General features: G+C 63.1%; 38 protein-coding genes and 5 pseudogenes. 25 read left to right on the top strand and 18 right to left on the bottom strand.

Annotated features, from left to right (window positions below; all coding sequences use genetic code 11):
- Positions 1–601 precede the first annotated feature (601 nt).
- The 5 genes from D2T30_RS19885 to D2T30_RS19865 form a co-directional block, all read right to left on the bottom strand.
- Positions 602–1,474 carry an SDR family oxidoreductase gene (locus tag D2T30_RS19885; protein ID WP_241649168.1) on the bottom strand — a complete coding sequence of 291 codons (873 nt, stop codon included), beginning with the start codon at positions 1,472–1,474 and terminating at the stop codon, positions 602–604.
- A 64-nt stretch (positions 1,475–1,538) separates the two neighbouring features.
- Positions 1,539–2,324 carry an SDR family oxidoreductase gene (locus D2T30_RS19880; RefSeq protein WP_128210257.1) on the bottom strand — a complete coding sequence of 262 codons (786 nt, stop codon included), beginning with the start codon at positions 2,322–2,324 and terminating at the stop codon, positions 1,539–1,541.
- An 87-nt stretch (positions 2,325–2,411) separates the two neighbouring features.
- Positions 2,412–3,425 carry an SDR family NAD(P)-dependent oxidoreductase gene (locus tag D2T30_RS19875; protein ID WP_128210256.1) on the bottom strand — a complete coding sequence of 338 codons (1,014 nt, stop codon included), beginning with the start codon at positions 3,423–3,425 and terminating at the stop codon, positions 2,412–2,414.
- Positions 3,426–3,486: 61 nt separating this feature from the next.
- Positions 3,487–4,500: an oxidoreductase gene (locus D2T30_RS19870; protein WP_128210255.1), complete on the bottom strand. Its 1,014-nt coding sequence runs from the start codon at positions 4,498–4,500 to the stop codon at positions 3,487–3,489.
- Positions 4,501–4,528: 28 nt separating this feature from the next.
- Positions 4,529–5,557: an SDR family NAD(P)-dependent oxidoreductase gene (locus D2T30_RS19865; RefSeq protein ID WP_128210254.1), complete on the bottom strand. Its 1,029-nt coding sequence runs from the start codon at positions 5,555–5,557 to the stop codon at positions 4,529–4,531.
- Between the two features lie 99 nt (positions 5,558–5,656).
- Here D2T30_RS19865 and D2T30_RS19860 point away from each other — a divergent pair, with 99 nt between their 5' ends.
- Positions 5,657–6,610: an AraC family transcriptional regulator gene (locus D2T30_RS19860; protein WP_128210253.1), complete on the top strand. Its 954-nt coding sequence runs from the start codon at positions 5,657–5,659 to the stop codon at positions 6,608–6,610.
- 212 nt (positions 6,611–6,822) lie between these two features.
- Positions 6,823–6,984, top strand: a pseudogene (locus D2T30_RS24205) (transposase); the annotation flags it as partial.
- Here D2T30_RS24205 and D2T30_RS23760 read toward each other — a convergent pair.
- From D2T30_RS23760 to D2T30_RS19845, 3 genes and pseudogenes are all read right to left on the bottom strand, one after another.
- Positions 6,982–7,281, bottom strand: coding sequence for a hypothetical protein (locus tag D2T30_RS23760; RefSeq protein WP_241649179.1), 300 nt, complete (start codon positions 7,279–7,281; stop codon positions 6,982–6,984). The pseudogene D2T30_RS24205 and the gene D2T30_RS23760 overlap by 3 nt on opposite strands.
- Before the next feature lie 17 nt (positions 7,282–7,298).
- A pseudogene (locus tag D2T30_RS19850) lies at positions 7,299–7,634 on the bottom strand (transposase); the annotation flags it as partial.
- A gap of 27 nt (positions 7,635–7,661) precedes the next feature.
- Positions 7,662–8,822, bottom strand: a complete 1,161-nt coding sequence (locus tag D2T30_RS19845) for an RNA polymerase factor sigma-54 (protein ID WP_241649169.1) — start codon at positions 8,820–8,822, stop codon at positions 7,662–7,664.
- Positions 8,823–8,949: 127 nt separating this feature from the next.
- On the opposite strand from D2T30_RS19845, the gene D2T30_RS19840 reads away from it, so the two are divergent.
- From D2T30_RS19840 to D2T30_RS19800, 9 genes are all read left to right on the top strand, one after another.
- Complete coding sequence (locus D2T30_RS19840; RefSeq protein WP_128186056.1) at positions 8,950–9,963, top strand: ATP-NAD kinase family protein; 1,014 nt, start codon at positions 8,950–8,952, stop codon at positions 9,961–9,963.
- A 20-nt stretch (positions 9,964–9,983) separates the two neighbouring features.
- Positions 9,984–10,964, top strand: a complete 981-nt coding sequence (locus D2T30_RS19835; RefSeq protein ID WP_128186058.1) for a thiamine pyrophosphate-dependent dehydrogenase E1 component subunit alpha — start codon at positions 9,984–9,986, stop codon at positions 10,962–10,964.
- A gap of 13 nt (positions 10,965–10,977) precedes the next feature.
- Positions 10,978–11,985, top strand: coding sequence for an alpha-ketoacid dehydrogenase subunit beta (locus tag D2T30_RS19830; RefSeq protein WP_128186060.1), 1,008 nt, complete (start codon positions 10,978–10,980; stop codon positions 11,983–11,985).
- A gap of 1 nt (position 11,986) precedes the next feature.
- A complete protein-coding gene (locus D2T30_RS19825) occupies positions 11,987–13,090 on the top strand; it encodes an acetoin dehydrogenase dihydrolipoyllysine-residue acetyltransferase subunit (protein WP_128186062.1) in 1,104 nt (367 codons plus the stop codon).
- Positions 13,091–13,143: 53 nt separating this feature from the next.
- On the top strand, positions 13,144–13,932 hold the full coding sequence (locus D2T30_RS19820) for an SDR family NAD(P)-dependent oxidoreductase (protein WP_128186064.1): 789 nt from the start codon (positions 13,144–13,146) through the stop codon (positions 13,930–13,932).
- Entirely contained in the window at positions 13,929–14,273 is a 345-nt protein-coding gene (locus D2T30_RS19815) for a carboxymuconolactone decarboxylase family protein (RefSeq protein ID WP_128186066.1), read from the top strand. The genes D2T30_RS19820 and D2T30_RS19815 overlap by 4 nt, the downstream gene beginning before the upstream one ends.
- A 223-nt stretch (positions 14,274–14,496) precedes the next feature.
- Complete coding sequence (locus D2T30_RS19810; protein WP_128210252.1) at positions 14,497–15,558, top strand: hypothetical protein; 1,062 nt, start codon at positions 14,497–14,499, stop codon at positions 15,556–15,558.
- Positions 15,559–15,568: 10 nt separating this feature from the next.
- A complete protein-coding gene (locus D2T30_RS19805; RefSeq protein WP_241651350.1) occupies positions 15,569–16,672 on the top strand; it encodes a 2,3-butanediol dehydrogenase in 1,104 nt (367 codons plus the stop codon).
- An 81-nt stretch (positions 16,673–16,753) separates the two neighbouring features.
- Positions 16,754–18,610: a sigma-54-dependent Fis family transcriptional regulator gene (locus D2T30_RS19800; RefSeq protein ID WP_128186070.1), complete on the top strand. Its 1,857-nt coding sequence runs from the start codon at positions 16,754–16,756 to the stop codon at positions 18,608–18,610.
- 460 nt (positions 18,611–19,070) lie between these two features.
- Here D2T30_RS19800 and D2T30_RS19795 read toward each other — a convergent pair whose 3' ends face one another.
- Entirely contained in the window at positions 19,071–20,147 is a 1,077-nt protein-coding gene (locus D2T30_RS19795; RefSeq protein ID WP_128210251.1) for an IS110 family RNA-guided transposase, read from the bottom strand.
- A gap of 112 nt (positions 20,148–20,259) precedes the next feature.
- A pseudogene (locus D2T30_RS19790) lies at positions 20,260–20,846 on the bottom strand (IS5 family transposase); the annotation flags it as partial.
- 23 nt (positions 20,847–20,869) lie between these two features.
- On the opposite strand from D2T30_RS19790, the gene D2T30_RS23205 reads away from it, so the two are divergent.
- Both D2T30_RS23205 and D2T30_RS19780 read left to right on the top strand, forming a co-directional pair.
- On the top strand, positions 20,870–21,262 hold the full coding sequence (locus D2T30_RS23205; protein ID WP_164884373.1) for an iron chelate uptake ABC transporter family permease subunit: 393 nt from the start codon (positions 20,870–20,872) through the stop codon (positions 21,260–21,262).
- Positions 21,259–22,029 carry an ABC transporter ATP-binding protein gene (locus D2T30_RS19780; RefSeq protein ID WP_128186075.1) on the top strand — a complete coding sequence of 257 codons (771 nt, stop codon included), beginning with the start codon at positions 21,259–21,261 and terminating at the stop codon, positions 22,027–22,029. Before D2T30_RS23205 ends, D2T30_RS19780 begins: the two co-directional genes overlap by 4 nt.
- Here the strand turns inward: D2T30_RS19780 and D2T30_RS23750 are convergent.
- Positions 22,026–22,295: a hypothetical protein gene (locus D2T30_RS23750; protein WP_241651349.1), complete on the bottom strand. Its 270-nt coding sequence runs from the start codon at positions 22,293–22,295 to the stop codon at positions 22,026–22,028. The genes D2T30_RS19780 and D2T30_RS23750 overlap by 4 nt on opposite strands.
- Between D2T30_RS23750 and D2T30_RS19775 the strand changes: the two genes are divergently transcribed.
- Positions 22,278–23,087: a siderophore-interacting protein gene (locus D2T30_RS19775; RefSeq protein WP_241651348.1), complete on the top strand. Its 810-nt coding sequence runs from the start codon at positions 22,278–22,280 to the stop codon at positions 23,085–23,087. The two genes, D2T30_RS23750 and D2T30_RS19775, sit on opposite strands and share 18 nt — an antisense overlap.
- A gap of 1,262 nt (positions 23,088–24,349) precedes the next feature.
- Here D2T30_RS19775 and D2T30_RS23745 read toward each other — a convergent pair.
- Positions 24,350–24,618 (bottom strand): annotated as a pseudogene (locus D2T30_RS23745) (transposase); the annotation flags it as partial.
- Between the two features lie 52 nt (positions 24,619–24,670).
- Here D2T30_RS23745 and D2T30_RS23740 point away from each other — a divergent pair.
- The 4 genes from D2T30_RS23740 (at position 24,671) to D2T30_RS19750 (ending at position 27,493) form a co-directional block, all read left to right on the top strand.
- Positions 24,671–24,856 (top strand): hypothetical protein, encoded by a 186-nt coding sequence (locus tag D2T30_RS23740; RefSeq protein WP_128186079.1) that lies wholly within the window; start codon positions 24,671–24,673, stop codon positions 24,854–24,856.
- 172 nt (positions 24,857–25,028) lie between these two features.
- A protein-coding gene (locus D2T30_RS19760) for an IS5 family transposase (protein WP_380727241.1) occupies positions 25,029–25,798 on the top strand; the annotation gives its coding sequence in 2 pieces (ribosomal slippage) (positions 25,029–25,361 and positions 25,364–25,798; 768 coding nt in all).
- A gap of 70 nt (positions 25,799–25,868) precedes the next feature.
- On the top strand, positions 25,869–26,162 hold the full coding sequence (locus D2T30_RS19755) for an MBL fold metallo-hydrolase (protein ID WP_206613019.1): 294 nt from the start codon (positions 25,869–25,871) through the stop codon (positions 26,160–26,162).
- A gap of 458 nt (positions 26,163–26,620) precedes the next feature.
- Positions 26,621–27,493 (top strand): dioxygenase family protein, encoded by an 873-nt coding sequence (locus tag D2T30_RS19750; RefSeq protein ID WP_128186081.1) that lies wholly within the window; start codon positions 26,621–26,623, stop codon positions 27,491–27,493.
- Positions 27,494–28,306: 813 nt separating this feature from the next.
- Here the strand turns inward: D2T30_RS19750 and D2T30_RS19740 are convergent.
- From D2T30_RS19740 to D2T30_RS19725, 4 genes are all read right to left on the bottom strand, one after another.
- A complete protein-coding gene (locus tag D2T30_RS19740) occupies positions 28,307–29,473 on the bottom strand; it encodes an MFS transporter (RefSeq protein ID WP_128210250.1) in 1,167 nt (388 codons plus the stop codon).
- Between the two features lie 10 nt (positions 29,474–29,483).
- Positions 29,484–29,879, bottom strand: coding sequence for a GlcG/HbpS family heme-binding protein (locus D2T30_RS19735; RefSeq protein WP_128210249.1), 396 nt, complete (start codon positions 29,877–29,879; stop codon positions 29,484–29,486).
- A 154-nt stretch (positions 29,880–30,033) separates the two neighbouring features.
- Positions 30,034–31,203, bottom strand: coding sequence for an MFS transporter (locus tag D2T30_RS19730; protein WP_128210248.1), 1,170 nt, complete (start codon positions 31,201–31,203; stop codon positions 30,034–30,036).
- A gap of 267 nt (positions 31,204–31,470) precedes the next feature.
- Positions 31,471–32,193 carry an IclR family transcriptional regulator gene (locus D2T30_RS19725; RefSeq protein WP_128186089.1) on the bottom strand — a complete coding sequence of 241 codons (723 nt, stop codon included), beginning with the start codon at positions 32,191–32,193 and terminating at the stop codon, positions 31,471–31,473.
- Between the two features lie 429 nt (positions 32,194–32,622).
- Between D2T30_RS19725 and D2T30_RS19720 the strand changes: the two genes are divergently transcribed.
- The 6 genes from D2T30_RS19720 to D2T30_RS19695 all read left to right on the top strand — a co-directional run bounded on the left by D2T30_RS19720 (position 32,623) and on the right by D2T30_RS19695 (position 41,457).
- The gene (locus D2T30_RS19720) at positions 32,623–35,061 is read left to right on the top strand and encodes a membrane-bound PQQ-dependent dehydrogenase, glucose/quinate/shikimate family (RefSeq protein ID WP_128210247.1); all 2,439 of its coding nucleotides are present in this window, start codon (positions 32,623–32,625) and stop codon (positions 35,059–35,061) included.
- Between the two features lie 52 nt (positions 35,062–35,113).
- Positions 35,114–36,022 carry an ABC transporter permease gene (locus D2T30_RS19715; protein WP_206613018.1) on the top strand — a complete coding sequence of 303 codons (909 nt, stop codon included), beginning with the start codon at positions 35,114–35,116 and terminating at the stop codon, positions 36,020–36,022.
- Entirely contained in the window at positions 36,019–37,029 is a 1,011-nt protein-coding gene (locus D2T30_RS19710) for an ABC transporter substrate-binding protein (RefSeq protein WP_128186093.1), read from the top strand. The genes D2T30_RS19715 and D2T30_RS19710 overlap by 4 nt, the downstream gene beginning before the upstream one ends.
- A 392-nt stretch (positions 37,030–37,421) precedes the next feature.
- Positions 37,422–38,534, top strand: coding sequence for a sugar ABC transporter substrate-binding protein (locus D2T30_RS19705; RefSeq protein ID WP_128186095.1), 1,113 nt, complete (start codon positions 37,422–37,424; stop codon positions 38,532–38,534).
- 177 nt (positions 38,535–38,711) lie between these two features.
- Positions 38,712–40,514: an NAD(P)/FAD-dependent oxidoreductase gene (locus D2T30_RS19700; RefSeq protein ID WP_128186097.1), complete on the top strand. Its 1,803-nt coding sequence runs from the start codon at positions 38,712–38,714 to the stop codon at positions 40,512–40,514.
- A 187-nt stretch (positions 40,515–40,701) separates the two neighbouring features.
- The gene (locus tag D2T30_RS19695) at positions 40,702–41,457 is read left to right on the top strand and encodes an SDR family oxidoreductase (RefSeq protein ID WP_277749204.1); all 756 of its coding nucleotides are present in this window, start codon (positions 40,702–40,704) and stop codon (positions 41,455–41,457) included.
- Between the two features lie 89 nt (positions 41,458–41,546).
- Here the strand turns inward: D2T30_RS19695 and D2T30_RS19690 are convergent.
- Positions 41,547–41,754 (bottom strand): annotated as a pseudogene (locus D2T30_RS19690) (transposase); the annotation flags it as partial.
- 134 nt (positions 41,755–41,888) lie between these two features.
- A complete protein-coding gene (locus D2T30_RS19685) occupies positions 41,889–42,293 on the bottom strand; it encodes a winged helix-turn-helix transcriptional regulator (RefSeq protein ID WP_206613017.1) in 405 nt (134 codons plus the stop codon).
- 98 nt (positions 42,294–42,391) lie between these two features.
- Here D2T30_RS19685 and D2T30_RS19680 point away from each other — a divergent pair.
- Positions 42,392–42,673: NmrA family NAD(P)-binding protein (locus D2T30_RS19680; protein ID WP_164884371.1), on the top strand; the 282-nt coding region annotated here is incomplete at its 3' end.

The raw sequence follows: 42,673 nt of genomic DNA, 5'->3' as shown, positions 1-42,673 counted from the left end.
TCTTCGCCAGATCGAGCCCGACAGTGGTAATCTCCGACATGACCGCTCTCCTATGTGGATCCTTGCAGGCCCACCTTGGCACACAGATGCCGTCGGAGGGCGGTCACATCATCAAAGCCCTGCACACATGAAAAGACGCCCCGCTATGCCATGCTTGAACGGCCGCTTTGCCAAGGTCGTCGCCACCGCTATGCCGTACTGCCGTTAGACCACTTCCCGCCCTTGCGGGTGGCAGGGCTGGGTGATTGCTGCGCCATGAACGAACGACCGCTTTCCCAGTCTCGCTGCGGCTGCCGTGCCGCAGTGCCTCACAGTAGGCTTTCCGCCCTGTTGGTCTGTTAGGCTGTAAAGCAGTTGGTCCCGATGCCGCGACAGCGACCGGCGGCTTTGTCCGCATAGCTTCGGCCGCTGGGATGGTCCAACGCGTGAGCCACAGGCAGAGCGGTCAGATCGACGTGAAGAGCCCTGAGCGGACGGCCTCTAATAGCTTTGAAAGCCTTCGACGTTGAACTGACCGCACCACCAGCGTAAACGCCATGGCATGAAAGTGACCTTAGCGCGGATGCCAGCCAGCGCATAAGGGTCTTCTCGCTCGAACCGTCTACGCGATGCCGCCATTCGTATGAATGACCTGGCCGTGGACCCACCGATTGGGTCCGATGAGCGCCAGGACGATAGAGGCGATGTCGTCTGTCCGCCCGATCCGCCCAAGCGGAATCGCACTGATGAGCGCCTGACGCATTTGTTCGGCGTTTCCGCTGCTTTCAAGCGTCTGGTTCAGCATCTGCGTGTCGGTTGGGCCGGGGGCCACGGCATTGACGGTGATGTCTTGGCCGCCAAGTTCGCGAGCGAGCACCACGGTAAGCGCTTCAACACCGGCCTTTGAAGCGGCATAGGCGCCATATCCGGGAACCAACTGGCGCGTGATTGCGCTGGAGATGTTGATGATCGACCCGCCGGCCCTGACAGTTCGGGCCGCTTGCTGGTCAACGACAAGCGTTCCCCACAGGTTGGTCTGAAAGACCCGATCCGCCTCTGCCAAGCTTACCTCGCTGATCGAACTCACTGGCAGGATGCCGGCGGCGTTGACGACGAAATCGATTCCACCGAAATCTTGTTGCGTGCGTTGGAATACCGCCGCGATGGCCTTTTCATCCGCAACGTCAGCTTTCTCCGCTCGGGCAACACCACCCTGCTGCGAGATGGCCGCTACAGCCTCATTCGCAGCCGCCGTGTTGCTTAGGTAGACAAGCACCACTCGGCATCCTTCCTGGGCCAGCCGTTCGGCGATGCGTCTGCCGATACCTCTCGAACCGCCTGTGACGATCGCGATCTTGCCAGTCAAAGGTTTCTGCTGCTCGGCATCGCTCTCTCTGGCCCCTTGGGCCGCCACAGGCAGAGTCATCATTCCCGCCGCGCCGGCCGCAACGCCAATCATCGCGTTGCGTCGATGCGTGTCGATTTTGTCTGTCATGTCCATAATCCTTAGCTGCTCGATTTGAGAAGTGCGGCAAAGTCGCGGCAAGCGTTTGCTGCGGTCAGACCATTCCGCCACTGGCATGGACTACCTGCCCATGGACCCACCGCACGGTTCCTGTGAGCGCGAGTACGACGTCAGCAATGTCATCGGTCGTTCCGATGCGCTCCAGGGGGATGGCGCTGACAAGGGCTTCGCGCATCGCCACGCCGTCGCTGCTGCTTTCAAGCGTCTGCGTAAGCATCTCTGTGTCGGTCGGCCCCGGAGCCACCGCGTTCACAGTGATCCCACGGCCTCGGAGTTCTCTCGCCAGTACGACCGTGAGCGCTTCCATGCCGGCTTTCGATGCGGCGTAGGCCCCGTATCCGGGCACGAGTTGGCGCGTGATCGCGCTGGAGATGTTGATGATTGACCCTCCGGAGCGCACTCTGCGCGCAGCCTGCTGGTTCACGACGAAGGTGCCGCGAAGGTTGGTTTGCAGTACCCGGTCGACCTCGGCCAGGTCGACCTCGGCCAGCGTGCTTACAGGCAGGATGGCAGCTGCATGGACGACAATATCAATGCCGCCAAACTCTTGTTCGGCGTTCTCGAAAATCGCGGCGATAGCCGCTTCATCAGACACATTTGCCTTCTCAGCGCGCGCGATACCGCCACTTTCGGAAATAGCGGCCACGACTTCGTTCGCCTTGGTCGCGTCGCTTTGATAGACAATCACGACCCGGCACCGCTCTTGAGCGAGACGCTCGGCGATACGCCGGCCAATGCCTCTTGAGCCTCCGGTAACGATTGCAACCTTGTCCTTCCAAGGACTGGGTGCGCCGGCAGGATTGATCTGTTCAACAGTCATTTTATGATCCTTCTTCGGTTTACATGGATCGAACCGCATGGATGCAATGTGGGCCGTTCATCGCAGAGTGCGTGATCCCGCTTCGTTCTATTCGGACTGCGACAGCCGAGTGTCCGTCAGTTCCTCGCTGAGGGTCCACAGGCGCTCAGCCGCCACTGGGTCGATGGCGTGGGGCATGACACCCGCGGGATGTGAGGGATCGGCGGCAATCCCGCCCCAACTCGCAACCAACTCCGGCGAGACAACCGGAGCGATGTCGCTGCTTTCGCAGTAGACGCCCCCCAGACCTTCCAACAGTGGGCTGGTCGCACACCAGACGGCTGTTGCCGCGCCTTGCGGGATAGACTTGTAGCCGCTCGCCGGATCGATCACGGGCCGGCCGTCAGGCGTCCATTCGCCGATCGCATGCTTCTCGTCGTCGCTCAGGTGATCGATGATGTCGGTCTCGACGATCACGCCGGGATGAACGGCGAAGGCGCGTACGCCCTGATCACGTCCACGGTGGTCCAGCTCGACGGCAAACAGGGCATTCGCCGTCTTGGACTGCGCGTATCCCAGGATTGGCTGATACTCGCGTCGTTCGAAGTTGATGTCCTCGAAGCTCACTGGCGCAATCCGGTGGGCCAGCGAGCTGACCGTGACGACCCGCGCGTCATTGGCCTTGACCAGCGCCGGCCAAAGCCGCGTCGTCAGTTCGAAATGGCCTAGGTGATTGACCGCGAAATGTGACTCGATTCCGCGAGAATCGAGAGCGAACGGTCGGCAGAATATCCCGGCGTTGTTAACCAGGATATCCAGCGCACGCCCGGAGGCCAGGAACCGCTCGGCGAACGCTGCAATCGACTTGGAGTCGATCAAGTCGAGCGTGTCGAACTCCAGGCCGTCCACGCCAGCCAGGGCGCGCTGTGCGTTCTTGACATCGCGCACCGCCGCGATGACATGTGCTCCGGCGCCCGCCAGAGTGCGAGCTGTCTCTTGACCGAGGCCGGCATTCGCTCCGGTGACGATGGCGATCTTGCCGCGAAGATCGATGCCCTTGATGACATCGGACGTAGTCGAGGCGCGACCGAAGCCTGTGCCGAGGGGAGACTGGTTACTCATGATGGTTCATTCCCAATAGTTGTGATGAAACGGCCAGGCCGGTGAGACCGGAGGCTGAGCATCAGTCGAGGAAGCGCACGCCGGTCAGTTGCTCACTGAGATCCCACAGCCGCTTGGCCGCTTCTCGATCGACGGCGTAAGGCGCGACGCCATTGGTGCGGTGTCCTGACTGACTTTCAGCGATCGAGAAATTCTTCGGGGCGGCGTCCATCAGGGGCGCTATGTCGGAATCGACGCAGAAAACCCCACCCAAGCCGGCCAATTGCGGGCTGGTTGCGCACCATACGTGGGTGGCAGCGCCCATCGGGATGGACTTGATGTCCTTGGCGGGATTGATCTGCGGAACCCCCTGTTCATCGATCACGCCAGCGGCGATCAGATCCGCAACCGGGACATGCCGTTCCAGGCCAGTGCCGGGAATGCCGCCCGGATGCAGAGAGAAGGCGCGCACGCCGTCCTTCTGGCCGCGGGCGTCGAGTTCGACCGCGAACAAGATGTTGGCGGTCTTGGACTGGCCGTAGCCTGCCCACGGGTCGTATGGGCGGCTTTCGAAGTTGATGTCATCGAAGACGACCGGTGAGAAGCGATGGCCCATGGACGATACCGAGACCACCCGAGCACCTTCCGCTCGCTGAAGCGCGGGCCACAAGCGTGCGGTCAGCTGGAAATGGCCCAAGTGATTGGTGGCGAATTGCAGTTCGTAGCCACGCGCGTCCAGGGTCCGCTCGGGAAGAGCCATGATGCCGGCGCTGTTGACCAGGATGTCGAGCGGGAGCCCTGACGCCAAGAAGCGCTTGGCGAAGACATCGATCGACGCTGGATCGAGCAGGTCCATGTCCTCGACTTCGGCTGCCGACAAGCCTTCGAGCGCCTTCTGCGCTCGCTCCACATCGCGCGCCGGGACGATGACGCGAGCGCCCGCGGACAAGAAGGTGCGCACGGTCTCGCGGCCGAGCCCGGAGTAGCCGCCAGTGACGATCGCCACTTTGCCAACCAGGTCGATGCCCTTGATGACATGGGAAGTCGTGGATGCGGCGGTGAAACCTGAATTGATTGGGGTTTGGGGAGTAGTCATTGTGGTTCTCCAAATATCCTGGTGACGTTCAGGCGGATTGCCGCGGCGTCGCATCGAGCAGTGCTTCGCTGAGCGCCCACAGGCGTTCCGCACCATCGGGATCGACCGCATACGGCATGACGCCCAGCTTCTTCGTGGAATCGGCCGGCCCCCAGTTCGTACTTTCTTCGGGGGGCACCAGCCGCGCGACCTCGACGTTCTCGCAGTAGACACCACCGATGCCATCGAGCTGCGGGCTGGTCGCGCACCAGACTTGGGTGGCGGCGCCTTGTTCGACCGTCTTGAGCTGCTTTTGAGGATCGAGAATCGGCCGGCCTTCCGAGTCTATGACACCGAATGCCCTCAACTGGTCCTGATCGAAGTTGCGGCCAAGATCGGTCGTCACGATGCTTCCCGGATGCAATGAAAAGGCGCGCACGCCATGCCGCTGCTCGCGCATGTCGAGGCCGGCCGCAAACAGGATGTTGGCCGTTTTCGATTGGGCGTATCCCAGCATCGGCTGGTACTCACGACCCTGGAAGAACGGGTCGTGGAACACCACGTTCGAGAGTCTATGTGCCCACGCCGACACGGAGACGACACGCGCACCGTTAGCTCTGCGCAGCGCCGGCAGGAGCTTCCGGGTCAGTTGGAAGTGGCCGAGATGGTTGACCGCGAAGTGATGCTCGTAGCCCCTCGCATCCAACGTCAGGGTCGGCAGCGCCATGATGCCCGCGCTGTTGACCAGGATGTGCAGTGGCCGCTCTGAAGCCAAGAACCTGTCGGCGAAGGTGTCTATGGAATGGCGATCGAGCAGGTCCATGGACTCGATATCGACGCGCTCGATACCGTTGAGCACCGCGCGCGCCTTGGCAAGATCACGTGCGGGGACGATGACCGATGCCCCGGCCGCGGCTAGCGTTCGCGCGGTTTCGAGGCCGAGGCCAGCATAGCCGCCGGTGACGATCGCCACTTTCCCGGCCAGATCGATGCCGGCGATGACGTCGGAGGTCGTCGAGGCCGCGGTGAACCCGGACTGGATCGGACACTGCGGAGATGGTGATACGGTTGTCGGCATGGAGCGAACCTGGTTCTTGCTGGTATGCTCCGAACTTATTCGCCCTGAGTAGAACTCGGAATAGTTGTCAGTCTCGATTTTCTTTGCGATAGTCCGGACATGAATCCAGATCCCTTCTCAGGCATGCTCTCCTTGGTCAATGCGCGCTCGGTCATCTCGGGCGGTTTTCTGGCGGGCGGCGATTGGGCGGTGCAGTTTCCGCCGCCTGAGCGCGTGAAGTTCCTGATCGCTGCGCGCGGCGGATGTTGGCTGACCATTGACGGCGAAGAGCCCATTCGCTTCAGCGAGGGGGACGCCTTCCTGCTGACCGCCACACGCGGCTTTTCGCTCGCCAGCGATCCGGCCTTGCCCCGCCTCGAGGCCGTGGCCCTGTACGCCGGCGAGGCGCATCAAATCCTGAACATAGGCACGGAGGAGGCGGACTTCTTCTTCCTCGGCGGACACGTGCAACTGGACTCGGCCAGCGGGCAATTGCTGATCGACAATCTTCCGCCCGTGATCCATTTGCGCGCGGGCACCGCCGAAGCCGATGCAATCGGCTGGCTGATCGAACAACTGGTGCGAGAGCACCGGAAAGATCGGCCAGGCGCCGACTTCGCTGCGGCGCAATTGGCGCAACTCATGTTCCTGCACATCCTGCGTGGCTATCTCGAAAGCTCCGATGCGATCATGGCTGGGCGGCTGAGGGCGATCAGCGACCCGCGTATCGAGCCGGCTGTTCGTCTCATGCATACCGATCCAGCACGGGCATGGCATCTCGCCGAGTTGGCCAAGGCATGTGCAATGTCACGGACGGTCTTCGCCAGCTACTTTAAGTCCGTCGCTGGCATAGCGCCACTGACCTACTTGACGCAATGGCGCATGCATTTGGCCGAGCGTGCACTGCGTGAAAGCAATGTATCGCTCGCACAGCTTTCGGAGGCATTCGGCTATTCGTCCGAAAGCGCGTTCAGTGTTGCCTTCAAGCGTGTCACGGGCAAGGCTCCCAAGCGCTACAGATCGGCTGCGCGTCGGGACCTGACGCAAGAGTCCGTGTTGCCCGCCACGCATTGATTTGTGCGATTTGTGCTTGCGGCACTGGCTGAGCATTGTTGTAGAAGTCCCCGGAAAGCGGGATTTCCACAGTAAATCTATTGGGATTAATGGCCTGTAATTAATAGCACCACTATAGCAGAAGTTTGGTAAGCGGCGGCTGGACCTCACCTTCCAGCCTGCGGCCTGATTGTCGCATTGGATATTCGTGATGATCAGGACGGAGTTTCTCCATGGAGACTGCATTGGAGGTTCTCCCGGCTGGCGGCCGCGGCCGTCGGAACCGGAAGTGGCCAGATGAGGTGAAGGCGCGGATCGTGGCGGAAACGCTGGAGCCTGGCGCAACGGTGAATGAGGTGGCGCGACGGCACGGCTTGCCTGCAAACCATGTATCATCGTGGCGAACGCTGGCGCGGAAAGGGCGGCTGGTTCTGCCCGCGCCGGAAGATCCCGTAGAGTTTGCGACGTTGATGCTGGGCCCAGGCGAGGAGCCGCGCCCTGTCGTCGTGCGGCCTGTGGCGGAGAGGGCCGAGCTCGTCGTCGGTGCCGTGACCATCCGCCTGGAAGCCGGGGCCTCGGCAGATCGGATAAGCATCGGTGGCCCGCGCGCTGACGGCTGGCACATGATCTTCCCGTCGAACCGGGTTCGGATCATGGTCGCGACGAAAGCGATCGACTTCCGGAAAGGTCATGACGGGCTGACGTTCGAGCCCCCCTTTTTCACGCACGGGCTCGACGCCGTGCGGTGCGCCTTGAGGTGGGTCGCATCGATCATGATGGTCTTGTGCGCGGCGTGCTCGGCGGCCAGGCCGACCATGATCCGGGCGAAGACACCGTAGTCGCTCCAGCGCTTCCAACGGTTGTAGAAGGTCTTGGCGGGTCCGTATTCCTTCGGCGCATCACGCCACCTCAAGCCATTACGATTGATGAAGATTATGCCGCTGAGAACACGGCGATCATCGACGCGGGGCTTGCCATGGCTTTGGGGGAAGAACGGCTTCAGCCGCTCCATCTGGGCGTCGGTCAGCCAGTAAAGATTGCTCATCAATCAGGTCTCGTTGCGGAGCCTGAATCACGCAAGAAGCCTGAAATCAATGGGTCTGGAGCCTAGCTCAAGACGATATTTTGCGACTGTACGGCGTGAAAGGCGGATACCTCTCGCCGCAAGCTCCTTGACAAGAAGCGCATCCGTCATTCTGGGTGCCGCAGGCCAGTTGTCCATGATATTGCGAAGCGTCTTTGCCACAGCTTCACGATCGAGGTCAGGATTTTGAGGACTGACGGGGGTTTTCAGAAGATCTCTCAAATGCACGATCCCGTTGGGCGTCCGCATTGCAACGCCGGCGACAGCGCGGCTGATGGTGCTTTTACTCATTCCAAGTTGCGCGCCGAGCGCGGTCATCGTCAAAGGACGGCATGCGCCGCCACCGAGCAGCCAGGGCAACTGGAGCTCAACCATCGCTGTGCCGATCCGCAACAGGCTTGCCGCCCGGCCCTCCACCGCCGCGGCCAGATTTTGCGCCGAGATCCGGGCTTCGGCATTCTCTCCTCCGTCGTGCTGCACAAGTTTCAGCGTCGTTCCGAGGCGCAGCACACCCTCGGCCGTCAGTTCCAGTTCGGGCGGAGGCCCTTCAGGTTCGGCGCTGCCCAAGAAGGGTGCCAGAGAAAGGTTGCGGATATCCGCGACCATCTCCCGCGAGTCTTCGTGATCCGTTCCCAAAAATGCGGCGATGGCCGAAAGATCATTTGCCGCGACCAGATCCAGTCGGTCCAGCAGCCGGTCCATCCACGGGTCCAGACGGTTCTTCGCCCGCAGTTGCAGGCGGAAGCACTCGGCGATATCGCGGGCGAACACCCCCGGCGGCTCCAGTTGGTGCAGATGCGGCAGCAGATCGTTCAGCATGTCATGGGTCGTGCCCAGCCATGCGGCGATCTCGGCCAGCGGATCGACCAGCAGCCCGCGGTCGTCGAGGCAATGCACCAACTCCCGCGCGAACCGTCTTTGCTCGACCGTCAGGCGCAGCAGCCCGATCTGGGCAATCAGAGCGGCGCGCGCATCCTCCGCCTGCGGCAAGAGCTCGGGGTCCGAGCAGGTCAGCGCCGGGTTTCTTGCCAGTTCCAGCCTGATCCGGCGCCTGAGCCGCCCCGTATCCATATGCAGCACATCCAGCGCTAGCCGCATTTGCAGACTGAGGGATAAACTCCTGATCTGGCGCTGTTCCTGCCTTTGCATCGGCTGCCCTCTGTCCGCTGCGCAACAGTGTTGCATCGAATGCTACACCTGCCTTCAAAAACCCTGAAAAAACTATCCGTTTAGTTTGGCATCCCTGTTGCTTGTTAGATTTGCAGGGAGGAACAGAATGGTCAAGGTCGGTATTATCGCCAATCCGATTTCTGCCCGCGATATTCGCCGGGTGATCTCGCATGCGGGCAATCTGCCCATCAACGACCGTGCCAACATCGTTCTGCGCATGATGGCCGGACTGGCCGCTACCGGCGTGGACGAGGTCGTGGTCATGCCCGAGAATGGTGGTATCCGCTTTCATCTGGAGCGCATCATCCAGCGCGAGCTGCGGCTGGGGCACATGAGCTTTCCGCAACTTCGCTATCTGGACATGCCGGTGACGGCGACAGCCGGGGACAGCGCCCGCGCCGCGCGGATGATGGCCGAAGGGGGGGTCGCGGCCATCGTGGTTCTGGGCGGTGACGGAACCAATCGTGTCGTCGTCGGTGCCTGTGGCGGGGTCCCTGTGGCCGGTGTGTCGACGGGAACCAACAACGCCTTTCCCGAATTGCGGGAACCGACGATCACCGGGCTGGCCGTCGGGCTGGCGGCGACCGGACAGGTGCCGCCCACCACCGCTTTTCGCCCGAACAAATGGCTGGAGGTCGCGCTGAACGACCGGCGCGAAATTGCGCTGGTCGACGTCGCAGTGGTCGAAGACCGTTTCGTCGGCACCCGCGCCATCTGGAAAACCAACGGATTTCGTGACCTGTTCGTGACCTTCGGCCTGCCGCAGGCCATCGGCATGTCCGCGATTGCCGGCTTGCTGGACCCGGTGGACCGCGCCGCCCCCGAGGGGCGGCATATCCGCCTGTCCCCCGACGCGCCGCGCCGATTGCTGGCCCCGATCGCGCCGGGCCTGATCGACCGGGTCGGAATCGCGGGCATCGAGACGATGCGGCCCGGCGCGGCGCACCGCCCCTCGATCCCGGCCGGCGCGCTGGCCTTTGATGGCGAGCGCGAGCTGATCTTCACCGAAAGCGACGAGGTTTCCGTGCGTCTGGTGCCCGACGCCTTTCGCACCATCGACGTGCCGGCCTGCATGGCCCATGCGGCCTTGGCCGGGCTGTTCATCCGCAACCCAGACTGACGAACACCAGGGAGGAGTTCATGTCCAATCCGTTTCCGCTGCCGAAAGAGCAGCTTCTGGACGCCTATCGAAAGATGCGCACCATCCGCGATTTCGAAGAGCGGCTGCATGTCGATTTCTCGCGCGGCGAGATTCCGGGATTTGTCCACCTCTACGCCGGAGAAGAGGCGACGGCGGTGGGCATCATGGCGCATCTGCACGACCGCGACCGCATCGCCTCGACCCATCGCGGACACGGGCATTGCATCGCCAAGGGCGTCGACGTCAAGGCGATGATGGCCGAGATCTATGGCAAGGCCACCGGCTGCTGCGCCGGCAAGGGCGGCTCGATGCATATCGCCGACCTGTCGCTTGGCATGATGGGGGCGAACGGCATTCTGGGCGCTGGTGCGCCGCTGGTCTGCGGCGCGGCGCTGGCGGCGCAGAAGCTGAAGCATGACGGCGTGGGCATCACCTTTTTCGGCGATGGCGCCTCGAACCAGGGCACCGTGCTGGAAAGCATGAACCTGGCGGCGATCTGGAACCTGCCGGTGATCTTTGTCGTGGAAAACAACGGTTACGCGGAATCGACCTCGGTGGATTATGCCACCGCCTCGGACAGCTATGTGGACCGGGCGACCGGCTTCGGCATGCCGGGGATCACCGTCGATGGCCTTGATTTCTTCGCAGTCTACGAGGCCGCGGGCGAGGTGATCAAGCGCGCCCGCGAAGGCGCGGGACCGACGCTTCTGGAATGCAAGAACGTCCGTTTCTTCGGTCATTTCGAGGGCGATGCCCAGACCTACAAGGCGCCGGGTGAGAACGAATACAACCGCGCGCACAATGATTGCCTGACGCTTTTCCGCCAGAAAGTGACCGAGGTCGGGGTGATCGACGCGGCCGAGCTTGACGCCATCGATGCCGAGGTCGCCGCGCTGATCAACGCGGCCGTGGACGAGGCCATCGCCGCGCCGCACCCCCGACCCGAGCAACTGACCACCGACGTTTACGTGTCCTATTGAGGGAGGAGAGACCATGGCACGCATCATCAGCATGAAGGACGCGGTGAACGAGGCGCTGGATCAGGAAATGACCCGCGACCCCACCGTGATCATGATGGGCGAGGATATCGTCGGCGGCGCCGGCGCGAAGGGCGAGGATGACGCATGGGGCGGCGTCCTTGGCGTCAGCAAGGGGCTTTACGCCAAGCACCCCGGACAGATGATCGACACTCCACTGTCGGAAAGCGCCTATGTCGGCGCGGCAGTGGGGGCGGCGACGGCGGGCTTGCGGCCGGTGGCCGAGCTGATGTTCGTTGATTTCATCGGCGTCTGTCTGGACCAGGTATTCAACCAGGCGGCCAAGTTCCGCTACATGTTCGGCGGAAAGGCGGAAACCCCGGTGGTGATCCGGGCGATGTGCGGCGCGGGCTTTCGCGCGGCGGGCCAGCACAGCCAGATGCTCACGCCGCTGTTCACGCATCTGCCGGGGCTCAAGGTCGTTTGCCCCTCGAACGCCTATGACTGCAAGGGCCTGCTGATCCAGTCGATCCGCGACAACGATCCGGTGATCTTTCTTGAGCACAAGAATCTGTATGCCAGCACCTGCGACGTGCCCGAGGAACCCTATACCATTCCCTTTGGCGAGGCGAATATCGTGCGCGAGGGCCGCGACGCCACCATCGTCACCTATGGCCAGATGGTCGGGCGTTCGCTGGAAGCGGCCGGGATGCTGAAAAAGGACGGCATTGAGGTGGAGGTGATCGACCTGCGCACGCTGTCGCCCATCGACATGGATACGGTCCTTGAAAGCGTCGAGACGACCGGCCGGCTGATCTGCGTCGACGAGGCGAACCCGCGCTGTTCCATCGCCGCCGATATCTCGGCCAACGTGGCGCAGGACGCCTTTGAATCGCTGAAGGCGCCCATCCAGATGGTGACGCCGCCGCATGCGCCTGTGCCCTTCTCGCCCGCGCTCGAAGATATCTATGTGCCCTCTGCCGAACGCATCGCCGCGGCGGTTCGCAAGACGCTGGAGAACTGACATGGAGAAAATCACCCCCATCCTGATGCCGAAATGGGGTCTGTCGATGCGAGAGGGCAAACTTGCCGCATGGCATGTGGCCGAAGGCGCGGTCATCGCGCCGGGTGACGAGATCATGGATGTCGAGACCGACAAGATCGCCAATGTCGTCGAGGCGGCGGATGGCGGGTTGCTGCGCCGTCGCGTCGGCGTCGAGGGCGAGACCTATCCCGTCCGCGCCCTCTTGGGAGTGATGGCGCCGGCGAGCGTGCCGGACGCGGAAATCGACGCCTATGTCGCCGCCTATGAGACACCTTCTGCCGGAGGCGAGGAAGACGATGAAGGCCCCGCCTATCAATTCGTCGAGCTGCCTGCCGGCCGCATCCGCTATGCGGAACGCCCGGGCGAAGGGGTGCCGCTGGTGCTGATCCACGGCTTTGGCGGCGATCTGGACAACTGGCTGTTCAACATTGATGTCCTGGCCGAAAGCGCGCCGGTCTATGCGCTGGACCTGCCTGGCCATGGCCAGTCGGTCAAGTCGGCGCGGCCGGCCGGGCTGGGGCTGATGGTGGATACGGTTCTGGCCTTTCTTGACCATATCGGTGCCGGCAGGGTGCATCTGGCGGGCCACTCGATGGGCGGGCTGATCGCGGGTTCGGTGGCGATCAGCGCGTCCGAGCGTGTGGCCTCGGTCACGCTGATCTGCCCGGCCGGACTGGGGGATGAAATCAACGCCGGCTATATCGACGGCTTCGTCGCCGCGACCGGGCGCAGGGATCTGAAACCCGTGCTGGCGCATCTGTTCAAGGATCAGGGGCTGGTCAGCCGCGCGATGGTAGAGGATCTGTTGAAGTTCAAGCGGTTGGACGGGGTGCAGGATTTCCTGTCCGACCTGTCGGCGGCCCTCTTCAAGGGCGGTCGGCAGGCGCAGCAGATCGGCGCGGGGCTGGCCGCCGGCGGGGTGCCGGCGCAGGTGATCTGGGGCGAGGCGGATGCCATCATCCCCGCCGCCCATGCCGGTGCCCTGCCGGGAGCCCGGACCAGCATCATCCCCAACGCCGGCCACATGGTCCAGATGGAGCAATCCGCCGAGGTGAACCGGCTGATCCGCGATTTCATCGCCTGAAACAGCAGGCCGCCCCGAGGCGCGGGGCGGCCTTTTCCAGAGGGAGGAAAGACATGAGCAATTCCATTGAAGACCGGTCGATCATCGTCACCGGCTCGGGCCGCGGCATCGGCCGTTCGATCGCCGAGGGGCTGGCGCAGGCTGGCGCCCGCGTGGTCATCGCCGACATCAACGCCGAAACCGCAGAGGCCACCGCCGCCGAGATCCGCGAAGCCGGAGGGCAGGCCATCGGCCTCGCGGTCGATGTCACCGACCGCGCCAGCACCCGGGCGCTGATCGCCCGGACCGTCAGCAGCTACGGACGGCTGGATGCGATGTTCAACAATGCCGGCATCGCACAGGTCAAGCAGTTCAACGACATCACCGAGGACGACTGGCACCGTGTCATGGACGTGAACGCCATGGGCGTGCTGATCGGCATTCAGGAGGCCTCGAAACAGTTCATCGCGCAGGGCGGTGGCGGCAAGATCATCAACACCGCCAGCATCGCCGGCAAGCAGGGCTACGAGCCGCTGGCGCATTACTCGGCCAGCAAATTCGCCGTGGTGGCGCTGACCCAGGCCGCCGCCCGCGCCTTTGGCAAGCACCGCATCAATGTCAATGCCATCTGCCCCGGCGTGGTTGCCACCGACATGTGGAAGCTGATCGACAAGGGTTTCAAGGACGAAGGCCTGACCAGCCGCGACAACGAGGCATTCGAGGGGTTTTCCGCCGGCATCCTGCTGGGCCGCCCCTCGCACCCCGAGGATCTGGCCGGGGTCTCGATCTTCCTCGCCTCGGCCGGGTCGGACTACATGACCGGGCAAAGTCTGGTCGTGGACGGCGGCATGGTGCTGGTATGAGCGCGAAACAGAAACTGGCCGAGGCGAACGCCCGCGCGGCCGTGCTCTACAAAGCCGACGGCAAAACCATGTCCGCATTCCGCGGGCTGATGGCCGCCGCGAGCCGCGAGGGCAGGCTCGGTCCGGCGATCAAGGAGATGATCGCCCTTGCCGTCGCCATCGGGCGTGGCTGCGAGGATTGCATCATCTTCCACACCGCCGAGGCCAAGACCCATGGCGCCAGCCGCGACGAATTCATCGAGGTTCTTGCCATCGCCATCGAGATGTCCGGCGGGCCGGGCACGGTCTATGCCGCCAAGGCGCTGGCGGCCTTTGACGAACTGGATGGAGGCCCCTCATGAAAGCGCAGCACCTCCATCCCGCGAAGGGACCCGCGGGCCAGGGGCATCCCCCGCCGCTGGCGGGCGATCCCGGCCGGGCGCCCCGATATCGCTTTTCCGAAGTGATTTTTCTTCAGGTGCCGAATCATGAATCCGGCAGCGAGCCGGCAGAGGAGGGAGACATCTGCGTTCCGGCCCACCCCTCGGGGGGCAGAGACCAAACCGAACAAGAACAGGTGAGGACATGCAAACAACAGCTATAGAGGTGGCGCCTGCGCGGTTGCCAAACGCGCTCGGAGGGCTCGGCCTGATCTTCGGACTGGGCATCGTCTCATGCTTCGTCGTGAACCTGATCGTCAAGGCCGCACCGATCGGCCCTTGGGCTGGCGATCAGATTGCGGAGATGTACTGGCTCGACAACGTCACTTGGCAGCTCATGGCGCTCTGGTGGGTGCTCCTCAGCGTGGTGAGCGGCGGCTTTCCCTTCCATCGGATAGAAGACCCGGTGACGCGCGGGTTCGTCACGCTGGCGGTGGCGTGGTTGGTCGGATGGCTGTCGGCCAAGGGCATTTACTGGGCGGGTCTTGATGCGGACTGGGTGTTTCCAATCATCGGATGCATCTTTTTCTTCATCGCCTTTTTTTCGTTCGCGGGCGAGAACTGGATCGTGGCGGGAATGCCGCCGCATCGGCAGTTCTTCATCCTGCTGGTGATGATCGCATTCCTGACCTATGTGGTCACGAATTCCAGCATCCGCTGGATCCCGGCCTGGTGGTTTCCCTTCATCGAGATGGGCTCGGCTTCGGGAGTGCTCGCCTATCTGACCCGGCGCATGACCCAGCCGGGCAAGGCGCTGGCGCAAATCGGGATCCTGTTCCTCGTCGTCATCTGCTTCCTTGCGATCAGTTCGGGCATCGGGGTCTGGGACACGGAAGCGCCCGGGGTGGGGACGTTCTGGACGATCGGCTACTTTTCCGACCCGCGTTGGCTTCTGTGGTTCATGGTGGCCTGCTCGGTCTCTTACGCGCTGTTGATCCAGCTCAGGAACTGGCCCTTCACGCTCATCCCGATGCCCTGGGGCGGCATTCTCGCCTGTCTGTTCTGCGTGATAGTGACAACCATTGTCACCCTCTTTCTCGCCAGCCTGGTCGGGTCAGTCTTCACCGACATGAACGAGGCGCTGACATACGCATACATGGGCACGCACTGGTCCTTTGTGATCGCGCTGCTTTTCGGATTCGGAAACGACCGGCCCTACCTCTGGGCAGGTCAGAAAACTTCAGGGAGTTGGGAAGATGTCGATTGAGAACGCAACCATGACGCGCGCCTCAGCGGAGACCAGAACCATGCGGGCGCTGCGCTTCCACGCCGCGAAGGATCTGAGGATCGAGAACATCGCCAGGCCCGGGCAGCCCGGACCGGGGCAGGTCTTGATCCGCAATCGTTTCGTCGGCATCTGTGGCACCGACCTGCACGAATATGCCAGCGGCCCGATCTTTGTCCCGACCGAGCCGCATCCCTATTCCGGCGCGGTTTATCCGCAGGTGCTGGGCCACGAGTTCGGGGGCGAGGTCGTGGCCGTGGGCGAAGGCGTCACCAAAGTCGTGGTGGGAGACCGCGTCGCTGTCCAGCCGCTGATCATGCCGCGCGGCGGCGAGTATTTCGCCGATCGCGGTTGGCATAACCTGTCGGGCAGTCTCGCGCTGGTCGGGCTTAGCTGGCATTCGGGCGGCATGTCGGAAATGGCGCTGCTGAACGATTACAATGTCGAAAAGATCCCGGCCGAGATGTCGGATGAAGAAGCCGCGCTGGTCGAGCCGACCGCCGTGGTGGTCTATGCCTGCGACAGGGGTCGGGTGACAGCGGGCGATTCGGTGCTGGTTACCGGCGCCGGTCCCATCGGCATCCTTGCATTGCTCACGGCACGGGCCTTCGGCGCGACACGGCTTTTCGCCTCTGACGTGAACGAGACGCGGCTGGCCCTGGCGCGCGAGGTGGTGCCCGGCGTCATCACCATCAACCCCGCCAGGGAAAACGTGGGCGACGTGGTGGGCGCGGCCACACTGGACGGCATCGGCTGCGATGTGGCGCTGGAATGCGTGGGCAACGAGCGCGCGCTGCAATCCTGTCTCGACGCCGTCAGAAAGCAGGGCGTGATCGTGCAGACCGGCTTGATGGCGGGTAAGGGCAGTGTGGATTTCTTCCAGTTGACCTTCAAGAATGTCGAGATCCGGGGTTCGTGGTGCTATCCGACGCATAGCTGGCCCCGCACCATCGAGCTGATCGCCTCGGGGGCGATCCCTGCCAGCCGGGTGGTGACGAAGCGGATCGCCCTGGATCAGGCCGTGGCCGAGGGGTTCGAGGCGTTGCTGGACCCGGCCGGAACGCAGCTCAAGATCCTAATCGATCTTTCACGCTGAAAGAGGGCTGATCATGTAATACAGTTCCACACCGGGGCGAAGAACGTGCTATTTTCGCCCCGGAGGCTTTGGGAGGAGCCAATGGGAGGAAGGTCGAACGCCGGGGCGCATGTCCTGGAAGTCATCGGCGTGGCCGAAGGGCAGAATTCGCGTCGGGATGCGGATGTGCTGGCCTCTTGGCGACGCTGCGTCATTGAACATCAGTTGGATCCGGGCAGACATACGGGACCACGAATCGTCACCGCACAGGAGTTGAACAACCACCGGCAGGATTCAGAGGAATTGCTGGGCATGGCTCGGCACGGTATGGAGGATCTCTATCGCCGGGTAAACGCGATGGGCTATGTGCTGATGCTCGCGAATGCACACGGCGTCACCGTCGATACCATCGGCGATACCGAATTGGACCGGGAGGTGCGCCATGCAGGGCTGATTTCGGGCTCGGAATGGCACGAGAGCAATGTCGGCACGAATGGAGTGGGTGCCTGCCTCGCCACCGGGCGGCCCATTACCGTGCATCGCGGCGACCATTTCGACATGGCACTGACGTCCCTTTCCTGCACCGCGGTACCGATCCACTCCGCGCAGGGAAAGCTGGTGGGGGCGCTGGATCTGTCGCATCTGGAGCCGCCTCAGGACAAGATGAGCCAGGCCCTGACGCTGGAGGTGATGAAATCCTGCGCCCGGCGGATAGAGATGGCGAACCTCGTCCGATGTCATCGCGCGGACTGGATCCTGCGGCTGAACCTGTCGTCTGAATTTCTTGATGTGGATCCGATGGCGGCGCTGGCCATCGGCGCGGATGGATGCATCGCGGGTATGACCAACAATGCGCTTGCACTTCTTGGTCAAAAATCAAGCAAGGCATTGATCGGTCAGCGGTTCGACGAGATTTTTTCTTATGATCTGGACGATCTGCCCAAGCTCTCGCGCGCGATGGCTCCGGTAGATGGCGCATTGGAGATGCAGTCCGGCGGCTTCATCTTCGCACGCTCGGTCCCGCCGACCGCGCCGCCTCGCCGGGCCGTCGAGCACGCAGTGCCAAAGCCGTTGCGGGCTATACATGACGGGGATCCCGCCATGCGTCATCTGGCGGAACGTGCCGCCAGGGTCGTGGACCGGCAGATCAGTGTCATCCTGCGGGGCGAGACCGGCACCGGGAAGGAATTCATTGCGCGGGCCATGCATGACTCCTCTCGCCGACGCGGGCCTTTCGTCGCAATCAACTGCGCGGCCCTGCCCGAGGCGCTGATCGAAAGCGAGCTTTTCGGCTACGCCCCCAACGCCTTTACCGGCGCGCATGCCCGCGGCAAGAAAGGTCTCATCCGCGAGGCGAATGGTGGCACGCTGTTTCTGGACGAGATCGGCGACATGCCGATGGGCTTGCAGGCACGGCTGCTGCGCGTGCTGTCCGAACGAGAAGTGCTGCCTGTCGGTGCCACGAAGGCCGAACCGGTGAACGTCCGCGTGATCTCTGCGTCGCATCGCGACTTGGCTGAACTGGTGGCGCAGGGACAGTTCCGGCAGGATCTGTATTACCGGCTGAACGGGCTGGTGCTTGACATTCCACCGGTCCGCGCGCGTACTGACTTGGAGTGGCTGATCCAGAATATCTCCGCCGCCACTGAAGGCAAACCATGCTTCTCGCCTCAGGCGATGGACCTGCTGCTGTCCTACGCCTGGCCCGGAAATGTGCGGGAGATCATCAATCTTTGCGAACTCGCCGCGGCAATGTGCGATGGTGCTTCTGTCTTGCCCATCCACCTTCCGGCAGTGATAACGGATCGTGCCTCCTCCGCCAGTTTACCGACAAATGGCACGTCGGAGGATGCATTGCTGCAATTTCTGAATGAGTATGGTGGGAATGTTACCGCTGCGGCCCGGGCGGCGAAAATCGACAGATCGACATTCTACAGGCGCCTGCGCAAGTCGAAATAGAATGTATCGGGGTTGCGCCGCAGTATGCCTCATTGCTTGGAATGACCGCGAATTGCCAGTCGCTGGTCTCGGTGAGGCTAATCTCAGGGGAAGATGGTGGGGCTGCGGCTGCTTCTGCCCGAAGCTTAGGGTCAGGACTTCGGTAACGGGGTCGTCCCAGTCAAGCGGTTTTGCGTATACGGGATGTGCCGCCGGAGCGGGCGGCCTTGTTCTTTGAGAAAGTGATCTGCTTCCCTGTTCGGCAGCCTTCGCCGGAGATCGACCCGGGTGCATGCTTCGGTCCGTGGTCAGCGCTGTGGCTGCCAACATGATGCTGGTTCAATGCAATTCCGATGTGCCCATCTCATTGGCTTGCTCGATACGATCGGCATCAGTCCTGAGCACGGCATCACCGGAACCGCGTCCCGTGGGGACCTCGAAGGCCCGCGATCAGGCAGGCAGCAGTCTGGAAACTGTGTCTTCAGCCGGCATGAAGCACGGGAATGTCAAAACGGAAGTCGCTGTCATCCTTCCACATCCGGTGCAGGATCACGGCGATGCGGCGGGCCAGCCCAACCATCGCGCGCTTGGCACCACGACGGCGCGCAAGTTTTGCCGCCCAGGTTCGCAGCCAGCTCGCCCGTCCACCAATCGTCGGGAAAACAGTCCCCCGGACTGTTTTCTGACCCTCCTCATACATCATGACGGTTGCCGCCTGGCACAGCGCGCGTCGAAGGTTGACGTCGCCTGCCTTGGTGATCCCTCCCAAGACGTCGCGCTCGCCCGACTGGTTGCGAGACGGCATCAGGCCGACCCACGGTCCGACCTTCTTCGAGGATGTGAAGCGGGCGGGATCATCGACAGCAGATCGATAGGTCAACGCCACGACGGCGCCGATCCCGGGCATCGACATCAGCCGACGACAGACCGGATCCTCCTGGGAGAGTTGACGGACATTGCGTTCAAGACCTGCCAACTCTCGCCGCAGCGCCGAGCGCGCGCGAAGCATGGGTTCGGTTGCCGCTTCCAGCATCGGGTTGCCCGCCGCCAGTTCGCGGATACGCTGTTCGAACCTGCCACGGGATATGGTGCCAACCTTGAGCCCGAAGTTCCGCAGCAGCCCGCGCAGTGACATTTCCAGCGTGATAAACCCTTGTTGCACAGCCTTACGAGCGCTGAGCACCGCTCTAACCTCCTGTGCAGACACCGATTTGCAATGAACGGGTCGGAACCAACCAAGATGAAGCAGACGTGCAATACCCTCTGCATCCCGCCGGTCCGTCTTGATCGGCATGGCCTTCAGGGCGCCTTTTACCTGTCTGGTTTTCATCAGAACGACAGGTAGTCCCGCATCTGACAACCCGCGATGCAGCCACTGCGACAAGGGGCCGGCCTCAAGCCCGACGGCGGCAATTGCGCCGTCCTGGTCGCAGATCCAGCACGACAGCGCTTCGGGCTCGCTGGCCACCTGCGCCTCCTTCACGATCTTCCCATGCTCGCTGATCACGCAGATCGCGGTCTTCTCCAGCGACACATCCAGCCCGACAAACAGCTTCATCCCGCAGTCCTCTATGTGGATCCGATACGGGAATGGCGCCAGCTTGCCCTCAATCTTGCAACGGTAACGGGCGGGTCGCGACGCAGGCCCCGTTACGGCATCTCATTGAATTTCACAGCCAGAACAAGATGGTTGCGGCGAGGATGATCGCGGAGAGGAAGACGACGGGTGATCTGTCGTAACGGGTTGCAACGCGTCGCCAGTCCTTGAGCCTGCCGAACATGATCTCGATGCGGTTGCGGCGCTTGTATCGACGCTTGTCGTATTTGAGGGGTTTGCCGCGCGACTTTCGGCCCGGGATGCAGGGTTTTATCCCCTTGTCCTTCAAGGCATCCCTGAGCCAGTCGGCATCATAGCCGCGATCTGCGAGCAGCCATTCGGCCGAAGGCAGGCTGCCAAGCAGCGCTGCTGCGCCGGTGTCGTCGCTGACCTGACCGGCGGTCATGAAGAACCGGATCGGACGGCCCTCGGTATCGGTGACCGCATGCAGTTTGGTGTTCATGCCGCCCTTGGTTCGGCCGATCAAACGGCCCCTTTGGTCGCCGGAGCCCCCTTTTTCGACCGCAGGCTGGTCGCCGTGCGGTGCGCCTTCAGGTAGGTCGCGTCGATCATCACCGTCTTCGGAGCGGTGGCCTCGGAGGCCAGTCCGTCCATCATCCGCGCAAAGATGCCCTTGTCGCTCCACCGTTTCCAACGGTTGGGGGATCGGCGCGGTTCTGACGGTGCTGGCGCTGGTGCAGCTGCGCAGGCTCGGCGCGATCGAACTGGGCGCGGATATGGCGGCGGGGCTTGGGCTGCACGTGGGCGCGGCGCGGCGGTGGATCGCGGCGACGGCGGTGTTGCTGGCTGCAACCGGCGTAGCCGTGGCTGGGCCGGTGCCATTCGTCGCGTTGATGGCGTTGCCGGTCGCGGTTTCACTGACGCAGGCGCGCGGCCTGCCCGGACGGCTGATCGCCGCCGGGGCGGCGGGCGCAGCGATCCTGACATTTGCCGATGTCGCGGCGCGGTCGGCCGTGCCGGGAATACAGCTGCCGGCCGGGGTGATGACCGGCTTGTTGGGTGCGCCCTACCTGCTGGCCCGCCTGTCGCGCGAGATGAAGAAAGGCACGCTATGACGTTACGCGCAGAGGGGCTGACGCTTGGATATGACGGGCGGCGGGTGATCGAGGGGCTGGACCTGTCCTTTCCCGGCGGAGAGATGGTGACGATCCTCGGCCCGAATGGCTGCGGCAAGTCCACGCTGCTGCGTGCGCTCGGCCGTCTTTTGCGACCCGAGGCGGGTCGCGTGACGCTGGATGGCGACGATCTTTTCGCGCTGAACAGTCGGGCGGTGGCGCGGCGGATGGCCATCCTGCCGCAATCGCCTCTTGCGCCTGAGGGCATCACGGTTGCCGATCTGGTCCGGCGCGGGCGGCTGCCGTGGCGCGGCCTGCTCAGTCCTTGGAGCGCCGCCGACCGCATCGCCTGCGCCGAGGCGATCGAGGTGGTGAGGCTGAGCACCGAAGCCACGCGCCCGATCGAGGAACTTTCGGGCGGTCAGCGGCAGCGCGCCTGGATCGCGCTGGTGCTGGCGCAGGACACCTCCCTGCTGCTGCTGGACGAGCCGACCACCTTCCTTGATCTGACGCATCAAATCGAGGTGCTGCGGCTCCTGCGTGAACGCAACAGGCAAACTGGGTTGAGCGTCATCAGCGTGTTGCACGACCTGAACCTTGCCGCGCGATTTTCGGACCGGCTGGTGTTGCTCGGCTCCGGCGGTCTGGTGGCCGAAGGGTCGCCCGATACGGTGCTGACCGCGCCCAATCTCGGTCGCGCCTTTGGGTTGAAGGCCGAAATTCACCCCGATCCGGTGTCCGGTGCACCAATGGTTTTCCCCCTTTAACTGCCGAGGTCGCCATGCTCTATCCTGAACGATCTTCTGGTCGCTATACCGGTTCCCCGCCAGCCGATCTTCTTGTGCATCTGGAACGGCATCTGCTGGAATACGGCACGCAGATGTCCCGCACGGAAGAGCGGCTTGAGCTGACCTGGCCCGGTGCCGAGCTGACGCTGACCACCTGCCCCGAGGGCTTCACGCTTGAGATCACGGCGGCCAACGCGGCGCATCTGCATCAGGCGCGCGAGGGAGCGATGTTCCTGCTCGACCATGTCCTGCCTGACTGCACAGCGACAATGATCTGGTCCGGTTCCACTCCCGCTCCGGGCGCGCCGCCGAATTTCCATCTTGCGCATGTCGTGTCGGTGGTGCCTTTCGCGGCAAGTTTCCTGCGCGTCGAGCTCGACGTCGAGGGGATCGGGGCACTGTCGACAGGTGGTATGCACTTTTCGCTTCTTCTGCCACCTGAAGGCGAGGTGCCGCTTTGGCCTGTGCTCGATGAACGAGGCCGGACACGTTGGCCCGAAGGGCCGGGCACGCCGCACCGGGCCGGTTATACCTTCGTCAGTCTCGATCTCGATAGGCAGAGGATCGTCTTTGATGTCTATATGCACGAGGACGGCCCGACACCGGAATGGGCCAGACACGCCCGTCCCGGCGACATCGTGGCCGTCATGGGGCCGGGCGGCGGCGACTTCCCGCCCGGAGATTTTATTCTGCTCGGGGGGGATGAGACGGCCCTGCCCGCGATCCGCCGCATTCTGGAAACATCTGCGCCCGGACGCCGCGGTGTGGCCATGATCGAAGTCGGCGATCCGGCGGATACTGTCGCGATCAACCCCGCCACCATTCCCCCAGGCATCACCCTGCGCTGGTTCACGCGCGGCGGGACGGTAACACTCGCCGAAGGACTGCGCACCGCCGACCTGCCCGCCGTCGGCCAGTCACGTTTCGTCTGGATCGCGGCCGAACAGGCGCTTGTGCGGGAAGCGAAACAATGGTTCCGGGAAAACCATGCGCTTGGCCGGGCGGAGGGTTACTTTTCGAGTTACTGGGAGAGATGACACGCGGTTTGGCCGGGCGGAGCCGACCGAAAAGCCAGGGTGGGGCCACGCTCGGCCAGGTGCCCAACATATCCGGCAACCCGCCTGGGATGGCCGTCCTGGAAGGCATGCTGCACACAGCACAGCAAAGTTACCCGACGCAATGTTCGTGATGTCCGCGGGTGGGGTTGGTGGCATGGTTTCCCTGCGACTGACCAAGCGAAACTGGTGCGGCATGCAAACCAAAGATGAAACACATCAGCCCAACAGTCCAGCCATCAGCCATTCACATAGGGAAATGCGGCGTCGGTAATGAGTGGCCATTTTCAGGACAGCCACCAAGCAACATCTGAAGCGGTTACCTGCATACTTGGGAGACCGGCTCATGGCCCAAGATGGCCCAAGATGGCCCAAGATGGCCCAAGATGGCCCAAGATGGCCCAGAGGGAGACGCCTGACAACCCCTTAGTCGCCCCGACAGGAAATGAGTAGATGAAGTCAGGAGGGGGATTGTATGGGGGATATCACGCGCAAGGAGCCACGGAGAGGCCCGATCAGGCGGCTTTGGAGGTATGCCCGCTAGGGCAGTAGTGCACCAGACCCTAGAGGGCATCAGGCGGCCCGCTCCGGGAGATTTTGCGGAATTAGCATAATTCAGGCTCGCAACGGCGAGAAATCTGCGCGTTTCGCCCCTTCTTCGACGGCCCTGCCAACCACCGGTCTGGCAGTCTGACCGGATTTGATCTCCGCTCCAACGCTCCAAAAGGATCGTTGAAGAAGTGTGTTTCTGACTCGAGTCGCGGAGGCACAATCTACTACTTTTTTTCCGTGTCGCGGAGGCACTTAAGGTAAGCTTGGCAGGCGAGAAAAAAATACGCTGTATTTTTTGCTCCAAAATCGTGTGATTTCGACCGCACGATTTTGCCCTCTCCCTCGTGGTTGTCCGGGGCGCCGAACAGGCGGCCCGACGCGCCAAAAGGCGGAGGAAAGGACCCTGAAAACCCACTGCGATCTCGTCCGTGACAACTACGGCCAGAACAGACCCGAAGAGAGGCGACGAAGCGCATGTTGACCACGGTCGAGAGCGATTTTTACCGGCGCAAAAGTTTCGATTTTCAGCGCGAGAACGAGCAGTTTGTGCAGCTCGAACCGACACAGATGGCACAAAATTGATCGAGGAAGTGCAACTGCTGATCGACTTAAGGACAAGAAGCACGGCACCCATTGATAGCGCCCCACAGCGTGGTGTAGCCGGTGCTGATCGTCACCGTGGCCAGACCGCTGAAGCGGACGCCTGCGGCCCGTACCCGGTCGATCTCGGTGATATGGCAATCTCCGGTTTACTCAAGGCGATTTGCCGCTCTTGCGCCACCGGGTGCAGGCCATGCGGGCGAGGTAATCCGTCCAGGCTTCAGGCAGAAACAGTCGCAGCCCCACCTCTACCGAAGCTTCCCCTGAGGCCAGCGTCACCGAATACCAGCGACTGGCAATTCGCGGTCTTTCAAAGGGATGACGCATACTGTGGCGCAACCCCGACCGAGTGTTCTCCCTTCAAGACCGAGGCCGAGAAGCTGAAGCTGCTGTCCCGCTCCAGCCTGAACTGGGTGACCGTCTATCCGGCCATGCTGCACGAGGCATCGCCATCGGCACATGTCACCGTGAAACGGATGGAGGAGGTGGATCACGTGCTCGGCCTGCCCAAGGGGACCTTCGCCAATGTCGCGACCGGGCCGCTGGATCTCGCCACCCATCCCGAATTCCCGGGCCAGCGATTCCTGATTGCAGCCTGAGCCGTGGCTGTCCAGGTCCATCACCTGAGCTGCGGCAGGTTGCTGCCGGGCACGCCGATGGTCCATCATGTGCTGCTGCTGGAGACGGAGGACGGGCCAGTCACGTACCCATAAATGGGATTTCCAGCGGAGGCTGTTCATGATTCCTTGCTGCACACGGCAGGAGGTGATCATGGCGCGTTTCGATCTGACGGATTTCGAGTGGTCGGTGATCCAGCCGCTTCTGCCGACAAAGATACGCGGTGTGGCGCGCGCCGATGACCGCAAGGTTCTGAACGGCATCTTCTGGCGGCTTCGCACGGGAGCGCCTTGGGCGGACATTCCGGCGCGCTACGGTCCGCACACGACCTGCGTCAACCGTTTCAACAGTTGGCGCAGGGCTGGCCATTGGGCGCGCATTCTCGAAGCTGTATCAGCCGCTTATGACGGCGATGTGCAGATGATCGACTCGTCCTCGATCCGGGTGCATCAGCATGCCGCCAACGGTCAAAAAAAGACGCGCGATCCCGTTGCATGGGTCGCTCGCGCGGCGGCCTGACCACCAAGATCCATGCGCTTGTCGATGCCGAAGGCCGGCCGATCCGCCTCAAGCTGACCGAAGGCCAGGCGCATGACGGACGCTCGGCCGCCGACATGTTCGAAACGATTGAGGCCGGTCACATCCTGCTCGCCGACCGCGCCTATGACGGCGATGCCTTGCGCGCCGCCATGGCCGAGCGGGGCGCATGGGCCAACATCCGCGCCATGCCCAACCGCGTCAAAACCTTCCCGTTCAGCGCCTCCGTCTACCGCCAGCGCAACGAGGTCGAGCGGTTCTTCAACAAACTCAAACACTTCAGAGCAGTCGCCACGCGATACGACAAGCGCGACGACAACTTCCTCGCCTCCGTCCAACTCGCTTCAATCCGCATCTGGTTGCGAAGTTATGAGTCGGTCACCTAGTGCTGGTGAACAGCGGCTTCGGCCTTGCTGACATCGCCGATCCGGCCCGTTCCGCCATGTCATCCGCCCGGTGCTGGATCCGAATGAGACCGCCATCCGTCAGGTCGAGCGGCTTGGCTTCCGACCGGACGACATCCACTATATCATGCTAACGCATTTCGACATCGACCATATCCCTGGGCTGTCGGACTTTCCGCAGGTGCAGGTTCACCTGACATCGACCGAAGCGCAAGGCGCGATCCACTACCCGTATTTTACCGAGAGCCAGCGCTACAACTCGCGGCAATGGGCCTATGGCCCGAAGATCGTCCGGCACCCCCGGGCAATGAGCTCTGGCGCGGTTTCACCGGAGTCAAGGTCCTGATGACATCGCATCGGGCCTGCTGACGGTGCCGCTGCTTGTCCGCATCCAGGCGAGGCTGCTGGCCTTCGATTTCGGGCAGGTCGGAATAACCATGCCCGACTCGCGGAGCTTTATGCCAGCACCGATCCCGGCCTCGACATCATCTGCTCGCATGACCTGGCGCTGTTCGGGAAGTTCGCCCGGGCCGGACAGGAGCTTTCGTCATGAGCATATTCCGCGATCTGCAGGCCGCTGACGACAGGCGGCGCGCAGGGGATCGGTGTGCGCATGAGGCCGGCCACCCCCGGTGTCGCGCGGTTTCCTCCGCTGCAGAAAACCGGACGGCTCGGGCGTTGCGGCCGCACGGGAACGTGACAGGCCCGATGCCGGAGATCCGGTTCCAGCGCGACGAAAATTCCGCAGACATGCGTTGAACAGTCATTGCCCAGTCGAGCCCCACGCTCATCGAGGAAAGAGATATGCCCGGTTCCCGCCACGACCACGATCACGGCTTTGCCCATGACCTGCCGAGGATGCTCGGCCGCCGCAACATGCTGGCGGTAATGGGTGCAGTCGGCCTTGTCACGGCAGCGGCGGGTCCGGCGGCGGCGCTGGACTGCGTGGCCCCGCCCTGGGAGACCGCCGGGCCCTATCCGGCGGACGGCAGCAACACGCGCCGGGGTCAGACCGTCAACGCCCTGACCCAGAGCGGGGTGATCCGCAGCGACCTGCGCCCCTCGTTTGGGGACATGTCGGTGGCGGCAGACGGGGTGACGCTGGATCTGGAACTGACCTTGCAGAACAGCGAGGGCTGCACGCCGCTCGCCGGTCACGCCATCTATATCTGGCATTGCGACACGACGGGGCTCTATTCACTCTATGATGTGCCCCAAGCCAACTGGCTGCGCGGCGTCGGCCTGTCCGACGCCGAGGGCAAGGTGCGCTTCACCACCATTTTTCCCGGCTGCTATGACGGGCGCTGGCCGCATATCCATTTCGAGGTCTTCGAGACCGTTGAGGCGGCAGTCGGAGGCACGGCCTCGCTGCTGACGGCGCAGATCGCCCTGCCCGAGACGGATTGCGCGGCGGTCTATGCGCAGGACACGCGCTATTCCAACGGCACCCGCAATCTGGGCCGGATCACGCTCGCGCGCGACAATGTATTTAGTGACAATACCGAGGCGCAACTGGCACAGCAGATGCTGGCACTGAGCGGGGATCCGGCGGCGGGTTACAGGGGCACGGTCACAATCCCGGTGGCTTTCACCGCGGACCGCAACACGGCAGGCGGTCCCCCGCCTCCGGGCGGCTTCCTGGGGCGGTGGCTGCGCGGAGGCAGCCCCCGGGGATAGCAACCCGTTCATCCCGGTGGCGTCCGATGCCCCGAAGCACATCCTTTGTCGACAACGGGACGTACCTCGTGGCCCATCGACACACCCGGATGGTCACGGTGCGATCCGCATGATTTCGGAGGTTGCGCTTTCACATCCCTGCCACTGAGGACGGGACCGATAAGTAGAGACCCGAGGGGGCATTTCTGCAATAGGGCGCCACTTCGCACCCTGACCATGATCGGCAGTGTTGCCGGAATGGCGGCTGCCAGATGACGAAGGCGCGGTGCGCTGCGCCATATTGCTGTGCAACCGCAGTTATGTTGGCGGTGGCGGTAGATCCCTGCGTGATCCCCCGAACCCGGCCGATGTCACCGCAGCCTCGTAATAGCGGCCCATGGATGGGAGCACGATCAGCACGGTCAAGGCGAGGCTCAGTGCGACCGGTCCGCCTATAGCGCAGGCCTCGGCCAGCCCGACAGTGTTTGCGGCCATCCGACCCAAGGGTATGCAGGCCAGCATCCGGAACACCCCGATCGGACTGGAATCCTACGTGCGGATCCGATTGGATCGGCCCAGAACTTCGGCCGGAGGCAAGAGGCTACCTGCCCGGTCCTGGGCCGGATGCATCCGCTTCGCCTGCCAACTTGCCGCCATATACCTGAACACCGGACCAGATCAGACATGAGTTCCACCACCGATATCGAAAACTGGCTTGGCAGGTTCACGGCCGGGGGCGACACGCCAATCCCGTCATGCGTGGGCTGACGGGAACTTCACCATCACGGCAATTTCAGAAATCAGAAGGCATCCTCGCGCTGGCGGTTCCCTGTCCTAACACGGGGCGGATCTGCCGCGGCGCAGGCCCCATTGCGTGATCGCCAGCGCGACCAGCGTGGCCGCGACCGCGGCCCAAGGGGTAGCGGGCACCCCCGCTCTGACCACGATCAGGCCGCCGATGAAGGACGCGCCCGAGATCCCCAGATTGAACGCCGCGATATTGAATCCCGAGGCGGTGCCGACGGCATCCGGGGCCTCGGCCTCCGCCACCGCGACGACGCCCGCCTGCACGATCGGCGAGACGGCAAAGGCAAACACGCCCCATACCACCAGATTGGCGAACATCCAGAGCGGATGGCTGGCCGTCACCAGCAGCGCCAGAAGCGCCAGCACCAGCCCGCTGAGCACCACCTGCAGCGCCGCGCGTGTGCCGATCCGGTCGGCGAGCCTGCCGCCCAGCAGGTTGCCCGCCACCGTCGCCACGCCGAACAGCATCAGCGCAAGGCTGACCACCGTTTCGCTGACACCCGTCACTTCGGTCATCAGCGGCGACAGATAGGTGAAGACGACGAAGGAACCGCCAAAACCGAAAGTCGTCACCAGATACATCGCCAGCAGGCGCGGCTTCCCCAGCAGCGCCAGTTGCGACAGGAGGCCGGAGGGCGGCGTATGGGCGATGGCCCCTGGCAGCAGGACGATCAGGCCAGCCACACTGACCGCCCCCAGACCGGCCACCGCAAGGAACGGCGCGCGCCAGCCGTAGTTCTGCCCGACGAACGCCCCGAACGGCACGCCGACGACCATCGCCACGGTGAGCCCCGCGAACATCAGCGCCACCGCCTGCCCCGCGCGCGACCTGTCGACCAGCGACATCGCCACCGTCGCCCCGATCGAGAAGAACACCCCATGCGCCACCCCGGTCACGATCCGACCGGCCAGCAGCAGCCCATAGCCGGGCGCAAAGGCCGCCATCAGATTGCCGATGGTAAAGAGGATCATCAGCCCGATGGCCAGCGCGCGGCGCGGCAGCCGCCCGGTCAGCGCCGAGATCACCGGCGCGCCGATGGTGATCGCCAGCGCATAGAGGCTGACCAGCAGCCCCGCGCTCGGGATCGACACACCCAGATCCCGCGCCATTTCCGGGATCAGGCCGACGATGACGAATTCCGTGGTGCCGATGGCGAAAGCCGACACCGCCAATGCGAATAGACCGAGCGGCATACCACTGCCCTCAGCGCAGCGAAGCGGCGACGGACTGGGCGATCGCCTCGTCAGCCTCGGTCGTCGCGCCGGCGACGCCGACCGCGCCGATGACCGCGCCGTTCCGGTCGCGCAGGACGACACCGCCGCCGAAGCTGATGAGCCCGCCGTTGGTGTGCTCAAGCGTGTAGATCGCCCCGCCCGGCTGCGCGGCCTGACCAAGCTGCAGGCTGTCGGTCTGGAACAGCGCGGCGGTGCGGGCCTTTTTCTGGCTGACATCGGCGGGGCCGATATTTGCGCCGTCCATCCGCACGAAGGCGATGGGATGTGCTGCGGCGTCGACAATGGCGATGCAAACGGCGAAGCCGCCCTTTTCGGCCTCGGCTCTGGCGCAGGCGATCAGCTTTTCCGCGGTGGAGAGGTTCATCGGGCTTCCTTTCATCATGTTGCGTGGAAGCCAGAACCTAGGGGGAAATCCATGAAACGGAACAATGATTATCATAGAAGATAATTTATTCAATGATGCTGAATATCATTAGGGTTGACGCTGCCCGATCCCGTGCCCGGACAGCGTGAAGCGCTCAGACGGACATGTAACCGTGATGCGGCCGCAGCCCCCATTGCGCGATCGCCAGCGCGATCAGCGTCGATGCCACCGCGGCCCATGGCGTCGCCATCAGCCCCACCCCGGCGACGATCAGCCCTCCGGCAAAGGACGCCCCCGAGACGCCAAGGCTGAAGGCCGCGATGTTGAAGCCCGAGGCCGCGTCGATCGCGTCCGGCGCCTCGGCCGTCGCGACCGCCACCACGCCCGACTGCACGATGGGCGAGATCGCAAAGGCGAAGATCCCCCATGTGACGAGGTTCGCGAACATCGCCAGCGGATGGCTGGCCGTCAGCAACAGCGCCGCCTGCGACAGCGCAAGGCCGGTGATCACCACCTTCAGCGCCTTGCGCGTGCCGATCCGGTCGCCCAGCTTGCCGCCCAGCAGATTGCCGATCACCGTCGCCACGCCGAACAGCATCAGCGCCAGACTGACGCCGCCGGTGCTCACCCCGGTCACATCCGTCAGCAACGGCGACAGATAGGTGAAGACGACGAAGGATCCGCCGAAACCGAAGACCGTGACCAGATACATCGCCAGCAGTTGCGGCCTTGCCAGCAGCGCCAGCTGCGAATGCAGCCCCGTCGGCGGATTGTGCGGGATCGTCCCCGGCAGCCAGAGAAACAGCCCAGCCACGCTTATCAGCCCCAGCCCGGCGACCGCCAGAAACGGCGCGCGCCAGCCGAAATGCTGCCCGACAAAGGCCCCGAACGGCACGCCGACGACCATCGCCACCGTCAGCCCCGCGAACATCAGCGCCACCGCCTGCCCGGCGCGGGACCTGTCCACGAGCGATGTCGCGATCGTCGCCCCGATGGAAAAGAACACCCCGTGCGAGATCCCGGTAACGACCCGCCCCGCCATCAGCACCGCATAGCCCGGCGCCACGGCGGCGATCAGATTGCCAAGCGTGAACAGACCCATCAACCCGATGGCCAGCGCCCGGCGCGGCAGCCCGCCGGTCAGCGCCGTAACGATCGGCGCGCCGATCGCGATGGCAAAGGCATAGAGGCTGACCAGCAGGCCGGCGGTGGGGATCGAGACATCCAGATCCACCGCCATTTCCGGGATCAGCCCGACGATGACGAATTCCGTGGTGCCGATGGCGAAGGCCGACACCGTCAGAGCAAAAAGCCCAAGTGGCATATCCGCCTCCTGCGATTACGGGCGGGCGGCGGCCGGGTGGGCGGTCGTCTGACATGCGCCGGAACATCCCGGCAAGGGGGCCACGACAGCGCAGCACTCCCGCTGCGCATTCGCCCCGGCCGGGGCCGTGGGCGATACCGCGATAACGACGTTCATGATTGTATTCTCGTCTTCGGATGAAAGAGAACGAGAAAATAGGCTCGGCCACGGCAGGCAAAATCCCGGAAATGCGGAATCGTCGTATTTTCAATACTGTTGAACTTCGGCCTATTTCACCTTTTCCGCCTCGCGGATCATCATCCAGGCGATCCCGACCAGCTTTTCGCGCGGCAGGCGGACGGACGGCCCGCTGAGGCCGAGCGCCGCCCTTACCTCGCCCTTTTCGCGCCAGGGCACCGCGACGCAGTTCAGGCCGGGCTCGTAGTTTTCCAGATCGAGCGCGAAGCCCGTGGATTCGACCCGGGCGATCTCCTGCCGGATGTCGGGGCTCAGCGCATCCGCCCGCGCGGCCAGAACGTTCTTCGCCAGCCCGGGCATGAAGGCCAGAAACACCAGCCCGATGGCGGACCCTTCCAGACGTTCCCGCACGCCCACCGGGCAGGAGGTCCGCAGCGACCGATCCGATTCGACGACATCGAGGTAATAGGCCTCGTCACCGCTCGGCACCGCCAGATAGACCGTCTCGCCGGTCTTCTGCGCGATGGTTTCAAGCGCGGGCCGCAGCCGGTTGCGCAGCGCCTCGTCGTCGCCGACGATCCGCGCGAGGTTCAGGATGCGCCCGCCAAGATGATAGCGCGTGTCGCCCACCCGCCTTTGCACATAGCCGAGCGCGTCGAGCGTCTTCAGGATGTTGTGCGCCGTCGTCTTGCCCAGCCCCGTGCGCGCGGCGATATCGCGCAGATGCGCCGAGCCGCCCTCGCGCGCGATAACCTCCAGCATCGCCACGGCCCGCTCGATCGACTGGATCAGCCGCCCGTCGTGGTCTTTCATCCGCCCGTCCATATCCGTCTTTCCGCCTGCCAGTTGCGGTGCAGAATACGCAGTATCCAAGAAAATTCAACATTGTAGGATATACAGTGGGAAAATGCCCAAATTCCCCAGCATTGCAGGATCTGCGAGCATATTCCGGTGAGGCGGTGCGCTGAAAATCCCTGCAGAATTCAATATGGATGAACAAATGCGGTTTCCATGCCCGAGACTGCAGGAATCTATCGTGCAGCCCGAAGAGATGAGCGACATATCGCCGCGTCATGCGCCGGTCCGGGCCATGGATTCCACGTCTGCCGGGCGTGGCACTCGGGTTTATCAGCCAGCCAGACTCAATCGGTCGCTTGCGCGGAAACCAGAGCGTTTCCGCACGTAGCGCCGGAGGGCTGCCGCTGACACGAACGCGAAACCGACATCGCAGGAGGAATGAACATGCCATCCGAAACGACCGGAATCTCGAGAGGATTCTGGTTAAGTGTTCTGGCCATATTTTTGGCCCTTTACGGCATCGCTACGGGGGCGGGTGGTGTCCGGCTCATCACGCTCGGCGGATCGTGGTATTATCTGATCTCCGGGATAGCATTGCTGATTTCGGGCATCCTGCTCTGGCGGCAGCGGATGTCGGGGGCGTGGTGGTTCGCCTCCGTGCTGGCACTGAGCATCATCTGGACGATCTGGGAACGCGGCCTTGCCTACTGGGCCTGGGTCGCGCGGCTTGATTTTCTGGTGCCCCTCGCACTGGTGCTGGCGCTGCTGCTGCCGCGGTTGAGCGGCGGGGTCTCGCGCAGGCTGTCATTGGTGCTGGCTACGTTCCCGGCGGCCGTCATCGTCCTCGGCGCAGCGGCGGCCTTTTTGCCCGGCCGGTCCGATGTCGCCGCCGGTACCTTCCCGGACAAGCCCCTCGTCACGCAGGCACAAACCACGACGGATGCGCCGGACAGCGACTGGGTCGCGTTCGGGCGCGACAAGAACGCCACGCGTTTCTCGCCTCTGACGCAGTTGACGGCAGAGAATGTCGGCGGGCTGAAGAAGGTCTGGGAATACCGCACCGGCGACATGACTCCGCCCGGACAGGTGAATGTGCGCGGTGCCGAAACCACGCCGCTGAAGATCGGCGACGGGGTTTACCTCTGCTCGGCGCTGAACGATATCGTCAAGCTCGACCCCAGAACGGGCAAGGAAGTATGGCGCTATGAATCGGGCGTCGAATGGCAGAACACCCGCTTTGCCGCGACCTGCCGCAGTCTCGCCTATTACGTTTCCCCTACGATCCCCGAGGGCGAGCCCTGTCACGACCGCCTGATCGAGGCGACGGTGAACGACGCGGTCAAGGGCTGGCGGCTGATCGCTGTGGACATGGCGACGGGCAAGGCCTGCACGGGCTTCGGCAATGACGGTCAGGTCGACCTTCTGGCCGGCATGGGCCGTGCCGTTCCGGGCATGGTGTCCGAAGGCGCGCCTCCCGCGATCGTCGATGGCGTCGTCGTCACCAACCACGAGGTATTGGATGGCCAGCTCCGCGATGCGCCCTCGGGCGTGATCCGCGGTTACAGCGCCGAAACCGGGGACCTGCTCTGGGCCTGGGACGTCAAGCGCCCGGACCGCAAGGGCCTGCCGCCCGAGGGCGAGACCTACAGCCCCGGAACGCCGAATTCCTGGGGCGCGCTGGTGGGGGATGACAAGCTCGGCCTCGTCTACGTGCCCACCGGGAATGCCGCGATCGACTATTACAGCGCGCTGCGGTCGCCGGAAGAGAATGCCGTTTCCTCGGCGGTGGTCGCGCTGGACGTGCATACCGGCACACAGCGGTGGGTATTCCAGACGGTGCACAAGGATGTCTGGGATTATGATATCGGTTCGCAGGCGACGCTGTTCGACTTCCCGGCCGCCGATGGCGGATCGGTCCCGGCGCTCATCATGCCGACCAAACGGGGACAGACCTTCGTTCTGGATCGCCGCACCGGCAAGCCGCTGACGGAGGTCGAGGAACGTCCCGCCCCCACCTACAACGAGGTGACGGAAGATCCCCATCCCGCGACGCAGCCCTGGTCCGTCGGCATGCCGCGTCTTGGCATCAGGGATTTCACCGAATCCTTCGCCTGGGGGCTGACGCCGCTCGACCAGCTCTACTGCCGGATCAAGTTCCGCAAAGCCCGCTATGACGGCGAGTTCACCAACCCGACCGTCAGCCAGCCGTGGCTGCAATATCCCGGCAACAACGGCGGCGTGGACTGGGGCAGCATGGCCTACGATCCGCAGACGGGCGTGCTCGTCTCCAACTGGAACATCGTCGCCATGTACAACCAGCTCCTGCCGCGCGACGACGCGGAGCGGCGCGGACTTCAGGCCTATGACGATCCGAACTGGCGTCCGGGTGGCGGCGGTGCCGAAGGCCCCGGCGCACAGGTGGGTGCGCCCTATGCGATCTCGGTCGAGGTGTTCGACAATCCGCTGACCGGCGTGCTATGCTACGAGCCACCCTACGGCATGATCTCGGCCATCGACATGCATACGCGCAAGGTGCTCTGGGAACAGCCGCTTGGCACCGCGCGGGCGAACGGCCCGTTCGGCATCGAGACCGGCCTGCCCATCCAGTTCGGCGTGCCCAGCAACGGCGGACCGATCATCACTGCGGGCGGCCTGATCTTCATCGCGGCAGCAACGGACAATCTGATCCGCGCCATCGACATCAGGACAGGTAAAGTCGTGTGGAGCGATGTCCTTCCCGCTGGCGGGCAGGCAACCCCGATGACCTATGAAACCGGCGGTCGGCAATATCTGGTCATCATGGCAGGCGGGCATCACTACATGCACACCGCCGAGGGCGATTACTTCATCGCCTACGCCCTGCCCGAACCGGTGACGAACTGACAGGAACCGGCCTTCCCCGCCGACCGGGGGAGGCCGCCACCGCGATATGCATATGATGGAGAAACCCCCCGCCCCCGCGACACCTCTGGCCATGCGGATGATCCGCGGACTCGGCCGGGATCTGCGGGACGTCGTCGAGGGTCTGCACGATACCTTCGGATGGCTGCACCGCAGGCCCGCCCATCTGTGGCTGCGCCTTCTGTGCCTGATCCTTATGGTCGCGCTCTGGTCATGGCTCGGGCGCGTCCTACCGCGCGGCTTTTTCGCCACTCCAGGCGAGACGCTGAGCGCGCTTCACGACATGCTTCACGATCAGCGGCGGGAATATCCGAGCGCGATCCTTGAAACCCTCCGCGTCTATCTGGGGGGAATGGCGCTGGCCACCATCATCGGGATTCCGGCGGGCGTTCTGCTGGGCGTGGTGCCGTTGCTGGGACGGGCACTCAATCCCTTCGTCAATGCGCTGGCCGCCACGCCGCTGATCGCGCTGATCCCGATGATCATCCTGTTCCTCGGCCTCGGCACACAGGCCAAGATCGTGATCGTCGCGCTTGGCGTGGTCATGCCGGTGATCGTGAACAGCTACCTCGGCGTGCGTCAGACCGACCCCGACCTGATCGAGATGGCACGCGCCTACCGGCTCGGCTGGTTGCGTTGCCTGTTCCGCGTGCTGCTACCCTCAGCCTTTCCAGCAATCATGGCGGGGCTGCGGCTTGGCGCAACGACTGGCCTTGTCACCAGCGTGATCGCCGATTTCTACACCGCGATGACGGGACTGGGCGCGCTGCTGCAGGTCTATGGCAACAGCTTCCGCATGGATCAGTATTTCGTCGTCGTCCTGACCCTTGCGGGGATCGGCATCCTGACAACCGCTGCCTTGGGCATGGCCGAGCGCCTGCTGACCCCGCCCCCGCTGCGCCGCGGGCTGCCCTCGAGATCCCGAGACCGGACACAACCATGATCCTGCTCCGCCGTATCCTTTTCGCGCTTCTGGCCGCCGTCTCCGCCGCCGAGGTCGGGGCGCAGCCCTTCCGCATCATCGTGACCGAGGCGGACACCCCCCTTGTACCAAATTCCGTGCTGAGCCTTGCTGTGCAGGAGGGATATTTCCGGCGCGCCGGGGTCGAAGTCGAACTGATCCGCGTCCAGCAGACGCCGATGGCCGTCGCAGCCCTGCAATCCGGTCAGGGAGAGATGGCCAATATCTCGCTCGAAAGCCTGCTGATGCTGCACCGCGAAGGGGCAAAGGACATCGTCGCGGTGCATTCCTCGGACAAGGCGCTGCCCTATGTGATCGTCGCCTGCAAGGGGATCACACTGGCAGACCTGCCAGGCAGGCGGTTCGGAATCGGGCGGCCCAACAGCCTCGATCACATGCTGTCCTCGGCGGTTCTGGCCAGCAAGGGCGTCGATGTCGGCGCGCTGGACATGGTTCCCCTTGGCCAGCCCGAGGTCCGCGCGCAGGCGCTGCTGGCCGGGCGGATCGACGCGACGACCCTGTCGATCGGCACCTATCTGTCGCTGCCCGACCATGACCGGGCCGAAGTGCTGATCGATGTTCCGGATTATTTCGCCGCCGCCCCCGTGGTGTCCAAGGTCGATGTGGTCAGGGCTGAGACGCTGCGTGACCGGAGCGACGATCTGGACCGGGTGCTGACGGCCCTGACCCTCGCCGCGCGCGCATTCGCCGAGACCCCGGAGGCATGGATCGCGGCGATGCGCAGGGCGCGCCCGGATGTGTCGCCCGACACACTGGCACAGCTCTCGCGCCTCTATGCCGCAAGCTGGACCGTGAACGGCGGGTTCCAGCGCAGGGAACTGGCCTTTGCCGAAGACTGGTTCAATGTCGGCATCAAGAGGGGATCAGTGAATCTGGTTCATATTGGCCAATGGGCCGATTTCGGCCCGATGGACCGGGTGCTCGCCGGGATTGGCATCGCGGACGGTGCAGATGCGGTTTCGCGCTGAACCCGCGCGAGGCGGCCGTGACCTGTCACCACGCTCGTCGCCTCTGATAATTACTATCTTGGCGCGCATTGCGCCACGGGTTGTGCGAAACGCGTGCATGATCAGGGATAACGAAGCCCGATTTGCGGTCATTCCGCCGAGTTCCGCCATCTCGGGGATCAGCATCGCTATGGGAACAGGACCAATGCCAGACATTGACCGCAGCGGGCGCACCTTCGCTGCCAGACTGTCTGAGCTATCCTGCCGGTGCAATGAAATTGCTTGACTCCAGAAACGGCAAGAAAGTAACTAGATAGTTGTTAATGGCACATTCAATGGATGTGCGGCAAGGTTTGAGGAGGCCTTGTCGCGACCCGCATCCGAATGTGCCGCGTTCGACAGGGAGGGGTTGAATGACGACATTTATCAAGGATTTCATCGCACAGGAAACACTGAACCGACGCAGGCTATTGCTTGCCGGTGCGGCCGGATTGGGTGCGATGACCGTACCGGGGGCCTTCAGGTATGACCGGGCGCTCGCCGCACCGGGCGATCCGTCGCTGGCATGGAGCTATCGCGACCGGGTGGACACCTACTGGAACTCGATCGTCTACAGCGGCGAGACATTCGTCCAGTCTCTGGGCAAGCCGAAATCGGACTTGGTCAATCTGGTCAATGGAGGGTCCTCAGAGAAATCCCTGAGTGACATCAAGTCGTTCCTTGCCAAAAGCAATGGCAATTGTGCTATCGCCTGCGATCCGAACGACAGTCCAAATGCCCGTCCAGTCGTCGAGGCGGTCAGAGCCGCCAACGCCTATATCTCGACGATGTGGAACAAGACAGACGATCTGCATCCCTGGGACTTTGGGGATAACTACGTCTGCCACATGACCTGGTCGAGTGTGAAGCCCGCCGAGGATGCGGCGCGGATCCTGTGCAAGGCGATGGGTGGTAAGGGCGGCATCGTGCATGTCGGCGGGATTGCGGCGAACCAACCGGCGATCGAACGCCTTCAGGGACTGAAGAATGCGCTGCAGGATTTCCCGGATATCGAACTGCTGGATGCGCAGCCCGCCGACTGGGATACGACCAAGGCTGCTGCGCTGATGTCCGCTTTCCTGACGCGCTACGGAGACCAGATCACGGGTGTACATTGCGGTTCAGATCAGATGGCCTATGGCGTGATCGAGGCGCTGCGTGCCGAAGGCATCGAGGGCATGCCCATCGTGTGCTGTGACGGCAGTCCCGAGGCGGTGAACGCCGTGCTGGATGGAAGATTGCTGGTGACCGGATTCGGGAACCCCTACTGGAGTGGCGGCATCCTGCTCTCTCTGGCTTATCACGCGGCCATCGGCACTTTCAAACCGTCCGAAGAACCGAACGAACACCGCGAATTCTATGGTCCTGCGATCCTGATAACCCAGGACGACGCGGCCGAATTCAAGGCGAATTTCGTTGATTCCATTCCGACCTATGACTGGAATGATTTCTGGAACCTGAGCACCGGGCAAATCCGGTACGGCTGACAAGACCGGGGGACCTCGCGACATGGTCAACGGCCGGGGATGTTCTCATACAAAACCGGCATGACAGCAGGGATCGCGGGAATCCGGAAATCTGAACCGTATCCTCGGGGATATGGCGGCAAGCGGACAGGAAGGCCTGCGGGCCTTCACGGATATACACACATAATGGAGAAGATCATGCTGGATTCGTCCTCCCAGGAAGCGCTTACCACATTGGTCACAAAGCTTGAGGATGCCTTGATTGCGCAGGATGCCGAGCGGGTCGCCGGCCTGTTCGCGGAAAGCGGTTTCTGGCGCGATCTGACCGCATTCACCTGGAACATCAAAACCTGCGAAGGCCGCACTGCGATCCGTGACATGGCGGATGCGCAGTTGCCCGCGATCCGGCCTCGTTCATTGAGGCTGAACCTGTCCGAGCCGATCACCTCGACGGACGGGGTGGTGGAAGGCTGGCTGACGTTCGAGACCGAAACAGGCCGCGGCGTCGGTCATATCCGCATAAAGGATGGTGAGATATGGACCTTCATGACCGCTCTTCATGAACTGAAGGGGCATGAGGAAACCTGCGGCTCGCACCGCCCCTTCGGAGCGGAGCATGGCCACGACCCAAAACGGCGGACCTGGAAGGAGAAACTGGCGGATGAGGCCGCGACCCTTGGATATGAGACACAGCCCTACGTTCTGATCATTGGTGGCGGACAGGGGGGAATCGCCCTTGGCGCCCGGCTGCGGCAGTTAGGCGTTTCGACGATCATCATCGACAGGCATGCGCGGCCCGGCGACCAATGGCGCAGTCGCTACAAGTCTCTGTGCCTGCACGACCCGGTCTGGTACGATCACCTGCCCTATATTCCCTTCCCGCCCAACTGGCCGATCTTCACCCCCAAGGACAAGATCGGCGACTGGCTGGAAATGTATACGAAAGTGATGGAGCTGAACTACTGGTCGAAGACCAGGGCGAAATCGGCAAGCTGGAACGACGACAGGAAGGAATGGACCGTCACCGTAGATCGGGATGGTCAGGAAGTGACGTTGCACCCGAAACAGCTGGTCATGGCGACAGGTATGTCGGGCAAGCCGAGCATTCCGCGCTTCCCCGGTCAGGACGTGTTCAGGGGCGAACAGCAGCATTCCAGCCAGCATCCCGGCCCCGACGCTTATCGCGGCAAGAAGGTCGTGGTGATCGGCTCCAACAACTCGGCCCACGACATCTGCGCGGCACTTTGGGAAGGCGGGGCAGATGTGACGATGGTGCAGCGGTCCTCGACGCTTGTCGTGAAGTCCAGCACGCTCATGGATGTCTGCATGAAGGACAGCTATTCCGAACAGGCCCTGGCCAAAGGGATCACGACTGAGAAGGCGGACCTGACGGCGGCGTCGATTCCATATGCGATGCTGCCCGAAATCGGCATCCGGGAATATGAAGAGATCAGAAGGCGCGACGCTGATTTCTACACCGCTTTGGAGAAGGTGGGCTTCATGCTGGATTTCGGCGAGGACGGCAGCGGCCTTGCCATGAAATACATGCGCCGGGGCTCGGGCTATTACATCGACGTGGGCGCCTGCGATCTGGTGATCGACGGCTCGATCAAGCTGAAATCCGGCGTGGGTGTGGACCGGCTGACCGAAGACGCGGTAGTCCTGTCGGATGGCACCGAACTCCCCGCCGACCTAGTGGTCTATGCGACAGGTTTCGGCCCGATGAACGAATGGGCTGCCGAGCTGATCAGTCAGGAGGTCGCGGACAAGGTTGGCAGATGCTGGGGGCTCGGGTCGGGCACCACCAGGGATCCGGAACCGTGGGAGGGCGAGTTGCGCAACATGTGGAAGCCGACGATGCAGGAAGGCCTGTGGTTCCACGGCGGCAACCTTTCCCAGTCGCGCCATTATTCCCGGTATCTGGCGCTGCAACTGAAGGCGCGGGAGGCAGGCCTCTATACACCCGTCTGGGACCTGAGCGCGCCGCATCACACCAGATAGAACGGCGGATTAGCGTGTTCATCGGCGACGCCGCGACGGCTTCGCCGATGAACACGCGCCGTTTCATGGCGTGCCCCGCGCGCCACATATTTCCTGAATCCGAATGTAATGGCTGTCGTCGCATCGGGCCGGACGAACCAGTGAGGAAAAGAAATTGGGCAATTGCGTAGAGGGACTTTCGATCATCGTGACGGGTTCCGGCAGGGGGATCGGACGGGCCATGGCGGCCGGTCTGGCTGCGGCCGGGGCCAATCTGACGATCGCCGATATCGATCAGGCGGCGGCCGAGGCGACGGCAGCCGATATTCTGGCAATGGGCGGCAGGGCCACGGCTGTCGGCGTTGATGTGACCGATCGGGTGGCCGTGCGTCGAATGATCGCTCATAGCGTCGCGGAATATGGCCGTCTGGATGTGGTGTTCAATAACGCGGGCATCGCTCAGGTCCGGCGTTTCGGCGACATTACCGAGGCGGATTGGCGCCGGATGATGGATGTCAACGGGCTGGGTGTTCTGATCGGAATACAGGAATCCGCGGTTCAGTTTATCGCGCAAGGAGGGGGAGGCAAGATCGTCAATACGGCTTCGGTCGCGGGCAAGCGGGGTTCCGAGGCGCTCGGACATTATTCCGCCAGCAAATTCGCCGTGATCGGACTGACGCAGGCCGCCGCCCAGTCCTATGCCGCACATCGCATCACCGTCAATTCGATATGCCCCGGTATCGTCGCCACCGACATGTGGGATGCCATCGGCAAGGGCTTCAGGAACGAAGGGATGACAACCCGCGACGATGCCGCTTTCGAGCAGGCCCTGACCGGCGTCACGCTCGGCCGTCCGTCCACGCCGGAAGATCTCGTCGGAGTCGCAATCTTTCTCGCCTCGCCGGGGTCGGACTACATGACCGGGCAAAGCCTGGTCATCGATGGCGGAATGGTGTTTTCGTAACATATGGAGGTACTCGCGCTGCTTCGGCAGAAGTCTGTTGAGCATTTTTAGCCACTCCCTACGGCAGTGGGGACAATTGCACGGCGGCTGTCGCTCCAGGGCTTCCAATGGTTGTAGAGGATCTTGGCGGGTCCGTATTCCTTCGGCGCATGACACCGCCTCAAGCCATTGCGATTGATGAAGATTATGCCACTGATAACACGGCGATCATCGACGCGGGGTTTGCCATGGCTTTGGGGGGAAGAACGGCTTCAGCCGCTCTATCTGGGCGTCGGTCAGCCAGTAAAGATTGCTCATCAATCAGGTCTCCTTGCGTAGCCTGAATCACGCAAGAAGGCTGAAATCAATGGGTCTGGAGCCTAAAGCGGTCGTTTGGTCAAGCCCGGCGAGGGGACCGTATGCTTCTGGCGTCCGACCTGAATGATATGGGGTTACAATCTCACTTCGTCGTAAGCGCGGCGGTTTTCTCTGATGGAATGCAGGTTGTCGCGGACCCAGAAGTTAAGCCCTTCAAGAGCGCGCAAGGCGCCGATACCCATGTCGGTCAGTTCATATTCGACGCGCGGGGGCACTTCCGGGAAATAGTAGCGGGCAATCAGCCCATCGCGCTCAAGGTTGCGGAGCGTGAGTGTCAGCATGCGCTGAGTGACACCGTCCACCTCCTTTTTGAGCGTTGAGAAGCGGAGCCGATGTCCCTCCGCGAGTGAAAGCCGCCAAAGGACTGGAACAGTCCATTTGTCACTCAGCAGCGCGCAGACCCCGTTTGATGGAACGGGCCTGAACACCCGGCTATCCCCAGACCCTTGTGGTGCGTCGGCATGTATCTGTTCGTCCAAGGGTATCATCCTTGTGCCTGATGCAGAAAAATGTGCCGTCTTCCGGCAGGTTTATATTGGTATATATGGATAGCCCTTGTTCTATGCGAGGGTATCCAATGACCGATGACAAAAGACCCATGCTGGTTTTCGGTGCCACCGGGCGGCAGGGAGGATCTGTCGCCAAAGCCTTGCTGAAGGCAAGGTGGCCCGTTCGCGCGCTTGTATTGGACGCCGCCGGGACCGCATCCTTGAGGCTGCGGAATGCTGGCGTCGAGCTTATGCAAGGCTCATTCGAGGACAGGGATGTCATCCGCGCAGCCATGGAAGATGCTTATGGCGTCTTCAGCGTGTTGCCGGGGAACCTGACTGCTGAAGAGGAAGTGCGCCATGGGGTCGCG

Origin of the sequence: Paenirhodobacter populi (assembly GCF_004022215.1) — a bacterium.
In the GTDB taxonomy this organism is placed as follows: domain Bacteria; phylum Pseudomonadota; class Alphaproteobacteria; order Rhodobacterales; family Rhodobacteraceae; genus Rhodobacter; species Rhodobacter populi.
The sequence above is the reverse complement of the archived record's forward strand: the minus strand, read 5'-3'. Positions and strand labels throughout refer to the sequence as shown.

Excerpts from the sequence above, each read along its gene's own strand:
- D2T30_RS19885 (WP_241649168.1), bottom strand. The coding sequence starts at position 1,474 with ATGACAGACAAAATCGACACGCATCGACGCAACGCGATGATTGGCGTT.
- D2T30_RS19880 (WP_128210257.1), bottom strand. The coding sequence starts at position 2,324 with ATGACTGTTGAACAGATCAATCCTGCCGGCGCACCCAGTCCTTGGAAG.
- D2T30_RS19875 (WP_128210256.1), bottom strand. The coding sequence starts at position 3,425 with ATGAGTAACCAGTCTCCCCTCGGCACAGGCTTCGGTCGCGCCTCGACT.
- D2T30_RS19870 (WP_128210255.1), bottom strand. The coding sequence starts at position 4,500 with ATGACTACTCCCCAAACCCCAATCAATTCAGGTTTCACCGCCGCATCC.
- D2T30_RS19865 (WP_128210254.1), bottom strand. The coding sequence starts at position 5,557 with ATGCCGACAACCGTATCACCATCTCCGCAGTGTCCGATCCAGTCCGGG.
- D2T30_RS19860 (WP_128210253.1), top strand. The coding sequence starts at position 5,657 with ATGAATCCAGATCCCTTCTCAGGCATGCTCTCCTTGGTCAATGCGCGC.
- D2T30_RS23760 (WP_241649179.1), bottom strand. The coding sequence starts at position 7,281 with ATGACCTTTCCGGAAGTCGATCGCTTTCGTCGCGACCATGATCCGAAC.
- D2T30_RS19845 (WP_241649169.1), bottom strand. The coding sequence starts at position 8,822 with ATGCAAAGGCAGGAACAGCGCCAGATCAGGAGTTTATCCCTCAGTCTG.
- D2T30_RS19840 (WP_128186056.1), top strand. The coding sequence starts at position 8,950 with ATGGTCAAGGTCGGTATTATCGCCAATCCGATTTCTGCCCGCGATATT.
- D2T30_RS19835 (WP_128186058.1), top strand. The coding sequence starts at position 9,984 with ATGTCCAATCCGTTTCCGCTGCCGAAAGAGCAGCTTCTGGACGCCTAT.
- D2T30_RS19830 (WP_128186060.1), top strand. The coding sequence starts at position 10,978 with ATGGCACGCATCATCAGCATGAAGGACGCGGTGAACGAGGCGCTGGAT.
- D2T30_RS19825 (WP_128186062.1), top strand. The coding sequence starts at position 11,987 with ATGGAGAAAATCACCCCCATCCTGATGCCGAAATGGGGTCTGTCGATG.
- D2T30_RS19820 (WP_128186064.1), top strand. The coding sequence starts at position 13,144 with ATGAGCAATTCCATTGAAGACCGGTCGATCATCGTCACCGGCTCGGGC.
- D2T30_RS19815 (WP_128186066.1), top strand. The coding sequence starts at position 13,929 with ATGAGCGCGAAACAGAAACTGGCCGAGGCGAACGCCCGCGCGGCCGTG.
- D2T30_RS19810 (WP_128210252.1), top strand. The coding sequence starts at position 14,497 with ATGCAAACAACAGCTATAGAGGTGGCGCCTGCGCGGTTGCCAAACGCG.
- D2T30_RS19805 (WP_241651350.1), top strand. The coding sequence starts at position 15,569 with ATGACGCGCGCCTCAGCGGAGACCAGAACCATGCGGGCGCTGCGCTTC.
- D2T30_RS19800 (WP_128186070.1), top strand. The coding sequence starts at position 16,754 with ATGGGAGGAAGGTCGAACGCCGGGGCGCATGTCCTGGAAGTCATCGGC.
- D2T30_RS19795 (WP_128210251.1), bottom strand. The coding sequence starts at position 20,147 with ATGAAGCTGTTTGTCGGGCTGGATGTGTCGCTGGAGAAGACCGCGATC.
- D2T30_RS19780 (WP_128186075.1), top strand. The coding sequence starts at position 21,259 with ATGACGTTACGCGCAGAGGGGCTGACGCTTGGATATGACGGGCGGCGG.
- D2T30_RS19775 (WP_241651348.1), top strand. The coding sequence starts at position 22,278 with ATGTTCCTGCTCGACCATGTCCTGCCTGACTGCACAGCGACAATGATC.
- D2T30_RS23750 (WP_241651349.1), bottom strand. The coding sequence starts at position 22,295 with ATGGTCGAGCAGGAACATCGCTCCCTCGCGCGCCTGATGCAGATGCGC.
- D2T30_RS19750 (WP_128186081.1), top strand. The coding sequence starts at position 26,621 with ATGCCCGGTTCCCGCCACGACCACGATCACGGCTTTGCCCATGACCTG.
- D2T30_RS19740 (WP_128210250.1), bottom strand. The coding sequence starts at position 29,473 with ATGCCGCTCGGTCTATTCGCATTGGCGGTGTCGGCTTTCGCCATCGGC.
- D2T30_RS19735 (WP_128210249.1), bottom strand. The coding sequence starts at position 29,879 with ATGAACCTCTCCACCGCGGAAAAGCTGATCGCCTGCGCCAGAGCCGAG.
- D2T30_RS19730 (WP_128210248.1), bottom strand. The coding sequence starts at position 31,203 with ATGCCACTTGGGCTTTTTGCTCTGACGGTGTCGGCCTTCGCCATCGGC.
- D2T30_RS19725 (WP_128186089.1), bottom strand. The coding sequence starts at position 32,193 with ATGAAAGACCACGACGGGCGGCTGATCCAGTCGATCGAGCGGGCCGTG.
- D2T30_RS19720 (WP_128210247.1), top strand. The coding sequence starts at position 32,623 with ATGCCATCCGAAACGACCGGAATCTCGAGAGGATTCTGGTTAAGTGTT.
- D2T30_RS19715 (WP_206613018.1), top strand. The coding sequence starts at position 35,114 with ATGATGGAGAAACCCCCCGCCCCCGCGACACCTCTGGCCATGCGGATG.
- D2T30_RS19710 (WP_128186093.1), top strand. The coding sequence starts at position 36,019 with ATGATCCTGCTCCGCCGTATCCTTTTCGCGCTTCTGGCCGCCGTCTCC.
- D2T30_RS19705 (WP_128186095.1), top strand. The coding sequence starts at position 37,422 with ATGACGACATTTATCAAGGATTTCATCGCACAGGAAACACTGAACCGA.
- D2T30_RS19700 (WP_128186097.1), top strand. The coding sequence starts at position 38,712 with ATGCTGGATTCGTCCTCCCAGGAAGCGCTTACCACATTGGTCACAAAG.